Genomic DNA, 53,638 nt, shown 5'->3' on the forward strand with positions numbered 1-53,638 from the left:
AAAGGAAGTAACAGTATGAGCAAGGTTGGATGGATCGGGCTGGGCGCTATGGGCGGACCGATGGCGGTTGTCCTCGCCGGAGCCGGGCACGAGGTGGCGGCCTTTGACGTGGCGGAGGGCAGGGCGAAGTCACTGGCCGTCCCCGGTCTCACGCCGGCGGCCACGGCAAAGGAAGCGGTGGCGGAGGCTGACGTCGTCGCCCTGATGGTCGCGACGCCGGCGCAGGCCGACGCCGTGCTGTTCGGGGCCGACCAGCTCGCCGCCGCACTCCGGCCGGGGACCGTGGTCCTGCTGATGGCCACCGTCGGCCCGGCCGCCGTGGTGTCGTTGGCGCAGCGGCTGGCCGCGTTCGACGTCGAACTGGTCGACGCGCCGGTCTCCGGCGGCACCAAACGGGCCGCCGCCGGCGACCTGCTCATGATGGTCAGCGGCTCCGAGCGGGCCCTGGCGGCGGTCCGGCCGCTGCTGGATGCGATGGCCAGTTCCGCGCCGGTGGTGGGAACGGATGTTGGCGACGGGCAGAAGGTCAAGCTGGTCAACCAGCTGCTCTGCGGTGTGCACATTGCTGCGGCGGGGGAGGCTCTCGCTTTTGCCGAAGCCCTCGGCCTGGACCCCAAGCAGACCTGGGAGGTGCTGCGTTCCGGCGCGGCGGCGTCGTTCATGTTCGATGACCGGGGATCCCGCATGGTGGACCCGGAGAACACCGAGGTGCGCAGCGCCCTGGACATTTTCGTCAAGGACATGGGCCTGGTGGTCGACGCGGCGCGGGAGAGTACCTACCCGGCGCCGCTCGCGTCCGCGGCCGAACAGCTTTACCTCAGCGGCCGGCGCGCGGGCCTGGGCCGGCGCGACGACTCCTCGGTAATCGAGGTGCTGCGCGGGCACCGGTAGCCACTGCTTGAACCGCTGCCGGTCCAGCAAAACGATGCAAAAAAATCTGACAACAACCCTTTGCGACTTTCCGTAGATCCTATAGGGTCTTCGATTAGCGGGCACCGCCAACGATGACGTGCCCCGTCCAAGAACACAAAGGGGTGTGTTGTGGTAGCAGAAACCGTTCAATCAAGGCCGCACGAATCGGGTGTCCGCAAGGCCATCAAGAATCTGCGCTGGTGGATTCTTGGCTGGGCGCTGCTGGCCGGCATCGTCAACTACATGGACCGAAGCGCCATCGCCATCGCGGCGCCGGAAATGATCAAGCAGCTCGCGCTCACCAAGACAGACATCGGTTTGCTGGGTACGGTGTTTTCCTGGGTCTACGCCTTCAGCCAGTAGCCGGCCGGGTGGCTGATCGACAAGCTCGGTGCGAGGCGGATGTACTTCCTCGCCATCGCGCTGTGGAGTGTGTCGACCGCCCTCATGGCCCTGGGTAGCAAGATGTGGCAGTTCATCACCTTCCGGGCCCTGCTCGGCATCACCGAGGCGCCCAACAGCCCGGCGTCGGCCAAGGTCACCGCGGAGTGGTTTCCCAGGGCAGAGCGGGCGCAGGCTACCGCTGTCTGGGACAGCGGCTCCAAGTGGGGACCCGCCATAGCGCCGCCCATCCTCACCGCGATCCTGCTCGGCTTCGGCTGGCAGGCCATCTTCGTTTTCCTCGGCGTCATCGGGCTCGTGCTGTCCGTTGGCTTCTTCCTGTTCTACCGCTCGCCCGAAGAACACCGGAGGCTCTCCGCGGAAGAATTCGAGCTCATCCGGCGGGACCGTGCCGACTCGGCTGCGCCGGCCGCGAAAATTTCCTGGTTTGCCCTGTTCAAGCACCGCCAGACCTGGGGGCTGATGGCCGGGTTCTTCTGCGTCATCTGGATCTGGAACCTGTTCATCGTGTTCCTGCCGCTGTACCTGCAGCAGGCGCGAGGCGTGAGCATCGCCAACACCGGGTTCATCGCAGCGGTCCCGTACCTCGTGGCGGCGGTCATGGGGCTGGTCGGTGGCTACATCATCACCCGGTACGCCCGTCGCCCCGGCACCAGCCCCCTGGCCGCCAAGCGCCATGTCATGGTGGCCGCCTCAATCGCGTCCGGTGCGCTGGTCTGCCTCGTTCCCTTCATCAGTGACCTCACCCTCTCCATGGTGGTCTTGAGCGTTGCGATGGGCTGCATTGCCACCATGACCTCCGCTGCGTGGGCCATGCCCGGGGACATAGTTGACACCAAACAGGTCGCCTCACTGGGCGCCATCATGAACTTCGGCGGCTACTTCGGCGGCGCCTTCTCCCCGCTGGTCGCAGGAATGATCGCCGACGCTACCGGCTCCTACACGCCTTCCTTCGTCCTGGGCGGCATCATCGCGGCATTGGCCGCTTTCGCGTACATCGGGCTGGTGCGCCGGCCGATCGGCGCGGAGCGCGGGTCGGAGGTAGTCACAGCATGAGCCAGCAGGCACCGTTCCGGGTCGCCATCACCGCAGACGCCGTCCGGCCGGATGGCACATCAATCCACGGCGATCTCGGCCTCGAACGGCTGACGGAGGCGGGCGTCCAGTGGCAGGTATTGCCGGCCTATGAAGATCCGATCCCTGCCCAGCACCTCGAAGGGGTGGACGCCGTGCTGTCGCTCGGCCACATCCACTTCGGCGAGGAGACGCTGGTCGCCGCGCCGCAGCTGAAACTGGTGGCCCGGTTCGGTGCCGGCTACGACACAATCGACCTGGCAGCCTGCACACGGGCCGGCGTCCTGGTCACGAACACGCCGACGGCCGTCCGCAAACCGCTCGCCGCCGCCGGCCTCACCCTGGTTCTTGCCCTGGCGCACCAGCTCCTAGCTAAGGACAGGCTGACCCGCTCCTCCAGCTGGGGGGACCGGGAACGGTACCGCGGCTCGTCTATCGACGGCGCCACGCTGGGCATCGTCGGGTTCGGCAGTGTAGGGACAGAACTGGCCCGAATGGCGGCCCCGCTTGGACTGACGCTGCTCGGCAACAACCGCAGTGGCCGCCATCCCGAGGCGGACGGGCTCGGTGTGACACTGGTCAGTCTCGAGGAGCTGTTGGCCGCGTCCGACTATGTGGTGTTGTGTGCAGCCCTGACGCCTGAGACTGAGAGGCTGATCGGCCAGCGGGAACTGGAGCTGATGAAGCCGTCGGCATTCCTGGTCAACATCGGCAGAGGCAGGCTGGTGGACACGGACGCGTTGCGCACCGCCCTGCGCCGCCAGCGGATCGCAGGGGCAGGCCTCGACGTTTTCGAACCTGAGCCGCTGGCGGCCGACGATGAGCTCCTCCGAATGGAAAACGTGGTGCTCTCACCGCACTCGCTGTGCTGGACCGCGGATTTCACCCGCGACGTCTCAGCCAGTGCCATTGAAGCCATCCTGGATGTTGCGGCGGGCCGCCGGCCGCGCCACCTGCTCAATCCGGAGGCCCAGGCGGCCGCTGCCCCTGGCGCCGCCGCGGCCGGGACGCCGGTCAAGGCCGGGCGGCTATAGGATTTCACTATGGCAATCAAGGAATCGGCCCCCCGCGGCGTCAGCAGGCAGGTCCTCGCCGACCACGTCTACGAAGCCCTGCTGATCGCGCTGATGGACGGCCGACTCGAAGCCGGCACCCCGGTCAGCATCGACGGGATGGCCCGGGAGCTGGACGTGTCGCCCACACCCGTCAGGGAAGCGCTCGCCCGGCTCGAATCCACCGGCATGGTGCTCCGGACCGCCCTGCGCGGCTACCGGGTGGCTCCGCTCTTCACCCCCGACGAGCTGGCCGACCTGATGGATGCGCGCCTGGTAATCGAACCTGCCAACGCCCTCATGGCGTGCCGCCGCGCCGACAAGGACCTGACTGCCCAGTTGGCCCACGCCATCGCCGACCTCAAGGCCGCGCCGCGGGGGCCCTCTTTCGCCGAGTTCCGCTCTTATTGGGAGGCCGACGAACGCTTCCACCGGCTCATCGCCACGCATGCGAACAACCAGTTCCTGCTGTCCGCGTACAACGCGCTCGGGGGGCAGGTGCAGCGCTTCAGATTTTTCGGCGGCCTGGGCGTCACCGACGCTGACTTTGCGATCGCCGAACACACCGAAATATTGCACGCTTTCGAGGCCGGCGACGCCGAACTGGCGCGCGCGAAAATGGTTGCCCATATTGAAGGCGTCAAACAGCGCTCCCAGCACGACAGCGAAGTCCGCAACTAACTGCCCGGTAGTCCGGTCCCTAAAAACCCTTGACAAAGCTTTCCTCGATGATCAATCCTATAGGAAATGTGATTCAAGATTTGGAGTGACAATGTCGTACACCGCCGAAAACTGGCCCATCACCGCGGCCCTCCTGCAGTTCCCGGGAATCCGGCCCGACGGGACGTCCGTCCAGGATGCCCCCGCCGCCGAATGGCAGCAGGTCTTCCAGGAAGTCGCAGACGCAGGCTTCGCCAACGCCGACCTGACTGACAGCTGGGTGCGTCCCGGGGACCTCAGCGCCGCCCGGCTGGACGAACTCGCGGCCGCGGCCCGCGGCGCCGGAATCGGCCTTCCCGCCATCTCGGCGATCCGCCGCAGCGTGATCGACGCGGCCAACTGGGAAGACAACCTGGCCTACACGCACCGCACCATCGACGCCGCCGCGCAGCTGGGCTGCGAAGTTGTCTCGATCGGCCTGCACCAGGCACTCACCCCGGAACAGCGCGAACAGCTCTGGTTCTGGACTGTCGAAGGCCATAAGGACCCCGTGGGCGACAAGGAGACCTGGAACAAGGCCGTCACCCGCATCCGCGAAGTCGGCCGGCACGCCGCGGAACTTGGCCTCCTGGTCTCCCTGGAGATGTACGAGGACACCTACCTTGGAACTGCAGACTCCTCGGTGCAGCTGGTCCAGGACATCGACCTGCCCAACGTGGGAATCAACCCTGACATCGGCAACCTGGTCCGACTGCACCGGCCCATCGAGGACTGGCGCGAGGTGGTCCGGAAGACCCTGCCGTACTCCAACTACTGGCACGTCAAGAACTACATCCGCGACGAAAACCGAGCCAAGGGCCAGTACGTCGCGTTGCCTGCCCCGATGGAATCCGGCCTGATCAGCTACCGCGAGGCGTTCCAGTTCGCCATCTCGGTCGGCTTCCAGGGCATCATCTGCACCGAGCACTACGGCGGAGACGGCCTCAGCGTCACCGCCGCCAACCAGGACTACCTGCGCCGCCGGATCCTGCCCAAGCGCGACGGCTACGCCCTCGGCACCAGCCTGGTGGCCCAGGGCCGGCAGCAGCCGGCCGCCGTCGCCGCCCACTAGGCCGACGGCGCCTCCGGGCCACCCGGCCCGTTCCACCCGCTCCAACCGGTTCAACGAGGAATCATGACCAAGATATTTGACGATCCCGCAAGCTTCGCGGACGAAGCCCTGGACGGCTTCGCCGCCGTCCACCGCCAGTACGTGGCACGTGTCGAAGGCGGAGTGGTCCGCTCCACCGAGACTCCGGACGGCCGCGTCGCTCTGGTGATCGGCGGCGGGTCGGGGCACTATCCGGCCTTCGCCGGGCTGGTGGGCGCCGGACTGGCCGCGGGCAGTGCCTGCGGAAACATGTTTGCCTCGCCCTCCGCGGGCCAGGTTTATCGCGTGGCCAAGGCAGCGGAAACCGGCGGCGGGGTGCTGCTCAGCTACGGCAACTACGCCGGGGACGTGCTGCACTTCGGCCAGGCGCAGGACAAGCTTAACGCCGAAGGCATCGACACCCGCACGGTGCTGGTGACCGACGACATCGCCAGTGCCCCGCTTGAGGAGATCGAAAAGCGCCGCGGCATTGCCGGGGACCTTACCGTCTTCAAAGTCGCCGGGGCCGCCGCCGAGGCAGGACTGGACCTGGACGAGGTGGAACGGCTGGCGGTCAAGGCCAACCACCACACCCGCTCCCTCGGCGTCGCCTTCGCAGGCTGCACCCTTCCGGGCGCAGCGGAACCGCTGTTCACCGTCCCCGTTGGCATGATGTCCGTCGGCCTGGGCATCCACGGCGAACCCGGGATCTCCGAGCAGCCGCTGCCCACCGCCAGCGAGCTGGCCGCGCTGCTGGTGGACGGGCTGCTCAAGGACAAGCCGGACACCTCCGGCCGCCGGGTCGTGCCGATCCTTAACGGCCTCGGCACGGTCAAATACGACGAGCTGTTCCTGCTGTTCGGCAAGGTCGAGGCCCTGCTGACCGCCGCCGGACTGGAGATCGTTGAACCGGAATGCGGCGAACTGGTCACCAGCCTGGACATGTCCGGGCTGTCCCTGACGTTGTTCTGGCTGGACGAGGAACTGGAGAAGTTCTGGTCCGCGCCGGCCGACACCCCCGCCTTCCGCAAGGGCAACCTGGCGCCGCGCCGCGCCCGCACCCTGTCCGTGCAGGCTAAGGCGGGGGCGACGCCGGCCCTGGCCGCGACCACGGCGTCCACCGCACTGGCCGCCACCGCCGTGGCCGCGCTGAGGGTGGCGCAGTCCGTCGTCGTCGAACATGAGGAAGCCCTCGGAAAACTTGACGCGATCGCCGGCGACGGCGACCACGGCATCGGCATGCGCCGGGGCGTGGACGCGGCGGTGGCCGCTGCGGAACAGTCGCACGCCGCCGGCGCCGGGCTGGAAGAGGTGCTCGCCGCGGCCGGCGAGCAGTGGGCCGAGCGCGCCGGCGGCACCTCCGGGGCGCTCTGGGGGGCTGCGGTTACTGCCGTCGGCCGGGCGCTTGGCAGCAAGGACGCCTACACGGCCGCCGATGCCGCCGCCGCCGTCGACGCCCTCCGGGACGCCATCATCACCCTGGGAAAGGCCGAAGCCGGAGACAAGACGATGGTGGACGCGCTGCTTCCCTTCGCCGAAGTATTCAACCGGGCCATCGACGACGGCGACGGCCTGGCCCGCAGCCTGCGGACCGCGGCCGACGCGGCCGCCAAAGCCGCGGACGCCACTGCGGCGCTCAGCCCCAAGAAGGGCCGGGCCCGGCCGCTAGCCGAAAAAAGCATCGGCCACCCCGACCCGGGCGCCGTGTCTTTCGGCCTGATCGCCGACCGGGTGGCCGACTACGCGGCCTCCATCGAAAACAGCTGAAGGAGTACTCCCTTGACTCAAACCAATGAGCCCCAAAACACCGGACCCAGCACCTCCCCGGCCGGCTGGCGCATCGTCGTCGGAAATGACGAAGCCGGCGTCGAGTACAAGAACGCGCTCCGCGAACTGCTCGAGGCGGATCCCCGGGTCGCCTCGGTGGAGGACATCGGCGTCGGTGCTGACGACACCACCGCCTACCCGCACCTGGCCGTCGCGGCGGCCCGCAAGGTTGCCGCCGGCGAAGCCGACCGCGCCCTGCTGATCTGCGGGACCGGGCTGGGCGTAGCCATCTCGGCCAACAAAGTCCCGGGCATCCGCGCCGTCACCGCCCACGACAGCTACTCCGTGGAGCGGTCTGTACTGTCCAACAACGCCCAGGTGCTGACCATGGGCCAGCGCGTGATCGGGCTGGAACTTGCCAAGAAACTGGTAGGCGAATGGCTGGGCCACCGCTTCGACGAAACCTCCGCATCCGCGGCCAAAGTAGACGCAATCCACTCCTATGAAGGAGCTTCGGAAGGACTTGAAACCACATGACCGCTCGTAACATCGCCGTCGTCGGTTCGGGCTACATGGGCGGCGGAATCGCCCAGGTCCTGGCCCTCGCCGGAGCCCGCGTCGCCCTCGCCGACGTCTCCGCCGAGATCGCCCAAAGCAACTACGAGCGGCTGCTCAAAGAATCCGACGAGTTCGTCGCCGCCGGACTGTTCCCTGCCGGGGCCACCGAGACGCTGAAGGAAAACCTCTGGGCCGCCAAGGACATCGAAGAAGCCGTCGCCGACGCTGAGTACATCGAAGAAGCCGTGCCCGAGGTTCTCGAGATCAAGCACGGCACCCTGGCCCGGATCAGCGCGGCGGCCCGCCCGGATGCGATCATCGGCTCCAACACCTCAACCATCTCCATCGCGAAACTGGCCGAGGTGGTGGCCAACCCGGAGCGCTTCCTGGGCGTGCACTTCTCCAACCCTGCACCGTTCATCCCCGGCGTGGAAGTCATCCCGCACGAAGGCACCTCCGCCGCCACCATCGAGACTGCCCGCACCATTGTGGGGGAGACCGGCAAGGAAACAGCCACCGTCAAGGACGCCACCGGCTTTGTGCTCAACCGGCTGCAGTACGCGCTCTTCCACGAGGCCGCCCAGGTGGTGGAGGAGGGCATCGCGACTGCGGAGGACGTGGACACCATGGTCCGCACCACCTTCGGCTTCCGGCTGCCGTTCTTCGGACCCTTCGCGATCGCGGACATGGCGGGCCTGGACGTGTACGCGTTCTGCTACAAGTCGCTGCAGACCGGTTTCCCGGAGCGGTTCGCCACGCCGCGGATCCTGCAGGAAAAGGTCGACGCCGGGCAGCTCGGCACCAAGACCGGCGCCGGCTTCCTCAACGTCCCAGCCGAGCAGACCGCCGCGCTGGTGGCCTACCGGAACAAGGCCTACGTCGCGATGCAGAAGCTGATCGAAGAGCTTGGCCCCGCACCCCTTGGCTGACAGCCGCCTACTTCCTAAGGAGAATTCCATGACCTCATTCCCCGCAGACCGCACAGTGATCGTCACCGGCGCCGTCTCCGAGCGCGGCATCGGCCGGGCCACCGCGGACTTCCTTGCCGAGCGCGGCTGGAACGTCGGCGTGATCGACCTCGATGATGCCGCCAGCAAGGCCGTGGCCAAAGAGCTGGCCGAAAAGCACGGCGTGAAGGCCTTCGGTGCCGGCGCCAACGTCGGCGACGAGGCTTCGATCCGTGCCGCGATCGACGAGATCGAGGCCGAACTGCCGCAGCTCGTGGCCCTGGCGAACGTCGCCGGCGTGAGTTCACCGGTGCCCTACCTTGAGCTCGACGCCGCCGAGTGGGACCGGGTACTCAACATCAACCTGAACGGTGTGCACTACGCCACCCGCCGGGCAGCAGAGTCCATGGTCAAGAACCGGCTGGGCCGGATCGTGAACATCTCCTCCGTCTCTGCCCAGCGAGGCGGGGGCACCTTCAGCAAGACCCCGTACTCCGTGGCGAAGGCCGGCGTCATCGGCCTGACCCGCGCCACGGCCCGTGAACTGGGCGGGTACGACATCACCGTCAACGCCATCTCACCCGGTCCGATTGACACCGACATCATGGGCGGCACCCTCAGTGCTGAACGCAAGGATGAACTTGTCAAGGACCTGGTGGTGAACCGGGTGGGCAGCACCCGCGACATCGCGGCCGCCATCTACTTCCTGATCGGCGAGGACGCAGGCTACATCTCCGGGCAGACGCTCAACGTCGACGGCGGCCTGTACATGCACTGACGGCCCCCAGCCAGGGAGCCACCGACGAACCGCGGGCCGCCGGCCTGCGGGCGAACCACCCCACCTCATCACTCGAAGGAGAGTGCTGTGTCCGCAACCACCGCAACATCCAAGGAGCTTCTGGCCCGCCCGGTCCTGAAGTCCGCGATCTCCAAGGCGGCCCGCCGGCTGATGCCGATGCTGGTCATTCTGTACGTCGTTTCGTTCCTGGACCGGACCAATGTCGGCTTCGCCGAAGCTGCCCTGGGCGCGGACAAAGGCGTCTCTGCCGGGGCGTTCGCCCTCGGCGCCGGCATCTTCTTCATCGGCTACGCGATCTTCGAGATTCCCAGCAACCTGCTGCTCAAGAAGGTCGGAGCCAAGATCTGGCTGGCGCGGATCGCGATCACCTGGGGCATCGTCTCCGCGTGCTTCGCCTTCGTCCAGGACGAACCCTCGTTCGTGTTCCTGCGGTTCCTGCTCGGCGTGACCGAGGCCGGACTCTTCCCCGGCGTCATCATGTACCTCGCCGAGTGGTTCCCGAACAAGGTGCGCGTGCAGATGTTCGCCATCTTCTACCTGGCCCAGCCTTTCTCCCAGATGATCGGCAACCCGCTCTCGGGCTGGCTGATCAACATCGGCGACCAGGTGCCCGGACTGCGCGGCTGGCAGGTCATGTTCTTCGTCGAGGGCGTGCTCGCCGTCCTGGCAGGCATCGCGGCTTTCTTCTTCCTGATCAACGGCCCGGAAAAAGCCAAGTTCCTGAGTGGCGAGGAGAAATTCGCGCTCAAGGAAGTCATGGCACTGGAGGACAACATCAAGGACGAGACCGGCCCCCGCGGCATCCTCGCAGCGATGCGCAACGGCCGGGTCTGGTACTTCACCGCCATCTACTTCTGCCTGCAGATCGCTGTCTACGGCGTGACGTTCTTCCTGCCGCAGCAGGTCTCGTCGCTGACCGGGCAGAAGGTTGGCCTTGCCGTCGGCCTCCTGATCGCCGTCCCCTGGTTCTTCGGCATCTTCGCCTGCTACTTCGTCGGCCGGGCGGCGGACACCGTGGCCAAGCGGCGCAAGTTCGGCACCATCCTGTTCCTCTCCACCGGCCTGTGCATCTTCGGCTCCGCCTGGGCCGGCACCAACCACCAGCCGGTGCTTGGCATGATCTTTATAACCCTGGCGGTCTGCAGCTTCCTCGCTGTCGGCCCGGTGGTGTGGTCCTACCCCACGGCGTTCCTCGCCGGATCCGCCGCGGCCGCGGGCATCGGCCTGATCAACTCGCTGGGCAACCTGGGCGGCTTCGTCGCCCCGATCCTGCGGACCGCGGTCAACGAGGCCACCCAGTCGCCCACCGGCTCCATGGGCGTCTACGCCCTCGGCGTGCTGCCCTTCGTGGCAGCGGCGATGATGTTCGCCACCAAGCGGTTCAAGAACAAGGCGGACGAGCTGCTGGACTAAGTCCGGACCGCCGCCCCGCACACCCCAAGGAGACCCATGCCCCGCACCTCCGGCACCAGCGCCCACCCCCTTTACATCGGTGTCAGCACCAAGATGTACCTGGGCTACCAGGCAAGCCTGCGCTGGCTGTCGGAGGTGCGCGCCGTGGTGGACGCCCGGCCTGCCCTGGCTGCCGGCCCGGGCATCCGGGTGTTCATCATCCCGTCCTTCCCGGTCCTGGCGCAGGCCAAAACCATTTTCGCCGGTTCGCCGGTGCTCCTCGGCGCCCAGAACTGCGCGTGGTCGGACGGGCCGCTGACCGGGGAAGTCAGTCCCGGCATGCTGGCCGAACTCGGCGTCTCACTGGTGGAGATCGGCCACGCGGAGCGCCGGGCAATGTTCGGCGAGGACGACGACGTCGTGGCCCTCAAGGTGCGAGGCGCCGTCGACGCCGGGCTGACGCCGCTGCTGTGCATCGGTGAGCCGGGGCGGGTCAGCCCGGAAGAGGCAGCCGGGTTTTGCCTACGCCAGGTCCACTCCGCTGCCGGCGGCGACGATCCCCTGATCCCGCGGCTTGTCCTCGCCTACGAGCCGGTCTGGGCGATCGGGGCAGACCGGCCCGCCGAGCCGGCGTACGTCAACGCGGTCGTGGAACTGATCCGCGAACGGCTCGGCTCCGCCTGCCCCGTTATTTACGGCGGCAGCGCGGGACCCGGGTTGCTGCCGCAACTGACCGCCGCGGACGGACTCTTCCTGGGCCGCTTCGCCCACGACGCCGCGAACCTCGGCCGGGTGCTGGATGAAGCCCTTCAGACCTTCGCGCCGGCCAGCAGTTCCTCGAGCTGCTCGTAGGCTTCGGCCAGGCCGCCTTCCATCCCGGACTGCGCCATGCCGTTCCGGGCCTCCAGGCTGGGATACACCGCATGCGCGGTCAGCCGGGTGCGGCCGTCGCCGAGGTCGTGGAAGGTGAGGAACTCGATGCTGACCACGTCCGGGTAGCCGCCGTATTCGAATGTCTGGACGGCGAAGTCGTTCTCGCGGACCGTGTGGAAGACGCCGCTGAACACGTGGGCGACGCCGTCGGGCCCGGTGTGCGTGTAACGGTAGCTGCCGCCGGTGCGGAAGTCGTAATGGTCCACAGCCATGGTGAGCCGTCGCGGACCGAGCCACCGGGCCACGAGGTTAGGTTCCTTGTGGGCGCGGAAGACGTCGGCCACGGGAAAATCGAACTCCCGATCGAAGTCGATGAAGGGCAAGCCTTCCGGAACCGTGAGTTTGAGGGCGTTGCTCATGATGAGTCCTTTGCCTGGGTGCCGCCTGCAGCGGCCTGAGATTCAAGCACGGCATCGAGGCTGCGGAACTGTCCCTCGCGGATCAGCCGGTAGCGGTCGATCCAGGCGGTGAGTGCCTCCAGCCGTGCGGGGTTCAGGTGGACGGGCCGTCGCTGGGCGTCCCGCGTTCGCGTGACGAGCTGTGCCTGCTCGAGGACCTGGATGTGCTTCGAGACCGCTTGCTTGGTGATCGCGAAGGGTTCCGCCAATTCGTTGACCGTGGCCGGGCCCCGGCTGAGCCGGGCGATGATGCGGCGGCGAATGGGATCGGCCAGCGCCAGGAAAGCACTGTCGAGTTGTTCGTCGTCCTCAGCCATCGGGTCACGCTCCAAAATCCGACACTTACCATGATCAACGTTCAGGTTGATCAATGTGTTGGTTGTTTAACCGTACGCGGACGACCCGGGGCAGGCAAGGGCCAGCGCTGCCGGTCCGGCCAGGCGCGGTGAAGTCCGGCTAAACGGCGGCGTGCAGCCGGGGGAGTGCGGCCACCAGTGCGGCAAGTTCCGGGAGCTCCTGCGCTTCGGCGAGCGCCCGCTCCAGCGTGCTGTCGTGAACCGGCCGCGCCTGCTCGAGCAGGGCGATTCCGGTCGACGTGAGCTCGGTGTAGATCCCGCGGCGGTCATCGTCGCAGAGGATCCTGGTGAGCAGGCCGCGGTCCTCCAGGCGGTTGACCAGCCGCGTGGTGGCGCTGGGGCTGAGGGCGGTGGCTCGGGCCAACTGCTGCATCCGCATGTGCCAGCCGTCCTGCCGGCTCAGCGCGTCCAGCACGGTGTACTCCACCACCGAAAGCTGCGCCGCGGCCTGCAGGGAGCGTTCCAGCTCTGTTTCGATCAAGCCGTGCAGTGCCGCCAGGGTCCGCCAGCCTTGCGCCCGGACCTCGACGGCGTCATCTTTGATGCCCATCTGTACTGCTCCCTTCCAGCCCTGGCCGCTGCCCGCGACTACGAAAATACGGCCAAACCACAAATAGTTGCTTGCGCGTCATAATTGCGTATGCAACAATAAATAACGCGTCTGCAACTACTAGCTTACGCTTTCTTGATCTCCCCGTACAGTTTTGAAGGAGCCCAACCATGCCTATCGGCCTGATCGCACTCGCCCTCGGCGGGTTCGGCATCGGACTCACCGAGTTCGTCATCATGGGCCTGCTGCCCCAAGTGGCCGCAGACTTCCAAGTCACCGAGGCCAGCGCCGGCTGGCTGATCTCCGGCTACGCCCTGGCCGTCGTCGTCGGGGCCCTGCTCCTCACCGCGGCGGTGACCCGCCTCAAGCGCAAGCCGGTGCTCGCGGCACTCATGGTGCTGTTCATTGCCGGCAACCTCGTCTCGGCGATCGCCCCCGACTACGCCTTGATGATGGTCGGCAGGATCATCGCCGCGCTGGCCCACGGTGCGTTCTTCGGGATCGGCGCGGTGGTGGCCGCCAGCATGGTTGGCCCCACCAAGAAGGCCGGTGCGATCGCCATCATGTTCACCGGGCTGACCGCGGCCAACGTCCTCGGCGTGCCGTTCGGCACCATGCTGGGCCAGGCCGCCGGCTGGCGCTCCACCTTCTGGGCCATCACCGCCATCGGCGTGCTCGCCCTCGTCGGCATCCTGACCTTGGTCCCGCAGACCGGAGCGGGCCAAACCGGCGCCGGTCCTGCCGCTGATTCTGCCGCTGATTCCGCCTCTGGCGGATTACGGGGCGAACTCCGGGCCTTCCGCTCCGGCCAGGTCTGGCTGTCGATCTTCGTCACCATCCTCGGCTACGGCGGAATGTTCGGCGCCTTCACCTACATCGCGTTCACCCTGACCGAGGTCACCGGCTTCTCCGCCACCACCGTGCCGTGGCTGCTGATCATCTTCGGCGTCGGACTCTTCATCGGCAACACCGTGGGCGGCAAGGCCGCGGACCGGAACGTGGACCGGACCCTGCTGGTTGTGCTGGCGGCCCTCGTGGTGGTGCTCGTCGGCTTCGCATTCACCGCCGTCAGCCAGCCGCTGACCATCGCGTCCATGGTGCTGCTGGGCGGCTTCGGCTTCGCCACCGTGCCGGGCCTGCAGATGCGCGTGATGAAGTACGCCGACAGCGCGCCGACTCTGGCCTCCGGCGCCAACATCGGCGCGTTCAACGTCGGCAACGCGCTGGGGGCATGGCTGGGCGGCGTGACCATCAGCGCCGGACTGGGCTACACCGCGCCGATCTGGGCAGGCGCCGGCGTCAGCCTGCTGGGACTGGGCGTGATGGTAGTTGCCGCTGCCGCCGCGAAGCGAGCCGCCGGGACCGCCGCCGGGACGGCCGACGACGGCCAGCCCGCACCGGCCGCCGTCCCCGGGCCGGACAGCACCCGGGCCGAGGTCACGCAGGACGACGCCGAGCTCCAGCGGCTCTAGCGGACCCCGGGACGGCTCCGGCAGACGTCCACGAAGGTGCGGAACGGGGCCAGCCGCTCGTCGGCGGGGAGTTCCCGGGCCTCCGGGTGCCACTGCACCGACGCCACCCAGCGCTCCGGGTCTTCCAGCGCCTCCACGGTTCCATCGTCCGCCGTCGCGGTCACCACCAGTCCGTCGGCCACACGGGCCACGGCCTGGTGGTGCCCGGACGCGATCTTGACCGTCGCCGCGGCGCCGTACAGCCCGGCCACCTTCGATCCGGCGTTGATCCCGACCTCATGCCAGGCCCAGGGGCCGGCGTCGTGGGCGGGTTCGGGCTCGCGGTGCGCTACGTGACCCGGAGACATGTCCTGGACCAGGGTGCCGCCGTAGAGCACATTCAGGAGTTGGTGCCCGCGGCAGATGCCCAGCACCGGCAGCCCGGCGTCGACGGACTCCCGGGCCACAGCAAGGTCCAGGGCGTCCTGTTCCGGGCTGACGTCGTAACAGGTGCCGCCCGGCTCTTCACCGTAGAGCCGCGGGTCAAGGTCGCCGCCGCCGGGGAGCACGACGCCGTCGAGGTCCCCGAATCCCGCCGGGGCCGTGAGCAGCACGGGCTCACCGCCGCCGTCCCGCACCAGGTCAACGATGTAGTCGAAGAGGAAGTTGGCCTCGGCCACCCGCGGATCTGAGCCGGAGGAACTGCTGAGGCGGACCGGGATGCCGATGCGGGGACGGCCGCCGATGGGACGCGTTGGAGTCTGCATGATTCATTCTGCATCAGGGTTCCGGCGTCACAACGCAGGGCTAGGATTGCCGGATGAACAACAGGTATCTCGTGTCCCGCAACCGCTTCATCGCGGCCGCCCCGGAAGCCATTTTCGAGGTGCTCGCCACTCCGGCCCTGCACAGCGTGATCGACGGTTCCGACACGGTCAAGGGCGTCCAGCCCCGAGGCCCGGAACGGCTGGGCCTCGGCGCGAAGTTCGGCATGGAAATGAACGTCAAAGTGGACTACAAGATCCTCAACACCGTCTGCGAGTTCGAGGAAGGACGCCGCATCGGCTGGCGCCACTTCTACGGCCACGTCTGGCGTTACCTGCTGGAGCCCGCTACCGACGCCGACGGCCGGCCCGGCACCCTCGTCACCGAGCAGTGGGACGCCCGGCAGGTCCGCGGCAAAATCTTCCTGCGGCTGGCAGGCTACCTCCGCCGGCACCCGGCCAACCTGGAGCAAACCCTGGCCAAGCTCGACTCCTACCTCGGGAGCGCCGGTAGCGCCGCGGGCGGCCGGGGCTAGGCGGCCCGGATGAGCGCTGCCCGCACCCTGCACCCGAGCCCGCGCACCCTTGAGGTTGAGAGCCTGGGCAGCTTCGACCGGCTGGTCGCCGCCGGTGCCCGGTCCATGCACGGCTGGCACCTCCAGTCGCTGGACCTGAGCGGCCGAGGCGGCTCCTTGGAGTCCCTCGACGTGGCGGGGGCGATCTTCCTCGGCTGCAGCTTCGACGACGGCGTGGAAGATTCGCTGCGTGGCCGCGGCGCGCTGATCTTTCCCAAGCTGGAAGCGGTGCCGTTCGACCCGTACCGCGGCCGGCTCTATACGCCGCAGGAGCTCTACGCCGGCATTGCCGAGACCCGGTACGAGGACACCCTGGATGCTCGGGTCTACCAGTGGAGCATCCGCCCGGGCCAGCGGCGCCGGCTGGACGCCACGCTCGCCGCGGCCCTGCACGACCACTCGATCGGCGACGCGCTCGAGGAACTGACCCGTTCCGAGTTATGCCGCGGCCGGACCATGGTGGGCGTGATGGGCGGGCACGCCGCCAGCCSGGGCTCTGCGGCGTACACCGAGGCGGCGCAGCTGGGCAGGCTGCTGGCGCGGAACGGCCGGGTGGTCGCCACCGGCGGCGGCCCCGGCACCATGGAGGCGGCCAACCTGGGGGCCTACCTCAGCGCGGCGGACGAGGCTGACTTCCAGCGGGCCTTGAGCGAGCTCGCCGCGGTGCCCGGTTTCCGGCCCTCGGTATCGGCGTGGGCGCGGGCCGCGGCCGCCGTCGTCGAACGCCAGCCCGGCGGCACACCGTCGCTGGGCATCCCCACCTGGTTCTACGGCCACGAGCCGCCCAACTACTTCGCCACGCACATCGCCAAGTATTTTGCCAACGCCATCCGCGAGGCGATCCTGCTGGAGCTGTGCAACGGCGGGATCATCTTCCTGCCCGGCTCCGGCGGCACTGTGCAGGAGATCTTCCAGGACGCCTGCGAAAATTACTACGGCGCCCCGGAGACCATCACGCCGATGGTGCTGGTGGGCAAAGAACACTGGCTGCGGAGATTCCCGGCCTGGCCGCTGCTGCAGAGCCTCGCCGCGGGCCGGCGGATGGAAGACCGGATCTTCCTGGTGGACGGCATCGAGGAAGCCCTCGCTGTCCTGAAAAGCTAGAGGTCCTTGCGGCACGGGGCGCTGCCCAGTGCGTGCAATCCGGTCAGGTCGCCGGCGGCCAGCCCGTCCGGCGCGCCGATCTCCGGGTACATCAGCTGGCTCGGGTCGTCGACATGCTCCAGGCCCATCACGTGGCCCAGCTCGTGCAGGATGACGGCCGTCGCGTACGCGGGGCTGTCCCCGCGGTCCAGGCCTTCGGTGATCTGCGGGGCATCCAGTTCCAGGCTTCCGGTGACGAAGCTCTTGGGGCCGTCGCCGAAGCTGAAGTGCGTGCTGCCGCCGGTCCCGATCACGGGGCCCTTGAGCTGCGGCGCCTGCTCGGGCGTCGTCCAGGCGATCAGCACCGGCGCCCACCGGTCCCCGTACGCCTCCCGTTGATACGGGGCGCGGGACTGGGACGGGACCTCCGCGGTGGGGCCGTCGTTGATGAACTTGATCCCGGTCGCCTCGGACACCGTCTTGATCGCATCGTCCACCAGCTGCCCGCCGCCCCGGGGCGCCAGCGTTGAATTGACCACATAGTGCAGCGGCCGGCAGGGGGAATAGCCCACCGGACCGCCGTCGGGGTTAGTAGCCAGGAACTTGTAGGAGGTGCTCGCGGAGGCAAGCGGGCGTGGCCGGCCGATCGGCCGGTCCTGCTCTTCGAAGCCCGGCGTTGGGACGGCCATGTGCGCCCCGTCCAGGGGAGCCCCGGCCTCGGGTGCGCCGGCCTGCCGGGCCGACGGGCTGGCAGACGGCTGGGTGTCCGGCTGGTCCGTCCCCTGACGCGGGGTGCCGGCGGACGAGCCCGCGCCGGGTCCGTTCGCGGACGCAAACAGCCCGACAAAACGGGGGTCGCCGTAGACCAGCCCGGCAGTCAGGAACGCGGCCCCGGCGATCAGGACCACAGCCGAAAGGTTCCGGGCAATCCGGAAGGGGCGGCGGCCCCGGCTGCGCCGCCCCTTACGGTCCCGGAGCCCGGGATCGTGCACTAGCCGACCACCGCGCCGAACGCCAGGCCGAGCAGATAGGTCACGGCGGCGGCGCCGATGCCGATGGCGAGTTGGCGGAACGCACGGCTGGCGGGGGAGGTGCCGGAGAGCAGGCCGACGACGCCGCCGGTCAGCAGCAGCGCGATCCCCACCAGGGCGGCGGCGACCGCCAGCGCGGTGAATCCGGTCATCCCGAGCAGGAAGGGGATGATCGGCACGATCGCGCCGGAGGCAAAGAAGCAGAAGCTCGACGCCGCCGCACTCCACGCGGTGCCGACGGCCTCGTGCTGGTCCTCCGCTTCGGGTAGCTCCGGACGCAGGGACAGGCTCGGGTCGCAGTCGCAGTCCAGCAGCCCCATCCGCTCCGCGACGCGGTGCTCGGCGGCCTCGCGCGACATGCCCCGGGCCAGGTAGACGAGCAGGAGTTCATTGTGTTCGATGTCCAGCAGCGGCGCGGCCGCGAGCGTGATCTGGGTGGGACGGGTCGCCGCCAGCAATTCCCGCTGGGACCGCACGGAAATGAACTCGCCGGCACCCATCGACAGCGCCCCGGCCAGCAGACCGGCCACGCCGCTGAGCAGCACCACCGAGCTGCCGACCCCGGAGGCGGCCATGCCCATCACGAGGGAGAGATTGCTGACCAGGCCATCGTTGGCGCCGAACACGGCGGCGCGGAAACTTCCGGCGAGCCGGTTGCGGCCCCGGGTCGCGAGCCCCCGGACCACTTCCTCGTGGATCTGCTCGTCGGCGACCATCGCCGGGGTGGCGGAGGGGTCGTTGGCGTAGGGCGAGCGGCTCTCCGCGCGCTGGGCCAGGGCCAAGACAAAGACGGAGCCGAAGTGCCGGGCCAGGAAGCCGAGCAGCTGGCTTCGGAGCGAGGCGGGCCGCGGCCTGCCGGCCCGCTCGCCGAGCAGCTGCAGCCAGTGCGCCTCATGGCGTCCTTCGGCGTCGGCCAGGGCCAGCAGGATGTCGCGTTCCTCGCCGCTGCGGTTCTGCGCGAGGTCGCGGTAGACGCTGGCCTCGGCCCGTTCGTCGGCGAGATACTGCCGCCAGCGCTTGATGTCGGCGGCCGTCGCGGGGAAGTCGGCGGGAGACCCTGCGCCGGCCTTCGCGCCGGAGGCCTGGTCACGATGGGTGGGGTCGAACTGGGCGTGCTGGGACACAAAAACTCCTGGGCTTGATGGGGCATGAACCGGCCCCATTGCGACTCCAGCGTACCGCGTAAATCCGCGGTTTTTCGGCTGGCAATCCTCAGCAGAAAGTTTAGGCAGGCCGTAAAAGCGGTGTGCGCTGCGGCCCGCCCCGGCCGGCCGAAAGGGCCCTTGACCCCCTGCCGCGGGCGGTGTTCGAATTAGGGCCAGGGCGGGTTCTCCGGCAGGTCCGCCCGGCTGTTCCCGGACGCCGGCACTGGGTCCGGGCGGTTCGCAACAGTCTGCCGCAGCGCGAGCGCACGGAGGTTGCACCATGGACAACACCGGATCAAAGGCCGACCAGCCGGGCAGGGACTCCGTGGAGTCGGACCCCGCCTACGACTTCGCAGAGGATGCCCCGGTTGGCGACGCCGAAAGCGGGGACGAGGAGGTGCTGGAAGAAGCCGACCGGCTCGTTCCCTTGGATGCGGAGGATTTCCTGGGTGACGAGCAGCCGGTCGTGCCCCTGGACGCGGATGAATTCCGCGAACCCGAAGAGGAATAGGCTGCGGCTTTGCGCGGCCCGAACACCACGACGGCGGCGCCTCCCCCGGGGGGAGGCGCCGCCGTCGTGCGTTTGCCGGCTTAGCGGCTCAGGACCGGCACCGGTGCTTCTTCGTGGTCGGTGCGGCCCGCCACGCGCTCGTGCCAGTTCTTCATCACGGCAGGATCCGTCGGCTTGGTCAACAGTGACACTGCCACGTAGACCAGCGCGGAGGCCAACAGCCCGTAGTAGATCGGTTCGTTCGCGTAGACGCCGTCAAGCGGGACTTCGGCGTTGATTTCCAGCACGATCATGGTGCCGAGGGTGATGACCGAGCCGACGGCCATCGAGGCGGCCGCGGCCCCACCGGTGCCGCGCCTCCAGACCAGTCCGCCGAGGATGGCGACGAGCAAGCCGCCGACGAGGATGTCGTAGGCGATGGTCAGCGCGGCCACGACGTCCTTGGTGATGATGGCGATCACGATGGCCACGACGCCGAGGCCCAGGACCCACAGCCGGTTCGCCTTGACGTCGTGCTCCGGGTTCTCGGTGTCCTCGGTGTTGATGTTCTTGCCGAACCAGCCGGCCACGAAGGGCAGGACGTCGGCGCGGGCCACGGTGGCGGCCGCAATCAGAGCGCCGGACGCGGTAGACATCATGGCGGCGACGGCCGCGGCGAGCACCAGGCCGCCGATCCCGATGGGCAGCAGGTTGGTGGCGACCTCGGCGTAGACAACGTCCTTGCCAAGGGCCTTGACGTCGATGTTCGGCAGGGCGACGCGGGCGCCGAGGCCGATCAGGGCGCCGGCGGCGCCGTACAGAATGCAGTAGACGCCCGCGGTGGCGCCACCCCAGCGCGCAACCGTGGGGGTCTTGGCAGTGAACACGCGCTGCCAGATGTCCTGGCCGATGAGCAGGCCGAGGGTGTAGACGACGAAGTAGGTAATGATCGTCTGGATCCCGATGCCGTCGATCTGGAAGAAGCTCGCGTCGACTCGGCTGCGGATGCCGTCGAGGCCCCCGGCGGCGTTGAGCGTCAGGGGCAGCATGAGCAGGAAGATGCCCACCGTCTTGATCACGAACTGGACCTGGTCGGCCAGGGTGATCGACCACATGCCGCCGATGGTCGAGTAGACCAGCACGATGGCGCCGCCGATGGCGATGGCCAGCGCGCGGTCCCAGCCGAAGAGGACTACGAAGATGGTGGCGTAGGCGCCGGTGGACGTGGCGCAAAGCATCAGGGTGTAGGCGAGCATGACGATGCCCGAGGTCTGCGTGGCCCGGCTGCCGTAGCGCAGGCTCAGCATCTGGGAGACGGTGTAGATCTTCAGCTTCTGGATGGTGCTGGCGAAGAGCAGGCTGAGCAGCAGCACGCCAGCGCCGATCGCGACCACGAGCCACATGCCGGAGATGCCGAACTTGTAGCCGAGCCCCACACCGCCCACCGTCGACGCGCCGCCCAGGACGACGGCGGCCATGGTCCCGGTATACAGGAACGGGCCGAGGCGGCGGCCGGCCACGAGGAAGTCGCTGTTGTTCTTGGTGCGGGACTTGCCCCACCAGCCGAACGCCAGCATGGCGACCAGATACACCACCACGATGGCGATGTTGACAAAACTTGCGTCCATTGAGGGCTCCTTTGGAGCTGTTCGGAAGCAGCGCTGCTCGGCCGGCTCGCAACGCTGCGGTCGGTTGTCACTACTTCTTGGCGGGAAAGTGCGGGAGGTCTCGGTTGACCCGCCCGCGGTATTGCCTAGGAGGCAACACTTGTTGCCAAAGAGTAGGTTGTGACGCCGGTAACAGTCAAGGTCTGCCGGCGGCGTGTCCCTTCGGGCCTCCGGGCGTTCATCTCCGATTAGGATTGGCTCCAATGCTGGTGCCGCGCGGCCGGCCGTGAAAGGTTCCCTAATGAAGGCTCTACCCGTAGAACCGAGCAACGTTCCGGTTGCCATCGGGTCCAGGATCCGTGCCGCCCGGCAGTCGCAGCGGCTCACCATCGAACAGGTCGCGGACGCCACCGGCCTGACCAAGGGCTTCCTGAGCCGGGTTGAGCGGGACCTGACCTCGCCCTCCGTGAGCTCGTTGGTCACACTGTGCCAGGTCCTCTCCATCTCGATCGGCGACCTGTTTGCCGCGCCGGAAACGCACCTCACGAAGGCCGGCGAAGGTCCCCGGATTTCGCTCGGCGGGGAAGGGATCGTCGAGCGCCTGCTGACCGCACGCTCCGAGCGTCGGGTCCAGATCATCCAGGCCGTGATCGAGCCCCGTGGCCGCGGCGAGTCCGAGCTGTACGCCGTCGACTGCGACGTCGATGTGCTGCACGTGGTCAAGGGCAGCATCCGGCTGGTCCTTACCAATGAGGAATTCGAGCTGGAAACCGGCGATACCGTGACCTTCCCCGGCCGCGAGCCGCACACCTGGGTCAACCCGACCGACAGCCCGGTCGAGGTGCTCTGGGTACTGGTTCCCGCCGCGAGCCGCTAGCTCCGCTAGCTCCCCGGCGCCGCGGCGCCGTCGGACATCTGCCCGTTACATGGTGGAAACAACGAATTTACGTTCGTGCCTCCCGTGTAACCTCCGCGAAAAAATGGAAATGCCTTGCGGAAACATCCCCTCGGTAGCGTCGATTGCGGGAGGCGTGCGACTCGCTGCAGGCATACGCCGTCCAAATGGTCTCGCCGTTCCGGCGCCTTTGGAGCGCCGGCATTCGAGGAAGGCTCCGGCAATGAACTTCTCTGTGCTTGCAGTATCGATGGATGTAGATCCCCAGGTGCTCGATCCTGGCGCGACGGCGTGGATGCTGGCAGCATCCGCCCTCGTCCTTTTGATGACCCCCGGTCTCGCCTTCTTCTACGGCGGACTGGTGCGGATGAAATCGGTCCTGAACATCATGATGATGAGCTTCGGCGCCATGGGGGTCGTTGCCGTGGTCTGGGCCCTCTGGGGCTACGGCATGGCGTTCGGCCCCGACTCGCTCAACGGCTTCATCGGCGACCCGTTCGCCAACTTCGGCCTGAGCGGACTGACCAGCAGTATCGGCAGCAAGGCCGCCGGGCTGCCGGACATGGTGTTCATCGGCTTCCAGGCGACCTTTGCCATCATCACCGTGGCGCTGATCAGCGGCGCCGTCGCCGAGCGCGTCCGGTTCGGCCCTTGGCTGCTGTTTGCAGCCTTGTGGGTCACGCTGGTCTACGCGCCGATCGCCCACTGGGTCTGGGGCGGCGGACTCTTCGGCCCGACCGGGATCATCGGGAGCAAAATCTCCGCCCTCGACTTCGCCGGCGGAACCGTCGTACATATGAACGCCGGCATGGCCGGCCTGATGCTCGCCGTGATCCTGGGCAAGCGGCTTGGCTTCATGAAGGATCCGAACATCCGCCCGCACAACCTGCCGTTCGTGATGCTCGGCGCCGGGCTGCTGTGGTTCGGCTGGTTCGGGTTCAACGCCGGCTCCGAGCTCGCGGCGGACGCCACAGCGGGCCTGGCCTGGACCAACACGCTGCTGGCAACCAGTGCTGCGCTGCTCGGCTGGCTGCTCGTGGAACGGCTCCGAGACGGGCACGCCACTTCCCTGGGCGCTGCCTCGGGTGCCGTGGCGGGGCTGGTCGCCGTCACCCCCGCGTGCGGCTTCGTCGATCCCGTCGGCGCCATCGCGATCGGCGTCATTGCGGGCGTGGTCTGTGCGCTGGCCGTCGGGCTGAAGTTCAAGATCGGCTTGGATGACTCCCTCGACGTCGTCGCCGTGCACTTTGTTGGCGGACTGTGGGGGACGCTGTCGCTGGGATTCTTCGCACTCCCGTCCGCCAAGACGGAGGGCGGACTGTTCCACGGCGGCGGCCTGTCCCAGTTCTGGCCGCAGCTGCTCACCGCGCTCATCGTCACCGTCTGGAGCGCCGTGATGACCACCCTGATCGGCTTCGCGATCCACAAGACCATAGGCATGCGGGTGTCCGAGGCGGACGAGCACTCCGGCATCGACGTGACCGAACATGCGGAGACCGCGTACGAGCTCCTGATGGTCGGCGGCAGCTTCAATCCGGGGGAACCGCACGCCGCGTTTGCTTCGGCGGAAGCCGACGGCGCCCGGATGGAAAGCCCGGTCGCCAGCGAACCGGTAGCAGGCCGGGCCTCGAGATGAGGCTCGCGGCGGGCGCCCACCTGCGGCGCCCGCCGCGGCGCAGCCACGCAGAATCCCGCTGGACCGGTAAACATTTGATGCGCATTGCAAAACTTCGAGTGTATGATGGCAGTCACACCCGCCTGACGACCCCCGAAGGAGACGCCTCTCGTGGAAGAGCTGCGCATCGAAGCCAACGGCAACCTCGGCCCCATCGATTCCTCCCGTATCCCGCGCTACGCCGGCGCCGCCACCTTTGCCCGGCTGCCGCGGGTGGACCAGGTGGCCCAGGCGGACGTCACGGTCGTCGGGGTGCCCTTCGACTCGGGCGTCTCCTACCGGCCCGGCGCACGCTTCGGCTCCAACCACGTCCGGGAAGCCAGCCGGCTGCTGCGCCCCTATAACCCGGCCTGGGACGTCAGCCCCTTCGAGAACATCCAGGTCGCCGATGCCGGAGACATGGCCGTCAACCCGTTCAACATCCACGAGGCCATCGAAACCATCCAGCAGAACGCGCTGGACCTGACAGCGGCCGGCAGCAAGCTGCTGACCCTGGGCGGCGACCACACCATTGCGCTGCCCCTGCTGCGCGCCGCGGCCGAACGCGCCGGCCAGCCCGTCGCGATGCTTCACTTCGACGCGCACCTGGACACCTGGGACACCTACTTCGGTGCCGAATACACCCACGGCACCCCGTTCCGCCGTGCGGTCGAGGAAGGCATCCTGGACACCGAGGCAATCAGCCACATCGGCACCCGCGGCCCGCTTTACGGCAAGAAAGACCTCGACGACGACCACCGCTTCGGCTTCGGCATCGTCACCTCCGCCGACGTCTACTACCAGGGCGTGCTGGAAACCGTCGCCAAGGTCCGCGACCGGATCGGCAACCGCCCGCTCTACATCTCGGTCGACATCGACGTGCTGGACCCCGCCCATGCGCCGGGCACCGGAACCCCGGAGGCCGGCGGTATAACCAGCCGCGAACTGCTCGAAATCATCCGCGGCCTCCGCGGCATGAACCTGGTGGGGGCCGACGTCGTCGAGGTCGCCCCCGCCTACGACCACGCCGACATCACCGGCGTTGCCGCCAGCCACGTCGCCTACGAACTCGTCACCCTGATGGCGGACCGAGCCGTCGACGGCGACCGGGCGGGAGCGCCCAGCGGCTACGAGGCGCAGGCCCTCGGCCGGGAAACCCGCCGGCCGGCCGGCTTCGCCGCTCCGGCTGCCCGGCCCGTCGAGAGCGCGGTCTCCCAGTGACCGGCGTGCGCAACGGCGGCGACCTCGTCGTCGAGACCCTCGAGGCACTCGGCGCCAAAACCGTCTTCGGCATCCCGGGCCAGCACGCCCTGGGCCTCTTCGACGCGATGGGCCGCGGCAAGCTGCACTTCGTCTCCTCGCGGGTGGAGAACAACTCGGCCTTCGCCGCGGACGGGTACTCGCGTGCCACCGGCGAAGTCGGCGTCCTCTTCCTGTCCACCGGGCCCGGCGCGCTGACCTCCCTGGCCGGGCTGCAGGAGGCCTATGCCACCGGGGTTCCCATGGTGGTTGTGGCCAGCCAGATCCCGCTGGAAGGACTCGGCGCCCGCCGCAAGGGCATGCTGCACCAGCTCGACGACCAGAAGGCCTCGGCCGCCAACGTGACCAAGAGTCAGCGGCTGATCCAGCACGCCTCCGGGATCCCGTCCGCGATCCAGGACGCCTGGACCGAGGCGATCTCCTCGCCGCAGGGTCCGGTGTGGCTGGAAATCCCGCAAAACGTCCTGCTGGATCCCATCATGGTGCCGCCGGTGGAGGACGCGCTCGCTGAAGCCGCGGACAACCCGCCCCGGGTGGAACTGGTCCGCGAAGCCGTGACGTGGCTCTCGGAGGCGAAGCGCCCCGCCATCATCGCCGGCGGGGGCACCCGCCGCGGCCGCGCCGAGAAGTCGCTGCTGTCCATCGCGGAAAAGCTGCGCGCGCCGGTCATCTGCACCCCCGGTGGCAACGGTGCGTTCCCCTGGAACCATGAATTGTCGCTCCAGTCCTGGATCGAAGACCAGCACACCACCGAGCTGCTTGAGGACGCCGACGTGCTGATCGTCATCGGCTCTTCGCTGGGCGAAGTCACGTCCAACTACTTCACCTTCGAACCCCGCGGCCGGATCATCCAGATCGACGCCGAACCGCGCGTGCTCGAGTCCAACCGTCCGGGGCTGGGCATCCGGGCCGACGCCGGCCAGGCGCTCGCCGCCCTCGACGAAGCCCTGACGGAACCGCACGGCGAACGAGCGGACTGGCACGGACGCTCGCCGGAGGCCCTGGTCAAGGACACCCTGGCCAAGGTCAGGGCCCGGCTGGAATCCCAGGACCTCGGCAAGGAACTGGCGTTTATGGCCGACATCCGCGAGGCCGTCCCCGCCCAGATGCAGACGTTCTGGGACATGACGATCTCCGCGTACTGGGCCTGGAGCTGCTGGGACGCCCGCGAGGGCCAGTTCCATTCCGCCCAGGGCGCGGGCGGCCTGGGCTTCGGATTCCCGGCCGCGATCGGCGGCGCCGTGGGATTGGAGACCACCGGACGGCAGGGCGGTTCGGCGCGGGTACTGGCCGTGTCCGGCGACGGCTCGGCCATGTACTCGATCTCGGAGCTCGCCACCGCGAAGCAGCACAACGTCCCGGTCACCTGGCTGATCGTCGACGACGGCGGGTACGGCATCCTGCGCGAGTACATGGTGGGCGCGTTCGGCCAGGCCACGGCCACCGAGCTTGCCCGCCCCGACTTCGTGAAGCTGGCGGAGGCCTTCGGCGTCCCTGCCGTCCGGGTGCCCCCCGAGGGCGTGGGGGAGGCGCTGAAGGCGGCCTTCGCCGCGGACGGCCCGAACGTCGTCGTCGTCGAAACGCTGCTGAAGATGTTCGCCCCGACGCACCTCGACGTCTAAGCACCCCAACCGAATCAAGCGTCCGTCCCGAACAAGTGCACGCGCCAGCGGCGCGAACCGGCACGTCAGGTCCCGCATCCGCCCGGATGCGGGACCTGACGTGTTCGTGCCCCGAGGAACGTGCTTAGTTTCCCAAAGTAATCAATTTCCGGTATTGTTGCTTAGGGCAAACAATAAAGGGGCGTCAGAACATGACAGTCGCATCGACCGCTGCAGCTCAGCTGGTCAACCAAATCTTCGATCTCCAGCGTGCCGTCCGGTGCGTTGCGGCGGCAAACCTCCGCGACGACACTGGCGTGGCGCTGCAGGGCGTGCTGCGGTTTGTGGGGGAGGGCGAAACCCGGGCCACGCAGCTTGCGGAACGGCTCGGCGTCAGCGCACCCGTGCTGAGCCGGCACCTCGCGGAGCTGGCGGGACAGGGCTATGTGGTGCGCCGGCCGGATCCGGTCGACGGCCGGGCCCAGCTGATCGCGCTCTCCCCGTCCGGGGCGGACAAGCTCCGCTCCATCGAGGCGCAGCGCGCCGCCACCCTGCAGGGTGCCCTGCTCGACTGGAGCGAGGACGACGTCGAGGAGACCGCGCAGACCCTGAAAAAACTAGCTGAATCCCTACGGAGTTCAGCCCGGGCAAAGACGGCCGGATCCACCAATACGTCCAACTTTGTTGAGGAGTAATTCTATGGCCAGCCACGCTGCCGCCGCCGGGCCGTCCCCGGCGCCCACCCCACACTCGCACCCGGCACCACAGGTGGCCATGAGCCACCGCCAGATCATGGAAGCGCTGACCGGTCTGCTGGCCGCATTCTTCACGGCCATCATCAGCAGCACCATCGTGGCCAACGCGCTGCCGACCATCATGTCGGAGCTCAAGGGCACCCAGACTGACTTCGCCTGGGTGATCACGGCCGCGCTGCTGGCCAACGCCGCCACCACCCCGATCTGGGGCAAGCTCGCGGACCTGTTCGACAAGAAGTTCCTCGTGCAGTTGAGCATCGTGATCTTCGTCGCGGGCTCCGTGATGGCCGGTTTTTCGCAGACCATCCCGTTCCTGCTCACGGCCCGCGTCATCCAGGGCATCGCGATGGGCGGCCTCACGGCACTGGCCCAGGCGATCATGGGATCGATGATCCCGCCGCGTGACCGCGGCAAGTACTCCGGCTACTTGGGCGCCGTGATGGCCGTCGGCACCGCCGGCGGCCCGCTCCTCGGCGGCTTCATCGTCGACAGCCCGCTTGGCTGGCGCTGGACCTTCTTCGTCTGCGTGCCGCTGGCAATCGTCGCCCTCATCCTCCTCCAGGTCACCCTGAAGCTGCCGCACATCAAGCGTCCGGCCAAGATCGACTGGCTGGGTTCCGTGCTCCTGACATCCGGCGTCAGCCTGCTGCTGATCTGGGTTTCCTTCGCCGGCAACCCGGACTACTACGACTGGTGGTCCTGGCAGACGGTCGCGATGGTCGGCGGCGGTATCGTCCTGCTGGCCCTGCTGGTGGTCGTCGAATCCCGCGTGTCCCAGCCCATCATCCCGCTCAAGATCATCTCGGAGCGCACCACCGCGCTCTCCATCCTGGCCTCGGTGGCCGTGGGTGTCGCCATGTTCGGTTCCTCCGCCTTCCTCGGCCAGTACTTCCAGGTGGCCCGCGGCGCAACTCCCACCGAAGCGGGCCTGCTGACACTGCCCATGATCGCCGGCAACCTGATCGGCTCGGTGCTGTCCGGCCAGCTGATCAGCCGCACGGGCAAGTGGAAGCGCTACCTGATTGCCGGCTCCATCCTGTTGATCGGCGGCCTCGGCCTCGCCGGGACCATCGACCACACCACCGAACTGTGGCTGACCGGTCTCTACACCGCCGTGCTGGGCCTGGGCCTGGGCCTGCTGATGCAGAACCTTGTGTTGGCCGTGCAGAACACCGTCCGCGCCACGGACATCGGTACCGCCAGTGCCTCGGTGGCGTTCTTCCGCTCCGTCGGCGGCGCCATCGGCGTCTCGGTGCTGGGCGCCGTCCTGGGCAACCGGGTCAAGGAACTTGCCACCCAGGGCCTGGCCAAGGCAGGCATTCCCGTTACGGGCGGCTCGGGCGGCGGCAGCATGGACCTCAAGGACCTGCCTCCGCAGATCCGGGACATCATGCGCGCAGCCTATGGCGACGCGACGGCGGAAATCTTCATGATTTCGGCGATCGTCGGCATCGTGGCCCTGGTTGCGGTGCTGTTCATCAAGGAAAAGCCGCTGCGGCGCACGGTTGACCTCCAGCCGGAGACGTCCGCGTCCGCGGCCGTCACCGGGTCCGGAGCCGACGTCGACGCCGGGGCAGCCGCCCACGCCGTCGCCGCCTCCGGCCACGCCCCGGGTTCCGGCGCTCCCGCCACCGGCATCGTCGACCTGGACCGCGAATTCCTCGAGGTCCTCACCCGGCAGCGGGCCAACGGGTCCCATTTCCCGGAAGCCGCCCGGCTGGACCGGGGGAGCCTGGATGACCGGGAGAACACCCAAAACGGCGGCGAGGCCAGGGCCGAGCGTGAAGGCGCCCGTCTCCGGGCCCGGACGCTGGTAGCCGAGGCGCGGGCCGACCACACCGACGTCGTCCCCTTGCTGCTGGAAACGCAGCGGCTGCTCGCCGAGCAACAGGTCCAGTTGGCCGACGCGCTCCGCGCCGTCCATGAGCAGGCTGCCGAACAGCGCGCGATTGCCGCCGAGCAGTCGCGGGTCAGCGACCAGCTGACCATCCTCCGCCGCCAGCTGGCGAAGGAACGCAAGCTGCAGCGTGCCGCCGCCGAGTACATCGCCACCCACGGCCGGCACCGCGACGCATAGGCCGTCCGCGAGCCAAACCGCGAAAGCAAACTCCGAAGCGGCCCCGCGGCTCCCCACCAGGGAGCTGCGGGGCCGCTTTCCAGCCGGCCAAGGATTTCGTAGAGTAGGACGGCTAAGGCTGTCGGCCCCAGCTGCTACTACTTCTTTATTCGCCTAGTGCGATATTTCCTTCTGCGTTTCATGAACCCCTGCTAAGGACCCGTGGGCATGCTTGTCACCCTCATACGGCGCTACTCCAAGCCGTATCTGCCGTATATCGCGGCCGTCATCGTCTTCCAGTTGGCCTCCACCATCGCGGCCCTCTACCTGCCCAGCCTCAACGCCCAGATCATCGACGAGGGTGTCTCCCGTGGCGACACGGACTACATCTGGCGCACCGGCGGGCTCATGCTCGGCGTCGCCCTGGTCCAGGTGGTCACCGCGATCGCGGGCGTCTACTTCGGCTCCAAGGCCGCGATGGCCATCGGCCGGGACCTGCGCCGGGGCGTGTTCCGCAAGGTCAGCAGCTTCTCCGCCCGGGACGTCAACGTCTTCGGCGCCCCGACGCTGATCACCCGCGGCACCAACGATGTCCAGCAGGTCCAGATGCTCATGCTGATGGGGCTGAACTTCATGGTGGCCACGCCCATCATGTGCATCGGCGGCATCGTCATGGCCCTCCGCGAGGACCTCAACCTGTCCTGGCTGGTCTGGGTCGCCGTCCCGCTCCTGGTGGTCGTGGTCGGCTACATCGTGGTCCGCCTGATGCCGCTCTTCCGCTCCATGCAGGCCAAAATCGACCGTCTCAACGGCATCCTGCGCGAGCAGATCATCGGCATCCGCGTGGTCCGTGCCTTCGTCCGCGAGCCGCACGAGGCGCAGCGCTTCGGCGCGGCGAACAAGGAACTCACCGACGTCTCGCTGAAGATCGGCTCCTTGTTCGTGCTGATGTTCCCGGCGATCGGCATGATCCTGCACGTGTCCACCGCCGCCGTCCTGTGGTTCGGAGGCCAGCGCGTGGACGCCGGAGAAATGCAGGTGGGTTCGCTCACGGCCTTCCTGCAGTACCTGCTGCAGATCCTGATGGCGGTCATGATGGGCACCTTCATGGCGATGATGATCCCGCGCGCCTCGGTCTGCGCGGACCGGATCGGCGAGGTGCTCGACGTCGAACCCTCCATCCACGAACCGCTCACCCCAGTCGCCCCCGCCGCCAAAGCCGGCCGGGTGGAGTTCCGGAACGTCTCCTTCGCCTACCCTGGCGCCGAGGCGCCGGTGCTCAGCGACATCAGCTTCACCGCCGAGCCGGGCCAGACCGTGGCGATCATCGGCTCCACCGGATCCGGCAAGACCACGCTGCTAGCCCTGCTGCCGCGGCTCTTTGACGCCGCCTCGGGTGAGGTGCTGCTCGACGGTGTCCCGGTCACCGAGCTGGACCGCGCCGAGATCACCGGGCGCGTCGCGATGGTGCCGCAACGGCCGTACCTGTTCTCCGGCACGATCGAGCACAACCTGCGCTTCGGCAAACCCGAAGCCACCGACGACCAACTCTGGGACGCCCTCACCGTGGCCCAGGCCGCCGACTTTGTGACCGAGAAGAAGGACGGACTCGGCGCCCGGATCGCGCAGGGCGGCACCAACGTCTCCGGCGGCCAGCGCCAGCGGCTCTGCATCGCCCGGGCGCTCGTCACCGAGCCCAAGGTCTTCCTGTTCGACGACTCCTTCTCGGCCCTCGACGTCGCCACCGACGCCAGGCTCAGGAAGGCGCTCAAGGCCAAAACCGCCGACGCCACGGTGATCATCGTGGGCCAGCGCGTCTCCACCATCGCGGACGCGGACCAGATCCTGGTCCTGGACAACGGCCGGATCGTGGACCGTGGGACCCACGACGAGCTCCTGGCGAGCTCCAGTACCTACCAGGAAATCGTCGAATCCCAGCTGACCGCGGAGGCAATTGCGTGAGCACCAACGAAAAGCTCAGCCACGAAACCGCGGGCCCGGCAACGGACCAGACGCCCGCGGTTCCCGCCTCGGCGCCCGTAGAAGCTCCCGAGGGGGACTTCCCCGAGGAGGAATTCACCCCGGGCGAGGCCGACGGCGGGATGTTCGGCGCCGTGCCGGCGAAGAAAGCCCAGCATTTCTGGCCCTCGGCCAAGCGGCTCATGGGCTTGCTGAAACCCGAACGCGCCGGCATCGCCGCCGTGCTCGCGCTGGTGACGGTCGCCGTCGTCCTCAACGTGATCGCGCCACGCATCCTGGGCCAGGCCATGGACGTGATCTTCGGGGGAGTGATCGGCAAGCAGCTGCCTGCCGGTGCCACCAAAGATCAGTTCATCGCCGGACTGCGCTCGCAGGGCAATGACAACTTCGCCGACATGCTGGCCCGGATGGACGTCGTCCCCGGCACGGGCATCGACTTCCAGAAGCTTGCCTTCCTGATCAGCGTGGTGCTGGTGATGTACTTCGTCGCCAACATCTTCCTGTGGTTGCAGGGCTACGTCCTGAACGTACTCGTCATGCGGGTGGTCCGCAGGCTGCGCGACGACACCGAGAAGAAGCTCAACAAGCTCCCGCTGGGCTACTTCGACACCCGCCAGCGCGGCGATATCCTCTCTCGCGTCACCAACGACGTCGACAACATCCAGCAGGCGCTCCAACAGGCCTTCGCGCAGCTGGTGAACTCCGCCCTGACCGTGCTCGGCATCGTGATCATGATGTTCATCGTGTCCTGGCAGCTGGCGCTGATCGCCCTCATCGCGCTGCCGCTCTCCGGCGTGGCCGCAGGCATCATCGGCGCGCGCAGCCAGAAGCTCTTCGCCGCGCAGTGGAAGAACACCGGTGCGCTCAACGGCCAGATCGAGGAATCGTTCTCCGGCCACGACCTGGTCCGCGTGTTCGGCCGCGACGCCGACATGCTGGCACGCTTCGACGAGCGGAACGAGGAGCTCTACAAGGCCAGCTTCGGCGCCCAGTTCGTCTCCGGCATGATCATGCCGGTCATGCAGTTCGTCTCCTATCTCAGCTACGTCGGGATCGCCGTCGTCGGCGGACTGCGGGTGGCCTCGGGCGGCATGAGCCTGGGCGACGCGACGGCGTTCATCCAGTACTCGCGTGAGTTCACCCAGCCGCTGGGCCAGATGGCCGGCATGGCCAACATGCTGCAGTCCGGCGTGGCCTCCGCCGAGCGGGTGTTCGAATTCCTCGACGCCGACGAACAGGACGCCGAGACCGCCACCGAGCACCTCCCGGCCAAGACCGACGGACACGTCGACTTCCGGCACGTCACCTTCAGCTACTCCCCGGACAAGCCGCTGATCGAGGACCTGTCCTTCACCGCCGAGCCCGGGCACACCGTAGCCATCGTCGGGCCGACCGGTGCCGGCAAGACCACGCTGGTGAACCTCGTGATGCGCTTCTATGAGCTCAATTCCGGCAGCATCACCCTCGACGGCGTCGACGTCACCAGGCTCAGCCGTGCGGAACTGCGGTCCAAGGTGGGCATGGTCCTGCAGGACGCCTGGCTGTTCGGCGGCACGATTTACGAGAACATCCGTTACGGCAAGCTGGACGCCACCGAGGAGCAGATCATGGCGGCGGCGAAAGCCACGTTCGTGGACCGCTTCGTGCGGGCACTGCCCGATGGCTACAACACGGTCATCGACGAGGAAGGCAACAATGTCAGCGCCGGCGAGAAGCAGCTGATCACCATCGCCCGCGCCTTCGTGGCGAACCCCTCGCTGCTGATTCTCGACGAGGCTACCAGCTCGGTGGACACCCGGACCGAGGCCCTGGTCCAAAAGGCCATGGCCGCACTCCGCACCGAGCGGACCAGCTTCGTGATCGCCCACCGGCTCTCCACCATCCGGGACGCGGACACCATCCTCGTGATGGAGGCCGGCCGGATCGTCGAACAAGGCCGCCACGGCGAACTGCTGGGACTCCAGGGCGCCTACTACCGCCTGTATATGTCCCAGTTCGCCGGTGAGGACGCCGAAACGTCCTTCTCGGAAGACCCGGCCGATGAGTCGACGGCGGTGCACAACTGAGCGCCGCCGGCCGCGTTCCCGAGTCCCGGCGCCTCGAGGTGCGGGTGCCGATGCGCTGGGGCGACATGGACGCCTACGGCCACATCAACAACGTCCAACTCGTCCGGATCCTGGAGGAGGCCCGGATTGCCGCCTTCGGGCCGCCGCGCGGCGCCGGCCTGCCCGGGATCGAGCCCGAGGTGGCGCTGTTCAACGAGGTCCCGGCCGGCACCCTGGCGCTCGTCGTGGAGCACAAGATTCGCTACGTCCGGACGCTGGAGTACCGCAACGTTCCCGCCGTAGTGCAGCTGTGGGTCGGCGCCGTCAAGGGCGCCAGCTTCGATATCCACTACCTCGTCCAGGATCCCGTCACCGGCGAGGACTGCGTCCGGGCGAGCAGCCACTTGGCGTTCGTGGACGAGGCGACCGGGCGGGTGCTGCGGCTGACCCCGGAACAGAAGGCAAAGCTGGCGCCCTTCACGGCGCCCCGCCAGACCCACTAGTCCCTACCTCAGCCGCCGGTTCGGTCCTAGACTGAACTGGCCCGGGCCCCGCGGGGAGCCAGCACCGGGAGGCCTGAACACTGGAAGCTAGGAGCACGACCATGGCGAAGCGAAGCAAGATGAAAGCGCGGAAGAAGACCTGGAAGGAACTCTCGCCGATGGCGAAGTTCGGCACCCTCACGGCTGCCGTGGTTCAAATTTCATTGTTGATCGCCGCCCAGCGCGATATTTCACGTCGCCCGGCGGAGGAGATCCGCGGCAGCAAGGCGTTGTGGCGGGCTGCCACGCTGATCAACTTCGTCGGTCCGGGCAGCTATTTCACCTTCGGCGTCAAGCGCCCCGCGGCCGCCAAATAACCCGGCCCGCGGTGCTCCTCCGGAAGCGCGGTGGAAAGCTACTGTCCGGTAGCACTTGGTCGAGCCGGAATGCGGGCGTTCAGCTTTAGCCTGTAAATTGGAGGTATGACCCCAGCCAAGAAGCCTGCCATGCACCGTGCCCTCGGCATCTCCAAGGAGATCGAAGACGCGGCGTGGTTCGTGCTCGGCCCGGGCCTGCTGGGCAAGGCGTCGGCGCTCGATGGCCGCACCCGTACCTGGTCGGTTCCGGCCGCCGCGGAGCTGCTGGAGCGACTCGAGCGCGGCGTCCCGGACCCCAAGGCGCCGATGATGACGAACCTCCGCGAGAACCTCGAGGGTGCCACCCGCGGGGCCAAACAGCTGGCCGTCGAACTGTTGTTCCTGCAGTCGCTGCCGCTGGCGCACGAGGTGAAATCGCTGAAGGTCAAGCGCGCCCGGGTGGCTGAGGCGGCCTCCTGGCTGGAGCCGCCTTTGGAGCTCCCCGATGAACTGTATGCCGGCATGACGGACCACGGCGTCATCCGGGACCGCACCGCAGAATTCAACTGGACCATTTGGGACCACCTGAAGTGGCTGTGCCGTTTTGTGCAGCATGTCGCGCAGCGCCCCGCCGGCGTCGTCCAGGCCGCGGTCAGAGACCCGCTGGCCTTCCACGCCCTCATCGCGGGCACCCCCGATGACCAGCCGGCGATCCGGCGCAGCATCGAGTTCCTGGTCTGGCCCAGCTATTTTGAACCCATCGTGGCCGACGTCGAACGCCAGGAGATCCGGGATGCCTTCGCCTCCCTGGTCGGTGGCGCCCACGGGGAATCGGACGAGGAGGTGTCCGCGGACATCCATCGCATCCGGCTGCACCTTGACGAGCAGGCCGGGCAGCGGATCGACTGGTACTCCCGCCAGCTGGTCAGCCAGTGGCGGAAGGTGGGCGATCCCGGCCGCCGCGCCTGGCTGCTGCGCAGCCACCACGACAACGCCGAAGTGCTCGCCACCTGGCAGGACGAGGAAGCGGTGACGCTCGACGTCGAACATCTCCGCCTGCTCGATACCGGCGTGACCGCCGGCGTGGTCCAGCACGCCGTGGACGAAGACTACAAACACCTCAGCTACGTGGAGCGCGAAGACACCAAGTCGGCCGTTTTCGCTTTCCTGACGGTGATGAAGCCGGGCGACCTCACGCTGTACCAAAGCTCCGGTGCCGTCCGAGTAGGCGTGGTGCTGGGCGAACCCGAACACCAGCAGGACAACCGCAGGCTGCGCCGCAAGGTCCGCTGGTTCGACGAGGCCCACGCCGTGGCGGACCTGCCCAGGCACGTGCAGCGGCAGCTGGCCAGCTCCGGCATCATCGTGGACGTCACCAGGGTGATCCAGGCGCTCGACACGCTGCTGCCGGCCGAAGCGGAAGAGGAGCAGGGCGGCGGCTCCGAGCCGGACGCCGTCGTCGAAGCCGTCCCGGAGGGCTTCCGTCCGCTGACGGAGGAGTTTGCCGCGTCCCTGCACATGGACCTGGAACCGCTGCAGGAGATCGCAGAACTGCTGGCGGACAACCGGCAGCTGGTGCTCTACGGCCCGCCCGGCACCGGTAAGACCTACCTGGCCAAGCATCTGGCCGCCGAACTGGCGGGTGACCCGAGCGACGAGCGGGTCAAACTCGTCCAGTTCCACCCCTCCTACGCCTACGAGGACTTCTTTGAGGGCTACCGGCCGGACAAGACCGACGAAGGCCAGGTGTCCTTCAAACTGGTCGCCGGGCCGTTGCGCCGGCTCGCCGAGGAGGCCGCGAAACCCGGCAATGAAAGCAAACCGTACTTCCTGATCATCGATGAGATGAACCGGGCCAACCTGGCGAAGGTCTTCGGCGAGCTGTACTTCCTGCTGGAGTACCGCGACGACCGGATCTACCTGCAGTACAGCCCCACGGAGCCGTTCTCGCTGCCGGACAACCTGTACATCATCGGCACGATGAACACCGCGGACCGTTCCATCGCGATGATGGACGCCGCCATCCGCCGCCGGTTCTCCTTCATCGAGCTGCACCCCAAGACGGAGCCGGTGAAGGGCACACTGCTGCGCTTCCTCCAGGCCCGCGGCCTGGACACGACGCCGGCGCTGCTGCTCGATGAGCTGAACAACGCGATCGACGAGTGGGACCGCGACCTAATGATCGGTCCGTCATACTTCATGAAGAAGGCCGCCCAGACCCCCACCGGGCTGCGCCGGATCTGGAAGTACGAGCTGATGCCGCTGCTCGAGGAGCACTACCACGGCCAGCTCAACCGGGCGCAGTTGGAGGAGCGGTTCGGGCTGGAGCAACTGCTGGGCCGGCTTGCGCGCGTCTAGCGTTGCCGGTTCGTTCCGCCACATCGTCCTGGACGAACTGTCCGGGGGCGTGGTGGAACGGATCGACCCCGGCAGCGCCGCCTACATCAACGGCAGCGGACTGGCCAAGGCCGCGCCGCTGGGATTGGGCCTGTTCCGGATCGAACCCGTCGGCAAGGTCGGCTCGGTGCGCACCCCCTCGGTGCAGCTGGAGGTGCGGCCCAAGGAGCGGCTGGGCCTGAGCCGGCTGTTGTTCCTGCTTGGCTACACGGAGAACCAGGGCTTCCGGGACGACGACGTCGCCGCCGTCGAGGACACCGACCTTTGGAGCGCGCTGGCCGAGTCGCTGGCGCAGCTCGCGGACCGCGCCCTCAGCCGCGGAGTCCTGCAGGGGTACCTGAATGTCGACGAGTCACTGCGCACAGTCAAGGGCCGGATCCGGATTTCGGACCAGATCTCGCGCCGTCCCGGCATGCTGGTGCCGCTCGAAGTTTCCTACGACGAGTTCACCGAGGACATCCCGGAAAACCGCATCCTGCGGGCGGCCCTCGAACGCATGGCGCAGGTGCCGGGGGTGCGCGCGGACGTGCTCAGCCGCCTGCGGCGGTTGAAGGGAAAGCTCGACGCCGTGACGCGCCTGCAGTCCGGCGCCTCGCTGCCGCCGTGGCGGGCCAGCCGGATGAACACCCGCTACCACGCGGCCCTGCGGCTCGCGGAGGTCATCCTGCGCAACGCCTCGGCCGAGGCCGGGGACGGCAAGCAGCATTCGGCGTCGTTTGTGGTGGACATGTCCAAGGTGTTTGAGGACTTTGTCGGGACCGCGCTCCGGGAGGCCATGGCCGCGTACCCGGGGGAGATGCGGCTGCGGTACAACTCGATGCTGAACGAGGCGGTGCGGGACTCGGACCGGATCATGGTGCAGCCGGGCGCGGTGCATCTACTGGGTGGCCGGCCGGTGATGGTGTACGACGCCAAGTACATCGCCGCGTCCGACATCGGGGCCTCGCTCTCCGTCGACCACTACCGGATGCTGGCGTACTGCACCTCGCTCCGGGTGCCCACAGCGTGGTTGGTCTATGCGGGCACGGGCGAGATCAAACTGCGGCGGATCCTCAACACGGACATCGACGTAGTGGAATTCCCGCTGGACCTGTCCCTGCCGCCGTCGAAAATTCTGGCGTCCGTGGCGGACCTGGCGCAGCAATCGTGGGGCGAGGTTGTGCGTCAGGCGACGATCAGCCGCTGACGTATTTCCGCCGCTGACTGCGTCCTGCCGGTCGTGTCCCGCCGGTCTAGGCCGAATCGTCCTGCAGGGTTGTGGAGACGGACAGCAGGTGGTCCAGGAGCGCCTTCTCAGGCCGTCCGGGATGGTTCGCTACGTGCCAGCGGAGCTGGTCCCGGACGCCGGCCTCGTCGGGCTTGGTGTCCAGGAGGATTGCGTCGATGATGGCGGAAACCTGCTGCCGCAGCGGCTCCAGATCCTCGACGGGCTCGGGGTTCCAGGCGGCGTGCCGGGTATGGTTCTCGGCGGACAACATCAAGTGCGGCATTGTGCTTCTCCTGCGGAGTAATTAGTACCCAGCGTACTGGCCAATAGAGTCCTAGTCCCCGAATCTCGATCTTAGCCTAGGCAGGCCAGTCTGTCTCGCCTCAGGCGGAAGACCTGAAGGGCTTCGTCAACCAAAACTCGGTGCTGCTGAGATTACCGGCGCCCCTGCGCGGTTTTCCGGATCTGGCGTACGAATCATTTTCGCGTCGCGGCGTCGGCGGCGGCGGGGCGTGCCGCCGGGGAGCCGCGGTGGGGGCCGCACGGCCATCGCGCGGTTCGCGCGGTCAGCCCGGGCGGTTGAGGAATGACTCGAGCTGGTCTTCCAGGGCGGAGAGGTCTTTGAGCTCGCATTCCCAGACGGTGAGCACGTCCCAGCCCGAGCTTTCGAGCAGGCGGCGCTGTTCGGCGTCGCGGTTCCGGGTGCGGGTCCGCTTGGTCTCCCAGAACTCGGAGTTGGATTTGGGCGCATGCTGGCCGACCCGGCAGTCGTGGAAGTGCCAGAAGCAGCCGTTGACGAAGATGACTTTGTGGCGACCGGCGAACACCAGGTCGGGATTTCCGGGCAGCCTGCCGCCGCGGGTGGTGCCATGCAGCCGGTAGCGGTAGCCCTTGGCGTGCAGCATCCGGCGGATCAGCAGTTCCGGCTTGGTGTTTTTGCCCCGGATGCGGGACATGTTCCAGCTGCGCCGCTCCGGGGTCAGACTGTCCGCCATGGTTTAAGTCTAGGCAGCGGACCGTGACTGCGGTTTGTCCTAGATCTCCCGCTCGGGGTGTTCGCCGAACTGGAAGTGACGGCCGGTGAGCGACGTCGGGTCGATTTCGACGTAGAAGTCCTTCAACGTCGGCACCCACGGTTTGAGCCCCAGTGACTCGGCGGCGGCGATCTCCGCCGACTGTTCCAGTGCGCGTGCCGTGCCGTGGAGCACCACCGACCAGGCTTCGTCGGAGAGGATGCCGTCCGTTTCAAACAGCACCTTCGAATTGATGGTCAGCTCCGCCAGCTTGTTGCCGGGCGCCGTGCGGATATAGAGCTTGCGGTTACTGACCGCGTAGTTGACCGGAAAAATGTCCGGTTCGCCAGCCACCGTGACGACAAGGCGGCCGTGTTTTGTTCCTTCGGTGAGCTTCCAGCTTTGGTCGTCGGTCAGGTTCAGGATCGGGCTGCCGTCTGCGTGTTCGAACATCATGGGCTCATTGTTCTATTCGGCGTAGAAAAACGCCAGAGGCCAGGGAAGGTGAATGTTTTTTGGGCGGGTTCGCTCCGGTCACTGCGGGGTTGGCTGATCGCATGCTGAGGCGGCGGCCGGAACCAAGTGGCTGTGGATAACTCTTACCGTCGGAATGTGATCTCAGTTACCCTTAGGCATTGTTTGGATTCAGGCGTCTTGATTTTCTATCGGGGGATTAGCTGAACATGACATTCCGCACTCCAATCGCCAGCCGCCGGCAAACCGCCGCAGCCGCCCTGCTGGCTGCCTTGGTTCTGGCGGCAACGGCCTGCACCGGTAGCCAGGCGCCCGCAACCGCGGGACCGAGTCCGGAGTCCCCTGGCTCGTCAGCTTCCGCCACCACGACTCCCACCCCGACGCCGACCGCCAGTTACAAGCCGGCCGACGCCACTGGGAGGGCGCAAAACGTTCCGGTCCCGGTACTTCCGGAGGCCGCCAAGGCGGAGACGAAGGAAGGTTTGGAAGCGTTCGCGAGGTACTGGTATGAGCTCCTTAACTACGCCTACGAAACGGGGGACCTGTCTCTGATCAGTTCCGTCTCTAGCGAAACCTGTGTCCTATGCGGAAAGGTCTTTCCCGGTATAGAAACATGGAACGCAGAGGGAAGGTGGATCGTCGGAGCCACGGTCACCGTGGTCGCCGCCCAGTCAACTTTCGTCCGAACTACCAACGACAATTTTCAAGTGGCCGTCCAGTCGCAGCAGCATTCAGGTTCACTGAAAAATGCGGACGGTTCCGAGGGGCAGGCGGTAGAGGAATCGGCGATGCTGGGTGACCTAATGGTGGCCAAATACGAAAAGGGAAGCTGGACCGTAGAAAATGTTGACAGGCTTGGTAGCTAGCGCATGCGAGCTATTCAAGTCCTATTCAGGATCCTTGGTTGTCTGCTCGCTGTAGTGGTCACACTCGTGATTGATGCGAGTGCAGTTCTGGCTGCCGACTCGGATGTTTCCTGGAGCAAGTCCGGCCTCGGTGTCTGGCGCTACGACTCAATCGCAGGTGTTTGGGTCGACGCGCCGGGAGCGGTTTCCGAAGACCCCAACGCCTACAAGTTCGAGTATCTATGCTTGGACGAGGCAAAAAACAACTTCGACGTAGGATGCCTGGCAGGGGCCGTTCGATGCGATCAAGCGCGAGAGGGACGTCCGGTCAGGTGGTTCGCGTCGCTAAAGGTATTTTCACCGCCAATTTGGTCCGCGCTACGGCCTGACCGGTGTGTCTACACTGAACAGCCCGATGACGTTTTAGGCAGGATCGCCGCCCAAATCCAATCCAAATTCAAGCAACTTCCGATCCTGGCCGGTACTGCTGTGAGCCAACCAAGCCCACATACACTCAAGGGTGCAGAGACCAATTTCTATGCAGAGGCCGCAGAGCAGACATTCGACGTTGACATGCTGGGACAAAAGGTCGCGATCAGCGCCAAACCCGTTCAGTACACCTGGAACTACGGTGATGGCACGTCCCTTGGTCCAACAACAACAGCCGGTGGGCCGCTGCCGCAGGACCGTTGGGGCGAAAAGACAGCCACCAGCCACGCCTACGGCCAGACCGGCGATTTTTCCGTGGCTTTGACCACCCATTTCCAGGGAACGTACTCCGTCAACGGCGGCCCGCGGCTGCCCATTCCGGGCCAAGGCCAATTCAGTTCCCCGCCCCAGACTGTCAGCGTCTGGCGGTCCATCACCCGCAATTACGCGGACGACTGCCTCAAGAATCCGCAGGGCCAAGGGTGCCCGGGCGCGCCGCAACCGACACGCTGATCGAGGCGTGATCCGAGTCTCAACCGGAATAGTTGCAGACGCAGCGAAGTTTCCGCCAGTGGACACAATCCACTGTGAAAGGAACTGCGCATGCTGTTTTCCCCCTTGACCATCGGACAACTGGAAGCACCGAACCGACTCGTGATGGCGCCACTGACCCGCCTCCGCTCTGGCCGGGAAGGTATCCCGGGACCGCTGGTAGTGGAGCATTACCGGCAGCGCGCCTCACTCGGCCTGATTGTCAGCGAAGGTACCTACCCCAGCCCCGCCGGACGCGGTTTCCCGGGCCAGCCCGGCCTGGTCACCCAAGAACAGCTCAAGGGCTGGGCCGACGTCACCGCCGCGGTGCACGCAGAGGGCGGCCGGATCTTCGCCCAAGTGATGCACGCAGGCCGCGTCACGCACGAGGACACCACAGGTGGCCACGAGATTGTCGCCCCTAGCGCCATCGCCATCGACGGCGTGACCCGCACCTACGAGGGCAAGCAGGCGTTCCCCGTTCCGCGCGCCCTTACGACTGACGAGCTGCCCGGCATTCGCGAGGAGTTCGTGCAGGCCTCCCGCAACGCGATCGAAGCCGGGTTCGACGGCGTCGAACTTCACTCCGCGAACGGCTACCTGCTGCACGAGTTCTTGACGCCGGCTGCGAACCAGCGCGACGACAACTACGGCGGCTCGCCTGAAAACCGTGCGCGTTTCGTCATCGAAGTTGCCCAGGCTGTCGTCGACGCCATTGGTGCGGACCGCGTCGGCATTCGCATCTCGCCCGAGCACAACGTCCAGGGGGCCCTGGAGCTGGACGCCGCCGACGTCCTCGAAACGTACGGTTACCTGGTGGACGCCCTGGCGCCGCTCAAGCTGGCCTACCTCAGCGTCCTTCACAAGGAGCCGACAAGCGAACTGGTTCAGGACCTGCGCACGCGCTTCGCTGGCACCTTCCTCGTGAACACCGGGTTCGGCGTCATCACCACCGCCGAGGAAGCCAAGTCGCTGGTCTCGGACGGCCACACTGACGCCGTCGTCGTGGGGCGCCCCGCCATCGCCAACCCGGATCTGGTCCGCCGCTGGCGCGAAGGGCTGCCCGTCAACGAGCCCGACCCGACCACTTTCTACAGCGACGGCGCCGAGGGTTACACCGACTACCCGGCCTACCAGAGCTCAAACTAGGACCGCAGGCCAGGCAACGGCCTGGGGGCGTGCCCAGCGTGGGCCTCGAACAGTGGACAGGATGCCATTCTGTCCACTGTTCGGCTTTAAGAATGGGCATGTCCTCCCGGGCAGCCCGTCGACGGGGCGCATGTCCAGCGCACGGTTCAAAGAATGGGCATGTCCCTAGGGGCCGGCGGGAATTGAGCGCTGGCAGAGGCCGATGAAGCCGCCCAGCTGTTCCAGGCCCTCCGGATGGGTCGGCATGAAGTTCGTCAGCTCCGGGGAACGGACGACGACGGCGCGCCACTGCCCGCGCGATACTGCCACGTTGATCCGGTTGCGGGACAGCAGGAACTCCATGCCCCGGGGCGCCTCGGCCACGGCCGAACACGCCATCGAGACGATCACCACCGCTGCCTCCTGGCCCTGAAACTTATCCACGGTTCCGACCCGCACGCCGGACAGGTCCGCCCGGTCCAGGGCATCGCGAACGAGGTTCACTTGGGCGTTATAGGCGGCCACCACCAGGATGTCCCCAACTTCGAGCGGCCGCGTCTCCTCCGGGGTGTGCCACGGAAGCCCCAGGTGCCGCCGCACCTGCCGTACGACCTCGGCGGCCTCCTCAGGTGACGACGTCGTATTGCCGCTGTGGCGCACCATTACCGTCTCGATCCCGGCGGGAACTCCGTCCAGGCGGCGAAGATCTGCGGAAGGGGCGGATCGCAGCCTGCCCTCGTAGGACAACGCTGAGACCGCCCGACACAGGTCGGAGTTCATCCGCCATGAGTCGGCCAGAAAATAGCCCAGTTCCGGCGGGAGCGTCGCATGGCCGGCCGAAATCCAGCCCAGCGCCGACTCATCGACCGGTTCCGGGTGCCTGCCTTGGCTGACCTGCGGCAACTGCTGCGGGTCGCCGAGCAGGAGCAGCCGGCTGCTGGCCTGCGCCACCGCCAGCGTGTTGGCCAGCGAGAACTGCCCGGCCTCGTCGATCACCAGCAGATCGAGTGAGCCGGGCGGAACGGTGGCGCCGGTCATGGTCCACGCCGTGCCGCCGACCAATGCCCCACCGGGGGACCCCAGCAATTCCGCAACATCCTTGGCGGTGCGAGACTGCCACGGCAAAGGATTGTCGTGCTTCACATCCTTGGCCACCAGGGCGGGGCTGACTCCGGCCTTCGTGACGGCAGTCTTCAGCAGGTTCTCCACCACGGCGTGCGACTGGCCGACGACCCCGACCTTCCAGCCGCGGGCAACGAGACGGGCGATGACGTGGGAGCCCACGTGGGTTTTGCCGGTTCCGGGAGGACCTTGTACGGCCAGGTAGGAGTGGTCGAGACGCAGGACCGCGGCGGTGATGGCGTCAACGAAACGGTCCGGTCCGTCGCCGGGCTGCGGCAGCGGGGCACGTCCGGCCAGCCTCGGCGGCAGTCGCCGGACCAGGTCCAGTGCAGGGTGGTGCGGGATGGCGCCGGACATCAGCGCCACAGCGACCTTGGCGGCAAGAATCTCCAGCGCCTGCTCGAGGCTCTTGGTGGCGAGCGGCTGGTCCTCGGTCAGGGCGATGGGCAAGTCGCTGTGGGGCGGGATATTCCGGTGCAGGCGGTCCCGGATGATGACGGTGTCTTTGCCGTCTTCGTGTCCCAGTTCCAGGACCTCCGTGCCGAACCAGCCGCTCCGGCCGGTCCCGTCCTTGCCGGTGCCTTCCAGCCCGGCGGGAAGCGGCAGATCGTACATGCGGAACCAGTTGCTGCCCTCGCGCAGGTCCGAGCCCGGGCTCACCGTGCCGGTTAGCTTGACCCGCCGCTCAGGAAGCTTCCTGCCTGCCTGCTGCCAGTCGCCGAGGATCTCCGCGGACTCGACGAGGAACACGTTCCGGTCGCGCTCGTGGGTGTCCGGACCCTGCTCGCACCGGTCGAAGTGCGCCCACCAGAACGACTTGCGCTCGCGGCGGTGGTAGCTGACGGCGGCCGCCAGCATGGCGACGGCCTTCCGGTCGTCGGCGGGCAACCCGCTGCCGGATTCGGTATACGCCATCAGCGCCGCCTCGGCCGGTCCAAGTGCCGCCCCGCCGGCCGGGGAGCCGCCGTCGTCCGGTGACCCGCCGGCATCGGCCGCCGAAGCGGGTCCCCCGTCGCGAGGCTCGATCCCGCGTTCCTTGGCCCGCAGAAGCAGCCAGTCCCGCAGTTCCAGCGTCGAGAGGCAGTCGTACTCGTTGTAGTCGGAGATGTCGGCGAGGATCGCGGCGGCGTCCTCGGCCCGGCCTGCGTCGCGCGCCTCGCAGTAGTGCGCGTAGGCCACCACCGAGGCACCGGCGTCTTTCACCTCGCCGGAACGCAGATTGGTGCCCATGTAGAGCGGCTCGAGCTTCTTGATGCTGTAGGAGTTCTCCGAGATGAGGATGCTGTTCCGGACCGTCTGGTAGAGGTCCACCAGCAGCCCCTCGCGGAGCCACTCATCCACAATGTCCTCGCCGGCCACGTGCAACACCGAGAGCTTGCGCAGCGCAGTCTTTTCGTACGGGGCGTAATGATAGACGTGCATGTCCGGGTGATCCTGCCGGCGCTTCTCCACGTAGTCCAGGAAGTCCAGGAACGCCTGCTTCTCCGCCGCCCGGCTGTGCGCCCAGAACGGTCGGAATGCTCCCGTTTCGCCGGGCCCCGCCGGTGCCTCGATGACGCCGAACAGGTACTCCAGCCCCCACACCCCGGTCGCGCTTTCCTGCCACAAAGGGTCGCCCTCGAAATCGAAGAAAATATCGCCCGCGCTGGGCGGCGGCAGCTCCGCCAGCGTGTTCTGCGGCACGACGGCGTAGCGCAGGGTGTGCTCTTCGCCGTCCTTGAAGTACCGGACTTCTCCGTCCGCGGGGCCGACGCCGCTTTGCATCCGGGCCTGTTCCTGCAGCCGCAGCAACGTGGGAGTGGGCCGGACCAGTCTCGCCTGGGCCAGGGCCTTGACCGTGTAAATGCCGAGCTCGTGAAGGTTCGTGCGCTGCACGGAGTTCATCCGGGCCACCAGGAGCAGGTCGTCGGTGGCTTGGACCTGTTCCTGGCAATAGTCGCAGCGGCCGCAGGCGGTGACGCCCTCCGCGCCCCAGCGGACGGTGCCGGGCTGGGCGATGTGGGCGGCCGTCAGCGCCAGGAAACGCTCGCGCCGTTCCCGGAACACCGGCAGGATCTCGGCGAGCCGGTGGTGGCTCCGGACGTAGTCGAATCCGCCGGTGGCCAGTTGCACCGTGGCCCCGAGGACCAGCGTGACCGCAGGATCCACCCGGATGCCGGCCTTCAACAGCTGGTCACCGTACGCGGCGAGTTGCAGCAGTGCGGTCACCTTGGCGTGCCGGGCCAGTTTGGTGTCGAACACCGCGTAGCTGCCGTCGGGCTGTCGCACCAGGAAGTCGGAGCGGCCGTGGAACTGGCCGTCAAAGAAGGCAGCTTGGAAGACGACGTCGGCCCCGGCACGCAGCGCCTCGATGGATTCGTGGTGCTTGGCCAGCAGCGCGGGCCGGTCCATGGCAGCGGCGGGAACGACGTCGTACACACCACGGCCGCTGGTCGGATCCCAGGACCCGAACTCGGCGACAATCCCGTCCAGGACCTTGCGCTCGTGGACGTCGCCCAGCACGGCCGCGTGCTGGAGCATCTCATCCGTGCCGAAGTCCGCCTTGGCAGCGCGCCCCAGCCTCTCGTCGAGTTTTCGGAGCAACTGATACTCGCAGTCCGCGGCCACCACCAGGTCGCTGGCTGAGAAGACCAGGTCCGGTACCGCCTCCGGCACCTCCGATTCAAGAAAAAACATTGCGCCCCCGCTGCTTGGTTGATCCCGCCGACTGGTCCCGCTGGTATCTCTTCTGCCAAGCTATCAAAGCCCTCCGACAGCGAACGCCGCACACCGGGTCTGGCCGCCGTCGCGGGACCGGCGTAGGGTCGACAAGACCATGACTGAACAGCAACCCTATGAGCTGGTCAAGCGCTACCCGCACTTCGAGTTGCGCCGCTATCCCGCGCACGTTGTGGCCGAAATTCACGTCAACGCGACCTTTGACCGGGCCGGGAACGCGGCCTTCCGGCACCTGTTCAACTACATCAGCGGCAGCAACACCGGCGGACAAAAGCTGGCGATGACCGCCCCGGTCCTCCAAGCAACGGGAAGCCGGGACAGCGGGAACCAGGGCGCGGGCTCGGCACAGAAGCTCGCGATGACCGCTCCGGTGCTGCAAAGCGGCCCGCTGCCTGGCGGCGCCGGTCCCGCAGACTTCGTGGTCGCCTTTGTGCTCCCCGCGGGACTGACCCCGGAGACGGCACCAACCCCGGCCAACCCCGACGTCAAGATCAGGGCCGTCCCCGGGTCCCTGGCCGCCGTCCTCCGCTTCTCCGGCAGCGGAACGGCGGCAGCCTTCGGGCGGCGCAACGACGGGCTGCAGGCGGCGCTGACCCTGGCCGGGCTGACTGCCGTGGGCCCGCCACGGTTCGCCCGCTTCGACCCGCCGTTCAAACCGTGGTTCCTCCGCCACAACGAGGTGGTCCAGGACGTGAAGGAACCCCGCGCCGCCGCGGGGACGCCGGGCACCGGACCGGAGTAAGGCAGCGGTAGGGGCGAGGTAAGGCAAAATGGGCAGGTGAGCCAACTCCCGCAGCACCCCGCCATGACCTCCCCGATCGAGACCCAGATCGCCGCCGAACTTGGCGTGAAGCCCTGGCAGGTGAAGGCGGCCGTGGAGCTGCTCGATGCCGGGTCGACGGTGCCGTTCATCGCCCGTTACCGCAAGGAAGCCACCGGCACCCTGGACGACACCCAGCTCCGCGGGCTCGAGGAGCGGCTGCGCTACCTGCGCGAGCTGGAGGACCGCCGGCGGACCGTCCTGGAGGCGATTGCCGCGCAGGGCGCACTGACCCCCGAACTGCAGGCCGCCGTCGTCGGCGCCGATACGAAGTCGCGGCTGGAGGACATCTACCTCCCGTTCAAGTCCAAGCGCCGCACCAAGGCCCAGATCGCCCGGGAGGCCGGCCTGGAGCCGCTCGCGGATGCCTTGTTGAAGCGGCCGGAGCTGGACCCGGAGCGCGAAGCCGCCCGCTACTTGAACGCCGAACATTCTATCGGGGACACTGCTGCCGCGCTGGCCGGCGCCCGGTCCATCCTGGTCGAGCGCGTCGGCCAGGACGCCGACCTGGCCGCCACCCTGCGCGAGCGGCTCTGGACGCAGGGCCGGATGGTGTCCCGCGTGAAGAAGGGCAAGGACGCCGAGGGCCAGAAGTTCAAGGACTACTTCGACTTCAGCCAGGCCCCGTCCGGGATGCCCTCGCACCGGGTCCTCGCGTTGCTCCGCGGCGAGAAGGACGGGGTGCTGGAGCTGGATCTCGCCGAGGCGGAACCGGACGACGACGCCGCCCTGGCCGCCGCCCGCGGCCGTTACGAGGCCGCCGTGGCCAGGTTCCTCGGGGTCGCCGACCGCGGCCGGCCCGCCGACGCCTGGCTGCTGCAGACCGCCCAGGTGGCGTGGCGCTCGCGTGTCCTGGCCCGGCTCAGCGGGGACCTGCGCAGCCGCATGTTCACCGCGGCCGAGGACGAGGCCGTCCGGGTGTTCGCCGCCAACCTCCGCGACGTGCTGCTCGCCGCGCCGGCCGGCAACCGCGCCACCTTGGGCCTGGACCCGGGACTGCGCACCGGGGTGAAGGTCGCCGTCGTGGACGGCACAGGCAAGGTTGTGGCGACGGATACGGTGTACCCGCACGCCCCGGCCCGGAAATGGGACGAGGCGCTGCGCACGCTGGTGGGCCTGGCCCGGAAGCACGGCGTCGAACTCGTCGCAATCGGCAACGGCACCGCCTCCCGCGAGACGGACAAGCTCGCGGCCGAGCTGATCAAGGAACTCAGCGCGGCCGCGGGACAGACGCCGCAAAAACTCGTCGTCTCGGAGGCCGGCGCGTCCGTCTATTCGGCGTCGGCGCTGGCCGCAGCCGAACTGCCCGGCATGGACGTGTCGCTGCGCGGGGCGGTGTCGATCGCCCGGCGGCTGCAGGATCCGCTCGCGGAACTGGTGAAGATCGAACCGAAGTCCATCGGCGTCGGGCAATACCAGCACGACGTCACGGCAGCGAAGCTGGACCGCAGCCTCGACGCCGTCGTTGAGGACTGCGTGAACGCCGTGGGCGTGGACGTGAACACCGCGTCGCCGGCGCTGCTGAGCCGGGTGGCCGGCGTCGGGCCGCTTCTGAGCGAGAACATTGTGGCGTACCGGAACGAGCACGGCCCGTTCGCCAAGCGCAGCGAGCTGAAGAAGGTGCCACGGCTGGGCGCGAAGGCCTTTGAACAGTGCGCCGGCTTCCTGCGGATCACCGGGGGAGCGGAGCCGCTGGACGCCTCCAGCGTGCACCCCGAGGCCTACCCGCTGGCGCGGAAGATCAAGGCGGCGGCGGGTGCGGCGCCGGCCGGTGCGGGGACGGCGGCCGGTCCGGCGGGCGGAAACCTGTCCGCGCTGAACCCGCAGGACTTCGTGGACGGCTCCTTCGGCCTGCCCACCGTGCGGGACATCATTGCCGAGCTGGAGAAGCCCGGCCGGGACCCGCGTCCCGCGTTTGCGGCGGCGACGTTCCGGGAGGGGATCGAGAAGATTGCCGACCTCAAACCCGGCATGGTGCTCGAAGGCACGGTCACCAACGTGGCGGCGTTCGGTGCGTTCGTCGACGTCGGCGTTCACCAGGACGGCCTCGTGCACGTCTCCGCGCTGGCCAACCGCTTCGTCTCCGACCCGCGGGAGGTGGTCAAGTCCGGGCAGGTGGTCAAGGTCAAGGTGCTGGAGGCGGATCCCGAGCGGAAGCGCATCTCGCTGACCCTGAGGCTCGACAACGAGCCCGCGCCTGTCGGTGCGGCCGGTGAGCGCCCGGGGAGGCCTCCGGCCGGGAGGCCTGCATCCGGGAGACCAGCGCCGGGGGGCAGGACACCGGCCAGGCAGCCAGCTCAGTCGAAGCCGGTTCCGGCGCCCGTCAACACCGCGATGGCCGAAGCGCTGCGAAAGGCCGGACTCGGCAAGTAGCGCGACCGTTTAGCGCGGATTCCCTACCGCTCGGCGCGCATTTCGTACGTTTGCTGATGATGTGCACCATGATTGCCGAAGGCAACGGCTCACGTTTGGGGTCCTTCGCCTCTAGATCGCTGGACATCGACGTCGTGGATAAGCAAGGGGAACACCTATGGGCTGGCTGGACCGTGAACGAACCATTGCGCCGCCGGGATTCAACCGCTGGCTCGTGCCGCCGGCGGCGCTCGCCGTCCACCTCTGCATCGGGCAGGCCTATGCGACCAGTGTCTACAAGACGGCCCTGGTCAGGCATTTCGGCGCCAGCCTGACCGAAATCGGCGTGATCTTCTCCATCGCCATCGTGATGCTCGGTCTCTCCGCCGCGATCATGGGCACCTGGGTGGACAAGAACGGCCCGCGCAAGGCGATGTTCACTTCCGCGGTGTTCTGGGCCTGCGGCTTCCTGATCGGCTCGCTCGGCATCTTCACCCACCAGCTGTGGCTCGTCTACCTGGGCTACGGCGTGGTCGGCGGCATCGGCCTGGGTATCGGCTACATCTCGCCGGTGTCCACCCTGATCAAATGGTTCCCGGACCGGCCGGGCCTCGCGACCGGCATGGCCATCATGGGCTTCGGCGGCGGCGCCCTCATCGCGAGCCCGGTTTCCACCGCGCTGCTGAAGCTGTACGACCCCAACTCCAACGCCAAGGGGTGGGTGGCCAGCGGCGACTCCGTCGGCAAGCTCTTCCTGACCCTCGCTGTCATCTATCTCGCGTACATGCTCTTCGGCGCCTTCACCATCAAGGTGCCCGCCGAAGACTGGAAGCCCGCGGGCTTCGACCCCACGAAGGTCAAGGCCGCCAAGCTCGTCACCACGGAGAACGTCTCCGCCAAGAACGCCGTCAAGACCAAGCAGTTTTGGCTGGTCTGGATTGCACTGTTTTGCAACGTCACCGCCGGCATCGGCATCCTGGAGCAGGCCGCCCCGATGATCCAGGACTTCTTCCGCCAGTCCGACGGCGCGTCCCTGGTCAGTGCCGCCGTCGCCGCCGGCTTCGTCGGGCTGCTCTCCATCGGCAACATGGCCGGGCGCTTCGCCTGGTCCGCCACCTCTGACGTGACCGGCCGCAAGCGCATCTACATGGTGTACCTCGGCGTCGGGGCGGTGCTCTACATCGTGCTCGCCCTGGCAGGGTCCACCACGACCATCCTCTACGTGATCCTCGCGTTCCTAATCATTTCCTTCTACGGCGGCGGCTTCTCGACCGCGCCGGCCTACCTGCGGGACCTCTTTGGCACGTTCCAGGTCGGCGCCATCCACGGCAGGCTGCTGACCGCCTGGTCCGCCGCCGGCGTTGCGGGACCGCTGATCGTCAACGGCATCCTGGACGCCCAGGGGACGCCCGGCAAGTTGACCGCCGCGTCCTATCAGCCGGCACTGCTGACCATGGTGGCGCTGCTGGTGGTCGGTTTCGTGGCCAACCTGCTGGTCAAACCGGTCGACGAACGATTCCACGAACCCCGCCCGGACCGCAATCCGTCGCACGAACCCGCTTTGGAGGCCTGAAATGAGCACTGCACCTACCCCCGGCGCCCAGGCGTCCGTAACAGCGTCCACCGGCAGACTGGCCGTGGCCTGGGCCCTCGTCGGGGTGCCGCTGGCCTACGGGGTCTACGAAACACTGACCCGGGTAGCGGCGCTGTTCGGCTGAGTTATGCCCTTCACCCCGCCTGAGCCGTTCACCACCCGCCCCACCTTGCAGGGCACCTTTGGGATGAGCGCGTCCACGCATTGGCTCGCGACGGCGGCGGCGCAGGCGGTGCTCGAACGCGGCGGCAACGCGTTCGACGCCGTCACAGCCGGCGCCTTCGTGCTGCACGTTGTGGAGCCGCACCTCAACGGCCCCGGCGGGGACATGACGGGAGTTTTCGTGACGGCGTCCGACCCGGGCACGCCGGTGGTGCTGATGGGCCAGGGCCCGGCGCCGGCTGCGGCCACCTTGGAGCACTACCGTGCCGAAGGCCTGGACCTGGTTCCGGGGTCGGGGGCACTGGCCGCCGCGGTGCCGGCCGCCGTCGACGCCTGGCTCCTGCTGTTGCGGGACCACGGAACCTGGGAGCTGGACGCGGTGCTGGAGTTCGCAATCGGCTACGCCCGCGACGGGCACCCGATGCTGGGCCGCGTCGGCGGCACGATTGCCGCGGTGGCTGAGCTATTCCAAACGCACTGGCCCAGCTCGGCGGAGCTGTGGATGCCCGGCGGCAAGGTCCCGGCCGAGGGCGAACTGGTGCGCAACCCGGCCCACGCCCGGACCCTGGAACGGCTCGTCGAAGCCGGCCGGGCTTCCACCGGTACCCGCGAGACGCGAATCGATGCGGCCCGCCTGGAATGGCGCGAGGGCTTCGTCGCCCGGGCGGTGGTGGCATCGGTGCAGACGCCGCACCGGCACTCCTCGGGCACCGACCACCGGGGCGTGCTGGCCCTGGCCGATCTGGCCGGCTTCGAAGCCGGTTACGAGCCGGCCGCCACCGTGGAGTTCCGCGGTCACACCATCGCCAAGACCGGGCCGTGGGGTCAGGGGCCCGCGCTGCTGCAGACCCTGGCCATCCTCGATGGATACGAGGACCGGTTTCTGGATCCGTCCACCGAACTAGGGGCACACACGATCCTGGAGGCCCAGAAGCTGGCGCTGGCGGACCGTGAGGCCTATTACGGTGACACTAACGTGCCGTTGGAGTACCTCCTGTCCGAGGAGTACTGCGCGGGCCGCCGGTCCCTGATCACGGACCGGGCGTCGCACGACTTCCGGCCGGGGCGGGTGCCGGGCCGTGAACCCTACCTCCCGCCGCTGCGGACGGAGTACGTCCCGCCGGCGCTGGCTACCCTTGGGCAGGCGTCCGGTCCGGGGGCCGGGCAGGCGTCCGGTTCGGCGGGGTTGGGCGTGGGGGAGCCGACCGTAGCGCCGAGCGGGGAGACCCGGGGCGACACCTGCCACATCGACGTCGTGGACCGTTGGGGAAACATGATCTCGGCGACGCCGTCGGGCGGCTGGCTGCAGTCCTCGCCGGCGATCCCGGAACTGGGCTTCTGCCTCGGGACCAGACTGCAGATGACCTGGCTGGAGCCGGGAACGCCGTCCACCCTGACTCCGGGCAAACGGCCTCGCACCACCCTGACGCCCACCTTGGTGCTCCGGAACGGACGGGCGGTGACCGCATTGGGGTCGCCCGGCGGCGACCAGCAGGACCAGTGGCAACTGCCGTACCTGCTCCGGACCATCGTGGGCGGCTACTCGCCGCAGCAGGCCATCGACGCGCCGACGTTCCATACGACGTCGATGCCCGGTTCGTTCTGGCCGCGGACCTGGGAACCTGGCGGCGCCGTGGTGGAGGAGCGGCTGGGCGAGGACATCATCGCGGGGCTCGAACGCCGGGGGCATCTTGTCACGAGGGCCGGCGGCTGGACCCTCGGCCGGCTCTCCGCCGTCGTCCGGGACCCGGCGACAGGAGTATTGCAGGCCGCCGCCAACCCGCGGGGCGTCCAGGGGTACGCGGCTGGGCGGTAGCTACCCGACCCGCCGACGGCGCACCGCCAGGTAGGTTGCGACGCTCGCGAGGGCTGGGACGCCGAGGAAGACAGTCAGCCCTGCAATGCCGCTGGGAACGCCCCCGACGGCCGCGTAAGCTGCAATGCCGATCCACCAGAGCAGGGCCGTCGTGAATCCGCCGATGACGAGGAATCCGCGAGTTGCCGGGCGGCCCGGTCTGGGAACGCTTCGAGGCGGGCGGCCCTTCAAGCCAGCCGATACCGCGGAGGGGGAACTGGCACGGTGCCGCCGCGCCAGGAGGAATGTGCCGGCGGTTGCCGCCACGGGGACGGCTCCGAAGATGAGCAATCCGGCTAGACCGCTCGCCGGCCCGCCGACCATCAGGTAGCCGGCCATCCCGATCCACCAGCACAGAACGGCGAAGAACCCGCAGAGAACCACTATGGGATTCCGCAGGCCGGAGCGCCCGTCCGGAAAGGCAGCGAATGTTCCGTTGCGTGCCATGATCAGTCCCCCAATGCGGTTGCCTCAAAGGCTGGGTAGTTGTCATTACAGCATGGCGCGGCAGCTCTGACGAGGCACATTCGTTGATTCGGCTTATGGATCCGCTTCATGGATCAATAAGCGGGTGTCCATGTCTCAAGGCTGGAGTCATTCACGATCGGAAGTAGTGGTTTCGTTTGGGTTGTTGGCGGGGGTCCAGGTGGGGTGGCGGGATGAACCAGGGGATGCCGGCGCGSGGTTGGATGGTCCAGTGTTCCTTGTGGATCAGGTGGTGGTGGTGGGAGCAGAGCAGGACTCCGTTGTCGGCGGAGGTGGTGCCGCCGCGGGACCAGTAGGTGATGTGGTGGGCTTCGCACCAGGGGGCGGGGATGGTGCAGCCGGGGAA

Annotated in this window: 50 protein-coding genes (1 of these 50 running past the window's edge); 37 read left to right on the forward strand and 13 right to left on the reverse strand. The window is 67.8% G+C overall.

What is annotated here, in order from left to right; all coding sequences use genetic code 11:
• From AC1DGI_RS13865 to AC1DGI_RS13925, 13 genes are all read left to right on the forward strand, one after another.
• A protein-coding gene (locus AC1DGI_RS13865) for a four-carbon acid sugar kinase family protein (protein WP_476899251.1) crosses the window boundary here: on the forward strand, positions 1-11 show its end. It extends 1,450 nt beyond the left edge of the window; only the last 11 of its 1,461 coding nucleotides appear in the window; the start codon falls outside the window, past its left edge; its stop codon occupies positions 9-11.
• Positions 12-15: 4 nt separating this feature from the next.
• A complete protein-coding gene (locus AC1DGI_RS13870; protein ID WP_441402417.1) occupies positions 16-891 on the forward strand; it encodes an NAD(P)-dependent oxidoreductase in 876 nt (291 codons plus the stop codon).
• Positions 892-1,041: 150 nt separating this feature from the next.
• A complete protein-coding gene (locus tag AC1DGI_RS13875) occupies positions 1,042-1,275 on the forward strand; it encodes a hypothetical protein (protein WP_441402418.1) in 234 nt (77 codons plus the stop codon).
• A gap of 12 nt (positions 1,276-1,287) precedes the next feature.
• A complete protein-coding gene (locus AC1DGI_RS13880; protein ID WP_441402421.1) occupies positions 1,288-2,370 on the forward strand; it encodes an MFS transporter in 1,083 nt (360 codons plus the stop codon).
• Positions 2,367-3,422, forward strand: coding sequence for a 2-hydroxyacid dehydrogenase (locus AC1DGI_RS13885; protein ID WP_476899252.1), 1,056 nt, complete (start codon positions 2,367-2,369; stop codon positions 3,420-3,422). The genes AC1DGI_RS13880 and AC1DGI_RS13885 overlap by 4 nt, the downstream gene beginning before the upstream one ends.
• A 9-nt stretch (positions 3,423-3,431) precedes the next feature.
• Positions 3,432-4,121, forward strand: a complete 690-nt coding sequence (locus tag AC1DGI_RS13890) for a GntR family transcriptional regulator (RefSeq protein WP_476899253.1) — start codon at positions 3,432-3,434, stop codon at positions 4,119-4,121.
• Between the two features lie 91 nt (positions 4,122-4,212).
• Positions 4,213-5,211 (forward strand): sugar phosphate isomerase/epimerase family protein, encoded by a 999-nt coding sequence (locus tag AC1DGI_RS13895; protein ID WP_441402465.1) that lies wholly within the window; start codon positions 4,213-4,215, stop codon positions 5,209-5,211.
• 63 nt (positions 5,212-5,274) lie between these two features.
• Positions 5,275-6,996 carry a dihydroxyacetone kinase subunit DhaL gene (gene dhaL / locus AC1DGI_RS13900; RefSeq protein WP_476899254.1) on the forward strand — a complete coding sequence of 574 codons (1,722 nt, stop codon included), beginning with the start codon at positions 5,275-5,277 and terminating at the stop codon, positions 6,994-6,996.
• Between the two features lie 12 nt (positions 6,997-7,008).
• A complete protein-coding gene (locus AC1DGI_RS13905; RefSeq protein ID WP_441402467.1) occupies positions 7,009-7,533 on the forward strand; it encodes a ribose-5-phosphate isomerase in 525 nt (174 codons plus the stop codon).
• The gene (locus AC1DGI_RS13910; RefSeq protein WP_441402468.1) at positions 7,530-8,483 is read left to right on the forward strand and encodes a 3-hydroxyacyl-CoA dehydrogenase family protein; all 954 of its coding nucleotides are present in this window, start codon (positions 7,530-7,532) and stop codon (positions 8,481-8,483) included. The genes AC1DGI_RS13905 and AC1DGI_RS13910 overlap by 4 nt, the downstream gene beginning before the upstream one ends.
• 28 nt (positions 8,484-8,511) lie before the next feature.
• A complete protein-coding gene (locus tag AC1DGI_RS13915) occupies positions 8,512-9,279 on the forward strand; it encodes an SDR family NAD(P)-dependent oxidoreductase (RefSeq protein WP_476899255.1) in 768 nt (255 codons plus the stop codon).
• 87 nt (positions 9,280-9,366) lie between these two features.
• Positions 9,367-10,713: an MFS transporter gene (locus AC1DGI_RS13920; RefSeq protein WP_441403282.1), complete on the forward strand. Its 1,347-nt coding sequence runs from the start codon at positions 9,367-9,369 to the stop codon at positions 10,711-10,713.
• Positions 10,714-10,749: 36 nt separating this feature from the next.
• Entirely contained in the window at positions 10,750-11,544 is a 795-nt protein-coding gene (locus AC1DGI_RS13925) for a triose-phosphate isomerase family protein (protein WP_476899256.1), read from the forward strand.
• Here the strand turns inward: AC1DGI_RS13925 and AC1DGI_RS13930 are convergent.
• The 3 genes from AC1DGI_RS13930 to AC1DGI_RS13940 form a co-directional block, all read right to left on the reverse strand.
• Complete coding sequence (locus AC1DGI_RS13930; protein ID WP_441401142.1) at positions 11,502-11,984, reverse strand: SRPBCC family protein; 483 nt, start codon at positions 11,982-11,984, stop codon at positions 11,502-11,504. The genes AC1DGI_RS13925 and AC1DGI_RS13930 overlap by 43 nt on opposite strands.
• Positions 11,981-12,340 (reverse strand): ArsR/SmtB family transcription factor, encoded by a 360-nt coding sequence (locus tag AC1DGI_RS13935; protein ID WP_441401140.1) that lies wholly within the window; start codon positions 12,338-12,340, stop codon positions 11,981-11,983. Before AC1DGI_RS13935 ends, AC1DGI_RS13930 begins: the two co-directional genes overlap by 4 nt.
• Positions 12,341-12,479: 139 nt before the next feature.
• Positions 12,480-12,929, reverse strand: a complete 450-nt coding sequence (locus tag AC1DGI_RS13940) for a MarR family winged helix-turn-helix transcriptional regulator (RefSeq protein WP_441401138.1) — start codon at positions 12,927-12,929, stop codon at positions 12,480-12,482.
• Between the two features lie 170 nt (positions 12,930-13,099).
• Between AC1DGI_RS13940 and AC1DGI_RS13945 the strand changes: the two genes are divergently transcribed.
• Positions 13,100-14,401: an MFS transporter gene (locus tag AC1DGI_RS13945; RefSeq protein ID WP_476899257.1), complete on the forward strand. Its 1,302-nt coding sequence runs from the start codon at positions 13,100-13,102 to the stop codon at positions 14,399-14,401.
• Here AC1DGI_RS13945 and AC1DGI_RS13950 read toward each other — a convergent pair.
• On the reverse strand, positions 14,398-15,147 hold the full coding sequence (locus AC1DGI_RS13950) for a gamma-glutamyl-gamma-aminobutyrate hydrolase family protein (protein ID WP_476899258.1): 750 nt from the start codon (positions 15,145-15,147) through the stop codon (positions 14,398-14,400). The two genes, AC1DGI_RS13945 and AC1DGI_RS13950, sit on opposite strands and share 4 nt — an antisense overlap.
• A 53-nt stretch (positions 15,148-15,200) precedes the next feature.
• Between AC1DGI_RS13950 and AC1DGI_RS13955 the strand changes: the two genes are divergently transcribed.
• Positions 15,201-15,680, forward strand: a complete 480-nt coding sequence (locus tag AC1DGI_RS13955) for an SRPBCC family protein (RefSeq protein WP_441401132.1) — start codon at positions 15,201-15,203, stop codon at positions 15,678-15,680.
• 9 nt (positions 15,681-15,689) lie between these two features.
• Positions 15,690-16,823, forward strand: coding sequence for an LOG family protein (locus AC1DGI_RS13960; protein ID WP_476899259.1), 1,134 nt, complete (start codon positions 15,690-15,692; stop codon positions 16,821-16,823).
• Here AC1DGI_RS13960 and AC1DGI_RS13965 read toward each other — a convergent pair.
• Both AC1DGI_RS13965 and AC1DGI_RS13970 read right to left on the reverse strand, forming a co-directional pair.
• Positions 16,820-17,710 (reverse strand): matrixin family metalloprotease, encoded by an 891-nt coding sequence (locus AC1DGI_RS13965; RefSeq protein WP_476899260.1) that lies wholly within the window; start codon positions 17,708-17,710, stop codon positions 16,820-16,822. The genes AC1DGI_RS13960 and AC1DGI_RS13965 overlap by 4 nt on opposite strands.
• 83 nt (positions 17,711-17,793) lie before the next feature.
• Positions 17,794-18,957 carry a VIT1/CCC1 transporter family protein gene (locus AC1DGI_RS13970; RefSeq protein ID WP_441401127.1) on the reverse strand — a complete coding sequence of 388 codons (1,164 nt, stop codon included), beginning with the start codon at positions 18,955-18,957 and terminating at the stop codon, positions 17,794-17,796.
• Positions 18,958-19,258: 301 nt separating this feature from the next.
• On the opposite strand from AC1DGI_RS13970, the gene AC1DGI_RS13975 reads away from it, so the two are divergent.
• A complete protein-coding gene (locus tag AC1DGI_RS13975; RefSeq protein ID WP_476899261.1) occupies positions 19,259-19,489 on the forward strand; it encodes a hypothetical protein in 231 nt (76 codons plus the stop codon).
• 80 nt (positions 19,490-19,569) lie between these two features.
• Here AC1DGI_RS13975 and AC1DGI_RS13980 read toward each other — a convergent pair whose 3' ends face one another.
• Positions 19,570-21,096, reverse strand: a complete 1,527-nt coding sequence (locus AC1DGI_RS13980; protein ID WP_476899262.1) for a sodium:solute symporter family protein — start codon at positions 21,094-21,096, stop codon at positions 19,570-19,572.
• A 280-nt stretch (positions 21,097-21,376) separates the two neighbouring features.
• Between AC1DGI_RS13980 and AC1DGI_RS13985 the strand changes: the two genes are divergently transcribed.
• From AC1DGI_RS13985 to AC1DGI_RS14040, 12 genes are all read left to right on the forward strand, one after another.
• The gene (locus AC1DGI_RS13985) at positions 21,377-21,952 is read left to right on the forward strand and encodes a helix-turn-helix domain-containing protein (RefSeq protein ID WP_441403247.1); all 576 of its coding nucleotides are present in this window, start codon (positions 21,377-21,379) and stop codon (positions 21,950-21,952) included.
• 241 nt (positions 21,953-22,193) lie between these two features.
• Entirely contained in the window at positions 22,194-23,606 is a 1,413-nt protein-coding gene (locus AC1DGI_RS13990) for an ammonium transporter (RefSeq protein WP_476899263.1), read from the forward strand.
• 150 nt (positions 23,607-23,756) lie between these two features.
• A complete protein-coding gene (gene speB / locus AC1DGI_RS13995) occupies positions 23,757-24,845 on the forward strand; it encodes an agmatinase (protein ID WP_476899264.1) in 1,089 nt (362 codons plus the stop codon).
• Positions 24,842-26,506, forward strand: a complete 1,665-nt coding sequence (locus AC1DGI_RS14000; RefSeq protein ID WP_476899265.1) for a thiamine pyrophosphate-binding protein — start codon at positions 24,842-24,844, stop codon at positions 26,504-26,506. The genes speB and AC1DGI_RS14000 overlap by 4 nt, the downstream gene beginning before the upstream one ends.
• Before the next feature lie 191 nt (positions 26,507-26,697).
• Positions 26,698-27,180, forward strand: coding sequence for a MarR family winged helix-turn-helix transcriptional regulator (locus AC1DGI_RS14005; RefSeq protein ID WP_441399624.1), 483 nt, complete (start codon positions 26,698-26,700; stop codon positions 27,178-27,180).
• Between the two features lie 79 nt (positions 27,181-27,259).
• Positions 27,260-29,317 (forward strand): MFS transporter, encoded by a 2,058-nt coding sequence (locus AC1DGI_RS14010; RefSeq protein WP_476899287.1) that lies wholly within the window; start codon positions 27,260-27,262, stop codon positions 29,315-29,317.
• Between the two features lie 207 nt (positions 29,318-29,524).
• Positions 29,525-31,258, forward strand: coding sequence for an ABC transporter ATP-binding protein (locus AC1DGI_RS14015; protein WP_476899266.1), 1,734 nt, complete (start codon positions 29,525-29,527; stop codon positions 31,256-31,258).
• Between the two features lie 140 nt (positions 31,259-31,398).
• Positions 31,399-33,342 (forward strand): ABC transporter ATP-binding protein, encoded by a 1,944-nt coding sequence (locus AC1DGI_RS14020; protein ID WP_476899288.1) that lies wholly within the window; start codon positions 31,399-31,401, stop codon positions 33,340-33,342.
• 50 nt (positions 33,343-33,392) lie between these two features.
• Positions 33,393-33,824, forward strand: coding sequence for an acyl-CoA thioesterase (locus AC1DGI_RS14025; RefSeq protein ID WP_476899267.1), 432 nt, complete (start codon positions 33,393-33,395; stop codon positions 33,822-33,824).
• A 101-nt stretch (positions 33,825-33,925) separates the two neighbouring features.
• Entirely contained in the window at positions 33,926-34,180 is a 255-nt protein-coding gene (locus tag AC1DGI_RS14030; protein ID WP_441399628.1) for a hypothetical protein, read from the forward strand.
• Positions 34,181-34,285: 105 nt separating this feature from the next.
• Positions 34,286-36,517, forward strand: a complete 2,232-nt coding sequence (locus AC1DGI_RS14035) for an McrB family protein (protein WP_476899268.1) — start codon at positions 34,286-34,288, stop codon at positions 36,515-36,517.
• A complete protein-coding gene (locus tag AC1DGI_RS14040) occupies positions 36,504-37,742 on the forward strand; it encodes a 5-methylcytosine restriction system specificity protein McrC (RefSeq protein ID WP_476899269.1) in 1,239 nt (412 codons plus the stop codon). The genes AC1DGI_RS14035 and AC1DGI_RS14040 overlap by 14 nt, the downstream gene beginning before the upstream one ends.
• Positions 37,743-37,788: 46 nt before the next feature.
• On the opposite strand, the gene AC1DGI_RS14045 is transcribed toward AC1DGI_RS14040, so the two are convergent.
• From AC1DGI_RS14045 to AC1DGI_RS14055, 3 genes are all read right to left on the reverse strand, one after another.
• Entirely contained in the window at positions 37,789-38,046 is a 258-nt protein-coding gene (locus AC1DGI_RS14045) for a hypothetical protein (RefSeq protein ID WP_476899270.1), read from the reverse strand.
• A 283-nt stretch (positions 38,047-38,329) separates the two neighbouring features.
• On the reverse strand, positions 38,330-38,758 hold the full coding sequence (locus AC1DGI_RS14050) for a very short patch repair endonuclease (protein ID WP_476899271.1): 429 nt from the start codon (positions 38,756-38,758) through the stop codon (positions 38,330-38,332).
• A 39-nt stretch (positions 38,759-38,797) separates the two neighbouring features.
• Positions 38,798-39,232, reverse strand: coding sequence for a pyridoxamine 5'-phosphate oxidase family protein (locus AC1DGI_RS14055; RefSeq protein ID WP_476899272.1), 435 nt, complete (start codon positions 39,230-39,232; stop codon positions 38,798-38,800).
• Positions 39,233-39,459: 227 nt separating this feature from the next.
• On the opposite strand from AC1DGI_RS14055, the gene AC1DGI_RS14060 reads away from it, so the two are divergent.
• From AC1DGI_RS14060 to AC1DGI_RS14070, 3 genes are all read left to right on the forward strand, one after another.
• Positions 39,460-40,116 (forward strand): DUF6318 family protein, encoded by a 657-nt coding sequence (locus AC1DGI_RS14060; RefSeq protein ID WP_476899273.1) that lies wholly within the window; start codon positions 39,460-39,462, stop codon positions 40,114-40,116.
• A 54-nt stretch (positions 40,117-40,170) separates the two neighbouring features.
• Positions 40,171-41,037, forward strand: coding sequence for a PKD domain-containing protein (locus AC1DGI_RS14065; protein WP_476899274.1), 867 nt, complete (start codon positions 40,171-40,173; stop codon positions 41,035-41,037).
• A gap of 90 nt (positions 41,038-41,127) precedes the next feature.
• The gene (locus tag AC1DGI_RS14070) at positions 41,128-42,204 is read left to right on the forward strand and encodes an alkene reductase (protein ID WP_476899275.1); all 1,077 of its coding nucleotides are present in this window, start codon (positions 41,128-41,130) and stop codon (positions 42,202-42,204) included.
• Between the two features lie 165 nt (positions 42,205-42,369).
• On the opposite strand, the gene AC1DGI_RS14075 is transcribed toward AC1DGI_RS14070, so the two are convergent.
• Positions 42,370-45,981, reverse strand: coding sequence for a TM0106 family RecB-like putative nuclease (locus tag AC1DGI_RS14075; RefSeq protein ID WP_476899276.1), 3,612 nt, complete (start codon positions 45,979-45,981; stop codon positions 42,370-42,372).
• A 139-nt stretch (positions 45,982-46,120) separates the two neighbouring features.
• Between AC1DGI_RS14075 and AC1DGI_RS14080 the strand changes: the two genes are divergently transcribed.
• The 5 genes from AC1DGI_RS14080 (at position 46,121) to AC1DGI_RS14100 (ending at position 52,767) form a co-directional block, all read left to right on the forward strand.
• Positions 46,121-46,765: an SOUL family heme-binding protein gene (locus tag AC1DGI_RS14080; protein WP_476899277.1), complete on the forward strand. Its 645-nt coding sequence runs from the start codon at positions 46,121-46,123 to the stop codon at positions 46,763-46,765.
• 63 nt (positions 46,766-46,828) lie between these two features.
• On the forward strand, positions 46,829-49,216 hold the full coding sequence (locus tag AC1DGI_RS14085; protein WP_476899289.1) for a Tex family protein: 2,388 nt from the start codon (positions 46,829-46,831) through the stop codon (positions 49,214-49,216).
• Positions 49,217-49,373: 157 nt separating this feature from the next.
• Positions 49,374-50,768 carry an OFA family MFS transporter gene (locus AC1DGI_RS14090; protein WP_476899278.1) on the forward strand — a complete coding sequence of 465 codons (1,395 nt, stop codon included), beginning with the start codon at positions 49,374-49,376 and terminating at the stop codon, positions 50,766-50,768.
• A gap of 1 nt (position 50,769) precedes the next feature.
• Complete coding sequence (locus AC1DGI_RS14095) at positions 50,770-50,913, forward strand: MFS transporter small subunit (RefSeq protein WP_476899279.1); 144 nt, start codon at positions 50,770-50,772, stop codon at positions 50,911-50,913.
• Positions 50,914-50,916: 3 nt separating this feature from the next.
• Positions 50,917-52,767, forward strand: coding sequence for a gamma-glutamyltransferase family protein (locus AC1DGI_RS14100; RefSeq protein ID WP_476899280.1), 1,851 nt, complete (start codon positions 50,917-50,919; stop codon positions 52,765-52,767).
• Here AC1DGI_RS14100 and AC1DGI_RS14105 read toward each other — a convergent pair whose 3' ends face one another.
• Entirely contained in the window at positions 52,768-53,253 is a 486-nt protein-coding gene (locus tag AC1DGI_RS14105) for a hypothetical protein (RefSeq protein ID WP_476899281.1), read from the reverse strand.
• A 151-nt stretch (positions 53,254-53,404) separates the two neighbouring features.
• A partial coding sequence (locus AC1DGI_RS14110) for an HNH endonuclease (RefSeq protein WP_476899282.1) occupies positions 53,405-53,638 on the reverse strand: 234 nt, incomplete at its 5' end.

It is taken from the genome of Arthrobacter sp. 05N428_2 (assembly GCF_056397065.1).

Coding starts and splice junctions, on each gene's coding strand:
- AC1DGI_RS13950 (WP_476899258.1), bottom strand. CDS start 15,147: ATGCAGACTCCAACGCGTCCCATCGGCGGCCGTCCCCGCATCGGCATC.
- AC1DGI_RS14030 (WP_441399628.1), top strand. CDS start 33,926: ATGGCGAAGCGAAGCAAGATGAAAGCGCGGAAGAAGACCTGGAAGGAA.
- AC1DGI_RS14090 (WP_476899278.1), top strand. CDS start 49,374: ATGGGCTGGCTGGACCGTGAACGAACCATTGCGCCGCCGGGATTCAAC.
- AC1DGI_RS14105 (WP_476899281.1), bottom strand. CDS start 53,253: ATGGCACGCAACGGAACATTCGCTGCCTTTCCGGACGGGCGCTCCGGC.
- AC1DGI_RS13935 (WP_441401140.1), bottom strand. CDS start 12,340: ATGGCTGAGGACGACGAACAACTCGACAGTGCTTTCCTGGCGCTGGCC.
- AC1DGI_RS13990 (WP_476899263.1), top strand. CDS start 22,194: ATGAACTTCTCTGTGCTTGCAGTATCGATGGATGTAGATCCCCAGGTG.
- AC1DGI_RS14055 (WP_476899272.1), bottom strand. CDS start 39,232: ATGATGTTCGAACACGCAGACGGCAGCCCGATCCTGAACCTGACCGAC.
- dhaL (WP_476899254.1), top strand. CDS start 5,275: ATGACCAAGATATTTGACGATCCCGCAAGCTTCGCGGACGAAGCCCTG.
- AC1DGI_RS13985 (WP_441403247.1), top strand. CDS start 21,377: ATGAAGGCTCTACCCGTAGAACCGAGCAACGTTCCGGTTGCCATCGGG.
- AC1DGI_RS13940 (WP_441401138.1), bottom strand. CDS start 12,929: ATGGGCATCAAAGATGACGCCGTCGAGGTCCGGGCGCAAGGCTGGCGG.
- AC1DGI_RS14050 (WP_476899271.1), bottom strand. CDS start 38,758: ATGGCGGACAGTCTGACCCCGGAGCGGCGCAGCTGGAACATGTCCCGC.
- AC1DGI_RS14060 (WP_476899273.1), top strand. CDS start 39,460: ATGACATTCCGCACTCCAATCGCCAGCCGCCGGCAAACCGCCGCAGCC.
- AC1DGI_RS14005 (WP_441399624.1), top strand. CDS start 26,698: ATGACAGTCGCATCGACCGCTGCAGCTCAGCTGGTCAACCAAATCTTC.
- AC1DGI_RS14070 (WP_476899275.1), top strand. CDS start 41,128: ATGCTGTTTTCCCCCTTGACCATCGGACAACTGGAAGCACCGAACCGA.
- AC1DGI_RS14080 (WP_476899277.1), top strand. CDS start 46,121: ATGACTGAACAGCAACCCTATGAGCTGGTCAAGCGCTACCCGCACTTC.
- AC1DGI_RS13910 (WP_441402468.1), top strand. CDS start 7,530: ATGACCGCTCGTAACATCGCCGTCGTCGGTTCGGGCTACATGGGCGGC.
- AC1DGI_RS13895 (WP_441402465.1), top strand. CDS start 4,213: ATGTCGTACACCGCCGAAAACTGGCCCATCACCGCGGCCCTCCTGCAG.
- AC1DGI_RS13870 (WP_441402417.1), top strand. CDS start 16: ATGAGCAAGGTTGGATGGATCGGGCTGGGCGCTATGGGCGGACCGATG.
- AC1DGI_RS13915 (WP_476899255.1), top strand. CDS start 8,512: ATGACCTCATTCCCCGCAGACCGCACAGTGATCGTCACCGGCGCCGTC.
- AC1DGI_RS13925 (WP_476899256.1), top strand. CDS start 10,750: ATGCCCCGCACCTCCGGCACCAGCGCCCACCCCCTTTACATCGGTGTC.
- AC1DGI_RS14075 (WP_476899276.1), bottom strand. CDS start 45,981: ATGTTTTTTCTTGAATCGGAGGTGCCGGAGGCGGTACCGGACCTGGTC.
- AC1DGI_RS14035 (WP_476899268.1), top strand. CDS start 34,286: ATGACCCCAGCCAAGAAGCCTGCCATGCACCGTGCCCTCGGCATCTCC.
- AC1DGI_RS13885 (WP_476899252.1), top strand. CDS start 2,367: ATGAGCCAGCAGGCACCGTTCCGGGTCGCCATCACCGCAGACGCCGTC.
- AC1DGI_RS14020 (WP_476899288.1), top strand. CDS start 31,399: ATGTTCGGCGCCGTGCCGGCGAAGAAAGCCCAGCATTTCTGGCCCTCG.
- AC1DGI_RS14045 (WP_476899270.1), bottom strand. CDS start 38,046: ATGCCGCACTTGATGTTGTCCGCCGAGAACCATACCCGGCACGCCGCC.
- AC1DGI_RS13945 (WP_476899257.1), top strand. CDS start 13,100: ATGCCTATCGGCCTGATCGCACTCGCCCTCGGCGGGTTCGGCATCGGA.
- AC1DGI_RS13955 (WP_441401132.1), top strand. CDS start 15,201: ATGAACAACAGGTATCTCGTGTCCCGCAACCGCTTCATCGCGGCCGCC.
- AC1DGI_RS14025 (WP_476899267.1), top strand. CDS start 33,393: ATGCGCTGGGGCGACATGGACGCCTACGGCCACATCAACAACGTCCAA.
- AC1DGI_RS13930 (WP_441401142.1), bottom strand. CDS start 11,984: ATGAGCAACGCCCTCAAACTCACGGTTCCGGAAGGCTTGCCCTTCATC.
- AC1DGI_RS14015 (WP_476899266.1), top strand. CDS start 29,525: ATGCTTGTCACCCTCATACGGCGCTACTCCAAGCCGTATCTGCCGTAT.
- AC1DGI_RS13975 (WP_476899261.1), top strand. CDS start 19,259: ATGGACAACACCGGATCAAAGGCCGACCAGCCGGGCAGGGACTCCGTG.
- AC1DGI_RS13980 (WP_476899262.1), bottom strand. CDS start 21,096: ATGGACGCAAGTTTTGTCAACATCGCCATCGTGGTGGTGTATCTGGTC.
- AC1DGI_RS14095 (WP_476899279.1), top strand. CDS start 50,770: ATGAGCACTGCACCTACCCCCGGCGCCCAGGCGTCCGTAACAGCGTCC.
- AC1DGI_RS14085 (WP_476899289.1), top strand. CDS start 46,829: ATGACCTCCCCGATCGAGACCCAGATCGCCGCCGAACTTGGCGTGAAG.
- AC1DGI_RS14100 (WP_476899280.1), top strand. CDS start 50,917: ATGCCCTTCACCCCGCCTGAGCCGTTCACCACCCGCCCCACCTTGCAG.
- AC1DGI_RS13890 (WP_476899253.1), top strand. CDS start 3,432: ATGGCAATCAAGGAATCGGCCCCCCGCGGCGTCAGCAGGCAGGTCCTC.
- AC1DGI_RS14010 (WP_476899287.1), top strand. CDS start 27,260: ATGAGCCACCGCCAGATCATGGAAGCGCTGACCGGTCTGCTGGCCGCA.